The sequence below is a fragment of the Streptomyces sp. NPDC001270 genome, from assembly GCF_042896695.1.
Classification (GTDB): Bacteria; Actinomycetota; Actinomycetes; order Streptomycetales; family Streptomycetaceae; genus Streptomyces.
In genome coordinates this window covers 57,025-106,935 of record NZ_JBIAXM010000032.1, presented here as the reverse complement: position 1 = coordinate 106,935, position 49,911 = coordinate 57,025, and the positions used below count along the sequence as shown (strand labels likewise).

Annotated in this window: 53 protein-coding genes and 2 pseudogenes (1 of these 55 only partly in view); 13 read left to right on the top strand and 42 right to left on the bottom strand. The window is 68.0% G+C overall.

Annotated features, from left to right (window positions below; translation table 11 throughout):
- The first annotated feature begins 78 nt into the window (after nt 1–78).
- The 3 genes from ACFY2B_RS37075 to ACFY2B_RS37065 all read left to right on the top strand — a co-directional run bounded on the left by ACFY2B_RS37075 (nt 79) and on the right by ACFY2B_RS37065 (nt 2,135).
- Nucleotides 79–321 (top strand): hypothetical protein, encoded by a 243-nt coding sequence (locus ACFY2B_RS37075; RefSeq protein ID WP_390767445.1) that lies wholly within the window; start codon nt 79–81, stop codon nt 319–321.
- 66 nt (nt 322–387) lie between these two features.
- Nucleotides 388–888 (top strand): MarR family winged helix-turn-helix transcriptional regulator, encoded by a 501-nt coding sequence (locus ACFY2B_RS37070; RefSeq protein WP_390767444.1) that lies wholly within the window; start codon nt 388–390, stop codon nt 886–888.
- Nucleotides 879–2,135 (top strand): MFS transporter, encoded by a 1,257-nt coding sequence (locus tag ACFY2B_RS37065; RefSeq protein ID WP_390767443.1) that lies wholly within the window; start codon nt 879–881, stop codon nt 2,133–2,135. The genes ACFY2B_RS37070 and ACFY2B_RS37065 overlap by 10 nt, the downstream gene beginning before the upstream one ends.
- Before the next feature lie 250 nt (nt 2,136–2,385).
- Here the strand turns inward: ACFY2B_RS37065 and ACFY2B_RS37060 are convergent, their stop codons facing one another.
- Nucleotides 2,386–2,835 carry a hypothetical protein gene (locus tag ACFY2B_RS37060; RefSeq protein ID WP_390767442.1) on the bottom strand — a complete coding sequence of 150 codons (450 nt, stop codon included), beginning with the start codon at nt 2,833–2,835 and terminating at the stop codon, nt 2,386–2,388.
- Between the two features lie 82 nt (nt 2,836–2,917).
- On the opposite strand from ACFY2B_RS37060, the gene ACFY2B_RS37055 reads away from it, so the two are divergent.
- The gene (locus tag ACFY2B_RS37055) at nt 2,918–3,616 is read left to right on the top strand and encodes a hypothetical protein (protein ID WP_390767441.1); all 699 of its coding nucleotides are present in this window, start codon (nt 2,918–2,920) and stop codon (nt 3,614–3,616) included.
- A 121-nt stretch (nt 3,617–3,737) separates the two neighbouring features.
- Entirely contained in the window at nt 3,738–4,268 is a 531-nt protein-coding gene (locus tag ACFY2B_RS37050) for an NUDIX domain-containing protein (protein ID WP_390767440.1), read from the top strand.
- 20 nt (nt 4,269–4,288) lie between these two features.
- Here ACFY2B_RS37050 and ACFY2B_RS37045 read toward each other — a convergent pair whose 3' ends face one another.
- Genes ACFY2B_RS37045 through ACFY2B_RS37005 form a run of 9 tightly spaced genes read right to left on the bottom strand, consistent with a single transcriptional unit; the run spans nt 4,289 to nt 11,127 of the window.
- Entirely contained in the window at nt 4,289–4,834 is a 546-nt protein-coding gene (locus ACFY2B_RS37045) for an NUDIX domain-containing protein (RefSeq protein WP_390767439.1), read from the bottom strand.
- Nucleotides 4,831–5,676: a class I SAM-dependent methyltransferase gene (locus ACFY2B_RS37040; protein ID WP_390767438.1), complete on the bottom strand. Its 846-nt coding sequence runs from the start codon at nt 5,674–5,676 to the stop codon at nt 4,831–4,833. The genes ACFY2B_RS37045 and ACFY2B_RS37040 overlap by 4 nt, the downstream gene beginning before the upstream one ends.
- 59 nt (nt 5,677–5,735) lie before the next feature.
- Nucleotides 5,736–6,665: a DUF2797 domain-containing protein gene (locus ACFY2B_RS37035; RefSeq protein ID WP_390767437.1), complete on the bottom strand. Its 930-nt coding sequence runs from the start codon at nt 6,663–6,665 to the stop codon at nt 5,736–5,738.
- Nucleotides 6,666–6,701: 36 nt separating this feature from the next.
- Nucleotides 6,702–7,391: a dTMP kinase gene (locus ACFY2B_RS37030; RefSeq protein ID WP_390767436.1), complete on the bottom strand. Its 690-nt coding sequence runs from the start codon at nt 7,389–7,391 to the stop codon at nt 6,702–6,704.
- Entirely contained in the window at nt 7,388–8,467 is a 1,080-nt protein-coding gene (locus tag ACFY2B_RS37025; RefSeq protein WP_390767435.1) for a hypothetical protein, read from the bottom strand. The genes ACFY2B_RS37030 and ACFY2B_RS37025 overlap by 4 nt, the downstream gene beginning before the upstream one ends.
- Nucleotides 8,464–9,291: a hypothetical protein gene (locus ACFY2B_RS37020; RefSeq protein WP_390767434.1), complete on the bottom strand. Its 828-nt coding sequence runs from the start codon at nt 9,289–9,291 to the stop codon at nt 8,464–8,466. Before ACFY2B_RS37020 ends, ACFY2B_RS37025 begins: the two co-directional genes overlap by 4 nt.
- Nucleotides 9,288–9,917: a GTP cyclohydrolase I gene (gene folE, locus ACFY2B_RS37015; RefSeq protein ID WP_390767433.1), complete on the bottom strand. Its 630-nt coding sequence runs from the start codon at nt 9,915–9,917 to the stop codon at nt 9,288–9,290. The genes ACFY2B_RS37020 and folE overlap by 4 nt, the downstream gene beginning before the upstream one ends.
- 56 nt (nt 9,918–9,973) lie before the next feature.
- Nucleotides 9,974–10,720, bottom strand: coding sequence for a 7-carboxy-7-deazaguanine synthase QueE (locus tag ACFY2B_RS37010; protein ID WP_390767432.1), 747 nt, complete (start codon nt 10,718–10,720; stop codon nt 9,974–9,976).
- Entirely contained in the window at nt 10,717–11,127 is a 411-nt protein-coding gene (locus ACFY2B_RS37005) for a 6-pyruvoyl tetrahydropterin synthase family protein (RefSeq protein WP_390767431.1), read from the bottom strand. Before ACFY2B_RS37005 ends, ACFY2B_RS37010 begins: the two co-directional genes overlap by 4 nt.
- A 403-nt stretch (nt 11,128–11,530) precedes the next feature.
- Between ACFY2B_RS37005 and ACFY2B_RS37000 the strand changes: the two genes are divergently transcribed.
- Nucleotides 11,531–12,841 carry a Twin-arginine translocation pathway signal gene (locus tag ACFY2B_RS37000; RefSeq protein ID WP_390767430.1) on the top strand — a complete coding sequence of 437 codons (1,311 nt, stop codon included), beginning with the start codon at nt 11,531–11,533 and terminating at the stop codon, nt 12,839–12,841.
- A gap of 208 nt (nt 12,842–13,049) precedes the next feature.
- Here ACFY2B_RS37000 and ACFY2B_RS36995 read toward each other — a convergent pair whose 3' ends face one another.
- The 20 genes from ACFY2B_RS36995 to ACFY2B_RS36900 form a co-directional block, all read right to left on the bottom strand.
- Nucleotides 13,050–14,012: a hypothetical protein gene (locus ACFY2B_RS36995; protein WP_390767429.1), complete on the bottom strand. Its 963-nt coding sequence runs from the start codon at nt 14,010–14,012 to the stop codon at nt 13,050–13,052.
- 185 nt (nt 14,013–14,197) lie between these two features.
- Nucleotides 14,198–15,136 (bottom strand): hypothetical protein, encoded by a 939-nt coding sequence (locus tag ACFY2B_RS36990; protein WP_390767428.1) that lies wholly within the window; start codon nt 15,134–15,136, stop codon nt 14,198–14,200.
- A 446-nt stretch (nt 15,137–15,582) separates the two neighbouring features.
- Nucleotides 15,583–16,038 carry a hypothetical protein gene (locus ACFY2B_RS36985; protein WP_390767427.1) on the bottom strand — a complete coding sequence of 152 codons (456 nt, stop codon included), beginning with the start codon at nt 16,036–16,038 and terminating at the stop codon, nt 15,583–15,585.
- A gap of 259 nt (nt 16,039–16,297) precedes the next feature.
- Nucleotides 16,298–16,483 (bottom strand): hypothetical protein, encoded by a 186-nt coding sequence (locus ACFY2B_RS36980; protein WP_390767426.1) that lies wholly within the window; start codon nt 16,481–16,483, stop codon nt 16,298–16,300.
- Complete coding sequence (locus tag ACFY2B_RS36975) at nt 16,470–17,807, bottom strand: tetratricopeptide repeat protein (protein WP_390767425.1); 1,338 nt, start codon at nt 17,805–17,807, stop codon at nt 16,470–16,472. The genes ACFY2B_RS36980 and ACFY2B_RS36975 overlap by 14 nt, the downstream gene beginning before the upstream one ends.
- A gap of 305 nt (nt 17,808–18,112) precedes the next feature.
- The gene (locus tag ACFY2B_RS36970; protein ID WP_390767424.1) at nt 18,113–18,886 is read right to left on the bottom strand and encodes an SAM-dependent methyltransferase; all 774 of its coding nucleotides are present in this window, start codon (nt 18,884–18,886) and stop codon (nt 18,113–18,115) included.
- Nucleotides 18,887–18,913: 27 nt separating this feature from the next.
- On the bottom strand, nt 18,914–19,735 hold the full coding sequence (locus tag ACFY2B_RS36965) for a zinc-dependent metalloprotease (protein WP_390767423.1): 822 nt from the start codon (nt 19,733–19,735) through the stop codon (nt 18,914–18,916).
- Between the two features lie 1,523 nt (nt 19,736–21,258).
- Nucleotides 21,259–21,720 carry a type I-E CRISPR-associated protein Cas6/Cse3/CasE gene (locus tag ACFY2B_RS36960; RefSeq protein ID WP_390767422.1) on the bottom strand — a complete coding sequence of 154 codons (462 nt, stop codon included), beginning with the start codon at nt 21,718–21,720 and terminating at the stop codon, nt 21,259–21,261.
- 458 nt (nt 21,721–22,178) lie between these two features.
- Nucleotides 22,179–23,444, bottom strand: coding sequence for a tetratricopeptide repeat protein (locus ACFY2B_RS36955; RefSeq protein ID WP_390767421.1), 1,266 nt, complete (start codon nt 23,442–23,444; stop codon nt 22,179–22,181).
- A gap of 374 nt (nt 23,445–23,818) precedes the next feature.
- Nucleotides 23,819–24,052 (bottom strand): hypothetical protein, encoded by a 234-nt coding sequence (locus ACFY2B_RS36950; RefSeq protein WP_390767420.1) that lies wholly within the window; start codon nt 24,050–24,052, stop codon nt 23,819–23,821.
- Entirely contained in the window at nt 24,049–24,579 is a 531-nt protein-coding gene (locus ACFY2B_RS36945) for a hypothetical protein (protein ID WP_390767419.1), read from the bottom strand. The genes ACFY2B_RS36950 and ACFY2B_RS36945 overlap by 4 nt, the downstream gene beginning before the upstream one ends.
- Nucleotides 24,573–25,124, bottom strand: coding sequence for a LuxR C-terminal-related transcriptional regulator (locus ACFY2B_RS36940; protein ID WP_390767418.1), 552 nt, complete (start codon nt 25,122–25,124; stop codon nt 24,573–24,575). Before ACFY2B_RS36940 ends, ACFY2B_RS36945 begins: the two co-directional genes overlap by 7 nt.
- A 164-nt stretch (nt 25,125–25,288) precedes the next feature.
- Nucleotides 25,289–26,497 carry an acyl-CoA dehydrogenase family protein gene (locus ACFY2B_RS36935; protein ID WP_390767417.1) on the bottom strand — a complete coding sequence of 403 codons (1,209 nt, stop codon included), beginning with the start codon at nt 26,495–26,497 and terminating at the stop codon, nt 25,289–25,291.
- A 53-nt stretch (nt 26,498–26,550) separates the two neighbouring features.
- The gene (locus ACFY2B_RS36930) at nt 26,551–27,078 is read right to left on the bottom strand and encodes a GAF domain-containing protein (protein ID WP_390767416.1); all 528 of its coding nucleotides are present in this window, start codon (nt 27,076–27,078) and stop codon (nt 26,551–26,553) included.
- Complete coding sequence (locus ACFY2B_RS36925; RefSeq protein ID WP_390767415.1) at nt 27,075–27,689, bottom strand: ATP/GTP-binding protein; 615 nt, start codon at nt 27,687–27,689, stop codon at nt 27,075–27,077. Before ACFY2B_RS36925 ends, ACFY2B_RS36930 begins: the two co-directional genes overlap by 4 nt.
- Nucleotides 27,667–28,044 carry a DUF742 domain-containing protein gene (locus ACFY2B_RS36920; protein WP_390767414.1) on the bottom strand — a complete coding sequence of 126 codons (378 nt, stop codon included), beginning with the start codon at nt 28,042–28,044 and terminating at the stop codon, nt 27,667–27,669. The genes ACFY2B_RS36925 and ACFY2B_RS36920 overlap by 23 nt, the downstream gene beginning before the upstream one ends.
- A 1-nt stretch (nt 28,045) precedes the next feature.
- Entirely contained in the window at nt 28,046–28,528 is a 483-nt protein-coding gene (locus tag ACFY2B_RS36915; RefSeq protein WP_390767413.1) for a roadblock/LC7 domain-containing protein, read from the bottom strand.
- Between the two features lie 45 nt (nt 28,529–28,573).
- Complete coding sequence (locus ACFY2B_RS36910; protein ID WP_390767412.1) at nt 28,574–29,989, bottom strand: ATP-binding protein; 1,416 nt, start codon at nt 29,987–29,989, stop codon at nt 28,574–28,576.
- 109 nt (nt 29,990–30,098) lie between these two features.
- A complete protein-coding gene (locus ACFY2B_RS36905) occupies nt 30,099–30,554 on the bottom strand; it encodes a hypothetical protein (protein WP_390767411.1) in 456 nt (151 codons plus the stop codon).
- A gap of 702 nt (nt 30,555–31,256) precedes the next feature.
- Entirely contained in the window at nt 31,257–31,676 is a 420-nt protein-coding gene (locus tag ACFY2B_RS36900; protein WP_390767410.1) for an ATP-binding protein, read from the bottom strand.
- 601 nt (nt 31,677–32,277) lie between these two features.
- Here ACFY2B_RS36900 and ACFY2B_RS36895 point away from each other — a divergent pair.
- The 3 genes from ACFY2B_RS36895 to ACFY2B_RS36885 all read left to right on the top strand — a co-directional run bounded on the left by ACFY2B_RS36895 (nt 32,278) and on the right by ACFY2B_RS36885 (nt 34,762).
- On the top strand, nt 32,278–33,180 hold the full coding sequence (locus ACFY2B_RS36895) for an XRE family transcriptional regulator (RefSeq protein WP_390767409.1): 903 nt from the start codon (nt 32,278–32,280) through the stop codon (nt 33,178–33,180).
- On the top strand, nt 33,177–33,707 hold the full coding sequence (locus ACFY2B_RS36890; protein ID WP_390767408.1) for a GNAT family N-acetyltransferase: 531 nt from the start codon (nt 33,177–33,179) through the stop codon (nt 33,705–33,707). Before ACFY2B_RS36895 ends, ACFY2B_RS36890 begins: the two co-directional genes overlap by 4 nt.
- Nucleotides 33,708–34,018: 311 nt before the next feature.
- Entirely contained in the window at nt 34,019–34,762 is a 744-nt protein-coding gene (locus ACFY2B_RS36885) for a GNAT family N-acetyltransferase (protein WP_390767407.1), read from the top strand.
- Nucleotides 34,763–34,862: 100 nt separating this feature from the next.
- Here the strand turns inward: ACFY2B_RS36885 and ACFY2B_RS36880 are convergent.
- A pseudogene (locus tag ACFY2B_RS36880) lies at nt 34,863–35,024 on the bottom strand (AAA family ATPase); the annotation flags it as partial.
- Nucleotides 35,025–35,382: 358 nt separating this feature from the next.
- Between ACFY2B_RS36880 and ACFY2B_RS36875 the strand changes: the two are divergent.
- A pseudogene (locus ACFY2B_RS36875) lies at nt 35,383–36,135 on the top strand (DUF2637 domain-containing protein); the annotation flags it as partial.
- A 1,287-nt stretch (nt 36,136–37,422) separates the two neighbouring features.
- Nucleotides 37,423–37,863 (top strand): hypothetical protein, encoded by a 441-nt coding sequence (locus ACFY2B_RS36870; RefSeq protein ID WP_390767406.1) that lies wholly within the window; start codon nt 37,423–37,425, stop codon nt 37,861–37,863.
- Between the two features lie 27 nt (nt 37,864–37,890).
- On the opposite strand, the gene ACFY2B_RS36865 is transcribed toward ACFY2B_RS36870, so the two are convergent.
- Both ACFY2B_RS36865 and ACFY2B_RS36860 read right to left on the bottom strand, forming a co-directional pair.
- Entirely contained in the window at nt 37,891–41,382 is a 3,492-nt protein-coding gene (locus ACFY2B_RS36865; RefSeq protein WP_390767405.1) for a hypothetical protein, read from the bottom strand.
- Nucleotides 41,382–41,834 (bottom strand): TadE/TadG family type IV pilus assembly protein, encoded by a 453-nt coding sequence (locus ACFY2B_RS36860; protein WP_390767404.1) that lies wholly within the window; start codon nt 41,832–41,834, stop codon nt 41,382–41,384. Before ACFY2B_RS36860 ends, ACFY2B_RS36865 begins: the two co-directional genes overlap by 1 nt.
- 251 nt (nt 41,835–42,085) lie before the next feature.
- Between ACFY2B_RS36860 and ACFY2B_RS36855 the strand changes: the two genes are divergently transcribed.
- Together ACFY2B_RS36855 and ACFY2B_RS36850 are read left to right on the top strand one after the other, a co-directional pair.
- Nucleotides 42,086–42,619, top strand: a complete 534-nt coding sequence (locus ACFY2B_RS36855) for a DUF4262 domain-containing protein (protein ID WP_390767403.1) — start codon at nt 42,086–42,088, stop codon at nt 42,617–42,619.
- A gap of 36 nt (nt 42,620–42,655) precedes the next feature.
- Nucleotides 42,656–42,988, top strand: a complete 333-nt coding sequence (locus ACFY2B_RS36850; RefSeq protein ID WP_390767402.1) for a hypothetical protein — start codon at nt 42,656–42,658, stop codon at nt 42,986–42,988.
- 20 nt (nt 42,989–43,008) lie between these two features.
- On the opposite strand, the gene ACFY2B_RS36845 is transcribed toward ACFY2B_RS36850, so the two are convergent.
- The 9 genes from ACFY2B_RS36845 to ACFY2B_RS36805 form a co-directional block, all read right to left on the bottom strand.
- Nucleotides 43,009–43,512 carry a TadE/TadG family type IV pilus assembly protein gene (locus tag ACFY2B_RS36845; protein ID WP_390767401.1) on the bottom strand — a complete coding sequence of 168 codons (504 nt, stop codon included), beginning with the start codon at nt 43,510–43,512 and terminating at the stop codon, nt 43,009–43,011.
- A 14-nt stretch (nt 43,513–43,526) separates the two neighbouring features.
- Nucleotides 43,527–43,952 (bottom strand): TadE/TadG family type IV pilus assembly protein, encoded by a 426-nt coding sequence (locus ACFY2B_RS36840; RefSeq protein ID WP_390767400.1) that lies wholly within the window; start codon nt 43,950–43,952, stop codon nt 43,527–43,529.
- Nucleotides 43,952–44,278: a hypothetical protein gene (locus ACFY2B_RS36835; RefSeq protein ID WP_390767399.1), complete on the bottom strand. Its 327-nt coding sequence runs from the start codon at nt 44,276–44,278 to the stop codon at nt 43,952–43,954. The genes ACFY2B_RS36840 and ACFY2B_RS36835 overlap by 1 nt, the downstream gene beginning before the upstream one ends.
- Before the next feature lie 43 nt (nt 44,279–44,321).
- Nucleotides 44,322–45,206: a type II secretion system F family protein gene (locus tag ACFY2B_RS36830; RefSeq protein WP_390767398.1), complete on the bottom strand. Its 885-nt coding sequence runs from the start codon at nt 45,204–45,206 to the stop codon at nt 44,322–44,324.
- The gene (locus tag ACFY2B_RS36825; protein ID WP_390767397.1) at nt 45,203–46,156 is read right to left on the bottom strand and encodes a type II secretion system F family protein; all 954 of its coding nucleotides are present in this window, start codon (nt 46,154–46,156) and stop codon (nt 45,203–45,205) included. Before ACFY2B_RS36825 ends, ACFY2B_RS36830 begins: the two co-directional genes overlap by 4 nt.
- Nucleotides 46,153–47,637, bottom strand: coding sequence for a CpaF family protein (locus ACFY2B_RS36820; RefSeq protein ID WP_390767396.1), 1,485 nt, complete (start codon nt 47,635–47,637; stop codon nt 46,153–46,155). The genes ACFY2B_RS36825 and ACFY2B_RS36820 overlap by 4 nt, the downstream gene beginning before the upstream one ends.
- Nucleotides 47,627–48,454 carry a hypothetical protein gene (locus tag ACFY2B_RS36815; protein ID WP_390767395.1) on the bottom strand — a complete coding sequence of 276 codons (828 nt, stop codon included), beginning with the start codon at nt 48,452–48,454 and terminating at the stop codon, nt 47,627–47,629. The genes ACFY2B_RS36820 and ACFY2B_RS36815 overlap by 11 nt, the downstream gene beginning before the upstream one ends.
- Entirely contained in the window at nt 48,454–49,071 is a 618-nt protein-coding gene (locus ACFY2B_RS36810) for an SAF domain-containing protein (RefSeq protein ID WP_390767447.1), read from the bottom strand. The genes ACFY2B_RS36815 and ACFY2B_RS36810 overlap by 1 nt, the downstream gene beginning before the upstream one ends.
- 102 nt (nt 49,072–49,173) lie before the next feature.
- Nucleotides 49,174–49,911, bottom strand: the 3' portion of a protein-coding gene (locus ACFY2B_RS36805; RefSeq protein ID WP_390767394.1) for an ATP/GTP-binding protein. 159 nt of this gene lie beyond the right edge of the window; only the last 738 of its 897 coding nucleotides appear in the window; the start codon falls outside the window, past its right edge; its stop codon occupies nt 49,174–49,176.

Here is a 49,911-nt window from a genome sequence, read left to right as displayed (position 1 = left end):
CAGACCGTCAGGAACCAGCCGCTGCGACAGATCGACACCCACAAGCAGCAATGATGCCCCAACTCACCGCATCACCACATGAGACATCCTCTAAGGTCGTACGCCGACATCTGGTCGCGCGTCACCGGCAGCGAACGCGCGCTTGCCCCTCTCATCCCCGCCCTGCCGCCCCAGCTACGGCACCGCAGACACTGGGGATCGATCGCCAACAGCCTCGCCACCCTGAGACCGAACACCCATTACGCCCAGCTCAAGTTGCTGCTGACGGAGTACGCCGACCAACTCGCCAGCACGATCGACAGCGACCAGACAAGTGTTTGAGGTTCCCATCGAGAGCCGTGAGCAAAAAACAACAGCGCTTATATAAGTGCTGTTACGATACGCAGCATGGCCGACACCCCCGCGCTCGACCCGACGCAGCAGAGCCTCTGGCGGCCCCTGCGTCTATTGCAGGCGTCCATGGACGCCGACATCGCCCGGATCTACTCCGAGCAACAGATTGAGGGGCTCAAGCCCAGCTTTGTGATGGAGTTGCTCCGGCTTCACGCCTGCGGACCCGTGACCATCGCGGAACTGGCCGAGTCGGTGCAGCGCACACATTCGGCACTCAGCCAGAAGGTCGCCGCGATGCGCACGGCCGGCTGGGTTCAGACCGTCGTGGGCGAGGACGCACGCACCAGGAAGGTGACGCTCACTGACAAGGCCCGCCGCGTCGTGGTTCGCCTGGCGGCGGAATGGCGGGCCACCGAGGCCGCCGTCGCTGACCTGGAAGCCGAGATTCCCTACCCGCTCTCCCAGGTCGTCACCGATATCGAGCGGGCTCTGGAGCGCAAGGGCTTCCACGACCGGATCGCCGAGAAGCTGGCGGAGGATCCTGCATGGGGCTGAAGCGCACGCTGATCGACGTGACTCCCTTACGGTCGTCACCGCCGTTCCGGCGGTTGTGGATCGGCCAGACCCTGTCCGGTTTCGGCAGCCAGATGACGCTCGTCGCCGTCATGTTCCAGGTCTGGCAGATGACGAGGAGCCCCACCTGGACGGGTGCCGTCGGGCTGGCCCAGGCGGTTCCGCTCATCGCGCTCGGACTGTTCGCCGGATCGCTCGTCGACCGGGTGGACCGCCGGAAGTTCTACCTGCTCACGACCAGCGGACAGGCCGTGTGTTCGCTCCTGCTCGCACTGCAGGGCGTCCTCGGGCACGTTCCTGCCGCCGGCGTGCTGGGGCTCGTCGCACTTCAGTCGTGCTTCGTCGCAGGCGGCGGCCCGGCCTCGCGCACCTTCATCCCGCACCTCCTGCCCAAGCAGCAACTGGCCGCAGGACTGGCGTTGCGACGAATCGCCTTCCAGGGCGCCATGCTGCTTGGTCCCGCACTCGGCGGATTGATCGTGGGCGGGCTGGGAGTCGGCGCCTGCTATCTGATCGACGCCTTGACGTTCGTCGCCGGGTTCTACGGTGCCTTCGGCCTGCCCCAGATGACCCCGGGAGATGAGCCTGCACGGCCCGGCCTGCGGGGGGTGCTGGACGGCCTGGCCTTCTTGGGCCGCACCCCCGTCATTCGCGGGGCCCTGCTCACAGACCTGGCCACCACCGTGCTGTCGATGCCCATCAGCCTGTTTCCCTTGATCAACGCCGAACGGTTCGACGGCAACCCACGCACCCTCGGACTATTCCTCACAGCCATCGCTGTCGGCGGCGTTGCAGCGTCACTCTTCTCCGGAACCTTCACCCGGTTCCCCCGCCCCGGCCTGGCGATGCTCAGCGGTTCCGTCACCTGGGGCGCAGCGTTGACACTGTTCGGCATTTCACCCAACCGATGGATCGGTTTGGCCTTCCTCGTCATAGCCGGCGCCGCCGACACCGTCTCCGTCGTCTCCCGGAGCACGGTCGTCCAGATGCACACCCCGCACGAGCTACTTGGCCGCGTCAGTGCAGCTGAACAGATCGTCGGGCAAGCCGGGCCCGACATCGGCAACATGCGCGGCGGCCTCGTGGCAGATGCCACCTCGGGAGCAACAGCCCTCATCAGCGGTGGCCTGCTCTGCCTCGGCGCCGTGGCCGTGGTGGGCGCCACGACGGCAGATCTGCGCAGTTCCTCCGTGTCCTCCTCTGCACATACGGCGTCGGCCAGCCCATGAGCCTGTCCGGAGCGACAAGACAAACGCCTGGCGGGAATGACCCTTCGACATCCCGGCTGGCCAACTATCGGTCGTCAAAATGGCCAACTACGACTCGTCACGACGCGATGACCTTCGCTTCACTGCCCGCCGCTGGCCATCTACCGCGCGCGAAGTCACAGTCGGGTGGGGCGGGCTGTGATGCTGTGTTCGATCACTCATGTGGGTTGCGGTACCTCCCGCGGGGGATTGCCGGAGGCCGCCTGGTTGGTCATGGCGTGGCGAGGTCCGGGCGGAGGGCGATGGCGTCGCGAAGGAAGCTGCGCTTGGAGTAGAAGGTGTGCTCGGCCGCCCAGCCGTGACTGGCGAGGTACTCGCAGAGCCAGCTGTCGATCCGCTTCATCTCGATGAGGACCTCGTCCTGGTCGTGGTCGAGGATGCTGCGCGAGCGGAGGTACTCCAGCTCGCACTGGGAGAGCTCCACATCGGGGGCCGCCAGGAGGGCGCAGCGGTCGAGGAAGATGCCGTAGACGTGTCCGGTGCGCAGCGACTCGCACTGGATGTCGTAACGGACGCGCTGGAAGGGCGGCATGGCCCGGACCTGGAGGCCCAGGTCTTCGCGCAGGAACGCCTCGAAGCGGTTGGGAGTGATGTCGAGGCCAGGGGTGAGTTCCTCGCGGCGGGCGAAGGCGTCCTCGGTGAACCACTTCCGCTTGAGCACGTGCCCGGCGGTGACGGTGGGGATGAAGGAGGCGTAACCGATCTCGGACTCGGGGCCGGTGACATCGAACAGATGGTTCTCGGTGTGGGGGGATCTGAAACTCTTCCTGGTACTCCGGACGGCAGCCTTCCAGCTTGCCGTCGCGCAGTGCCTTGAGCAGTTCCATGGACGCGGACCAGATGTCCGGTGCCGGGTCGAGGGTGTACTTGAACTCCAGCTCGGTACCGGAGAAGTGCTTGCGGAAGTACCGCAGGTGGTTGTTGAGCGCCGTGCTCGACTCGGCGTGCGCCGTCAGCACGGGCTCGAGCCAGCGCAGTTCCCCGGCCGGGCCATGGCCGACTGGTTCTCGGGTGGTGCGGACGAAGCAGGCGTCCTCGGGGTGGAAGCGGATCTGCGGGTACCCGTGGTAGCCGCCGCCGGGGTGTTCGGCCAGGTAGCACAGCGGCACCAGGCCGGGGGCGGCTTCAGTGCCGACCAGGCCGCGCAGGGCGGGGCCGGCGATGGCGTCGGGGAACAGTTCGGCGCCGTCGATCCTGGCCGCCCCGAGCCGGGTGCCGCCGGGGTGCAGTGCTTCGGCCGGGCAGGGTCCCAGCGCGTTCCAGCGGACGATCACAGTGGTGGCTGGCCGGCACACCTCCTGTGGTGGCACCCGTACGAGCACGATCGGCTCGTCTGGTCGCCGTGGCGCGGTGCGGTTGAGGAGGTGGACGCCGCCGAGGACGACCCAGGCTTCTCGGTCCGAGGGCTGCTCATCGTGCACGGTGGACTCCTTCGTGTGTAGCGGGCGCCACGGGTGATTGCCCTGCAGCCCGAAGGGGCCACCGGGTCGGCCGGACACCCCCGGATGGCTGCCTGCTCGTCGCTGCGACGTCCGGCCGGTTCGTCGGCCTAGGGTGGGACGGGTGAGTCATGGTGAAGTCGCTCAGGTGATCTTGGACGAGGCTGTTGCGGATGCCCGCCTCGCCGCATGGGAGTTCGACGGTGCACGGGCCTGGCTGGAGGAAGCCCGCCGGCATCCGATGGAGCCGCTGGCGGCCGAGGTGTGGGTCACCGACCCTGCTTTCGAGCACGTCCTGCTGGTCAAGCACCGCGTGCGCGGATGGGTGCCGCCTGGCGGCAAGGTGGAGCCGGGCGAGGCGCCGCGTGCGGCAGCGGCACGAGAGCTGCTGGAGGAGACCGGCCTGCGCAGCGAGCTGCTGCCCGAGCCTGCAGCCGTGGCGGTGCGTTCCTACCGTGCCGACTGGTCCCCGACGCTGGGCCTGTCCTATGCCGCGGTCGCCGGACGCGACGTACCGCTCGCCGGGGAGCAGAACCAGCCGGCGGCATGGTTCCGTCTGGACATGGGCTGGGACAGCGTCTTCCCCGAGGACTGCGAGCGGATCCGTGCGCACGCTCGCCGCCTGGCAGCCGGCCGGGCGGTCGGCTCCCGCTGAGGTAGGCCCCTGGCCGCCGTTCACAGGACGGCCTCGATCCGGTCGAGGTCGGCTGAGGACAGGGTGACGAGCTCAAGGTCGTGTAGGAAACGGCACCACACCGGCTCCAGGCCGGGCTCGCGCTCGAACTCCTCACGGTCGAGGCACCCGTTGGCGTACGCGGCGGTCCTCAGCGCGTGCTGCTGCAGCTGGTTGGGGTGGATCCATCGAGGGGCGCGGACCTCCCGGGGCGAGGCGCACAGCGCCCCGGAAACCTCGGCCTGGAAGATCCACCAGTGGTGGCCGACCGGACCACTGGGCGTGCGGCGGCAGCGGTTGGGCCTCCACTGGTCCAGCAACAGATGCAGGTGGGTGACGGTGAGACCGACCTCTTCGGTGACCTCGTCGCGGGCGGTCTGCTCGGGGCCGCCCTGCTCGTCGACGTGGCCAGCGACCGGGGCGATTCCGGCAGGAGGGGTAGCCCGCTCGAACACCAGGAGGCCGCTCGGGGAGGAGATCATTACCCCGACGCTTGCATGGTCACAGAGGCGGACCCTGCCGCGGGGCGCCAGGGCGGCCGGAGTCATGCGGCGGCCTCCGGCCGTTGGGTGACGACGACGAGCCAGCTCGTCACGGCCGGGGCGTCGGGGGTGGTCATGGCGTAGGCGGCGTCGAGGATCTGCATCCGCTGGGCGTAGGTGAAGTCGCCTTCGGGCCGCGCGAAGACGGGGATGGACAGCCACGCCTTCTTCTCGGCCATGGTGCTGTGCTGGGCAGTGACCTCTGTGCCGACGACCGTCAGCCCGGCTGCGGTCAGCTGCTCGGTGACCGTCTCCAGCGGCAGCTTCGGCTGCCTGTCCGCGTCCTTCGGCGGCGGGGTGTACCCGTGGGCGGCAGCAGCGACTTGGCGGATGAGGGCGTTCAGGGAAGGCCCGGTGCGGACGGACAGTTCGTCGGGGTGCCGGACGCCGGCGAAGCCGCCGCCGATGTTGAAGGCGAAGTGCCCGCCTGGGCGCAGAATGTGAGCGACGGCCGAGAGCACTGCGGCGGTATCGGTCTTCCAGATGGCGGAGTTGCACACCACGGCGTCGACGCTGCTGGCGTAGAAGTGGTCGGCGAGCCGTTCGGCCGGGGAGGTGGTCCAGGCCAGGCGGGTGTCGATCAGGGTGCGGCGGCCGACACGCTGCATCGCGGCGGCGCTGTCAACGGAGACGACCCGGGCTCGGGCCGGGACCAGGTCGAGGATCGCGCGGGCGGTCGCTCCGGCGCCGCCGCACAAGTCGACCACCAGGCTGGCGTTCGCCAGATGGCCTCGGCGGGCGAGGTCGCGGCTGGTCACGTCGTACATGGGGTGGGCGCGGGTGAAGGCGGCGTATGCCTCGGCGTTGCTGTCCTCGTCCCAGCCGAGGATGGCGTCCTGGGGTGCCATGTTGCTGTGGCCTCGCTTCTCAGGGCGGCCCGGCAGTCCAGGCCGGGCTTTCGAACAGGTCAAAAGAGCGCGGACTGTACGGCGGCGGGCGGTGAGGCGAACTGAGCGCCGAAGACGATGCGCCGGCCCTTGAGGGCGCCGAGGTCGAGCAGATAGGGCAGTTGTTCACCGTCGCCGTCGAGAGAGGTGAGGACCTGGGAGCCGAGGCAGGAGAGCACCGTCAGCCCGTGCTCACCGGAGCGTGGATCGTGCGGGTACAAGGCGCGCTCGGTCCCCGGCGCCCGCAGCAGGTCGCCTTCGCCGGGCGGCGCCCACGGCTCCGGCGTAGCCGGGACGTTCAGGCCGCTCAGGGCCTCGGTGACCCGGTCGAGGTGCTGCTGGTGGGCGGCGCGGGCCGAGGCGAGGTCGCGCAGCTCGGCGAGCGCCGTCAGCTTGGCTGCGGCTCGCACGGTCTGCGTCAGGCCGAGGCGGCGGGTAAGGGCATCCTCCAGGAACCGCACGGCACGGCCGTCAGGACTCCGGGCGAGGTAGGTGGCGATCAGGGCACCCTGCTCGTCGAGGCGGGAGCGCTTACGGGGTTCGGCCGCGGTGCCGACCTTGGTCGTGCCGTCGGCGAACGTCGCCAGGTACAGCCAGTGCGGCTGGGCCATGTACGCCGCCAGGGCGTCGGGAACGTGCGCGCCGGAATGGAACCGGTGGGCGAAACGGAAGTCGTCCCGGTCGGCGCACGCCGCGCACTGGCCGCCGGTATCGGCCGGGGCCCGGTCAGGGCAGGCGACTGCCTGGACGCGGACGCGGTCGGCGAACCGGTACCGGCCGGTGCACCACCGGCCGGTACCGCTCACCTGGTAGCCCAGGCGCCTGCCCGTGACCGGGGCGTAGACGAGCGGTCCGCCGGTCACGGGGGCGAGCAGAAGACGGGGGTCTCCACTCGCCCAGGTGATGCCGTGACAGACGTATGTCCCGCTCGCGGGCAGGGCCTGGTCCATGGTGCGTTCCTTGTCGATCGGGGCGAGAGAGCCGGGTCAGACGGTCAGGTGCAGACGGTTGGCCAGGGCAGCGGAGGCGGCCTTGAAGACTTGGTCGCGCTCCAACTGGGCCACGTCCAGCGTCAGCCATTCGCCGCGCTCCGCCTGTTCGCGCATCTGGTGCAGGACGGTGTCCTGGTAGCGGATGAAATCCTCGTCACCGCCGCCAGCGTGGCCGGCCTCCAGGGAAGTGAACGAGCCCTTGCGGACGAGAGCCTCGCGGGCTCCGATGTTCAGGAAGAACACCAGGTCCGGCTTCGTCAGGTGTGCGAAGACCTGCTCGATCAGGCCAGGGGAGACCTCGGGGTTGACCGTGTACCGGGCGAGGATCTTGTGGTGCGCGTTGTCGAGGATCACGTGGGTGCCCGCGGCGAGGGCTGGCTGGATGACGAGCCGGTCCTGCAGGGTGTACCAGGAGGCCAGGGCCAGCAGCCAGTAGTGGTCGCCGCATGCCTGGGCGACGCGGGCGTCGCGCCGGTAGACCAGCTCGTTGAGGCGGTCGAGGTAGGTGGACAGCTCCGGGTCCTGGGGGACGTCGGTGCTGTGCTTGCCGATGAGGACCGCCGTGTAGCCGGCGTCGTTCAGGGCCTGGTGCAGGCGGGCGGCGAGGGTGGACTTGCCGGCCCCGTCACCGCCGACGAAGGTGATCAGCTTCCCGGCGGTGGTGGTCGGCGCGTTCGCCGTCATCGGGATTCTCCCAGGGTGTGGGTCGGGCTGGCGGTCAGGCGGCCGGTGATGATGGTGCGGATGCGATCCACCAGGACGGCGCGCTGGCGCAGGACGTCGCTGTGACGCTCATTGGACAGGTCGGCGGGATAGTGGGTGGCGAGGTTGTTGGAAATGACGTGGAGGTAACCGAATTTGATCCCCGCCTGGCGCGCCGCCGCCCCCATGGGGCCGATCTCCGGGTCGACGAAGGCGTACGAGGCGGTGTGCTGGACCAGCCAGTCGCGGTTCTCCAGCAGGATCGACGGGGAGGAGACGTGCAGGCCGCTGTGCACCCCGCCCTGGGCGGCGGCGTAGTCGCCGAAGAAGTCGTCCCAGCTCACCATCGCCCCGCGTACCAGGCTGGTGTTGCCGGTCGCCAGCCAGGCGTTCGGTTCGATGCCGGGGGTTAGCGAGCCGACCTTGCCGACGTAGACGACGTCGCCGGCGCCGAGTTCGGCAAGGCGCGCGACGACCCGCCCGGCCACGTCCCCCCAGATGCTGTGGGGGAAACCGAGGTAGACCACGCGACGGTCGGCGACTTCGGTGCGCTGCCAGGCGTAGCCAGGTCCGCGGGTCCACACTCCGTTCTCGGGAGCGAGGTACTGAAGGCCCCAGCCGACGATCACCAGGTCGCCGTCCAGTTCCAGGTCGAGCGCGTTGAGCGCCGTTCGGCACTCCTCCTGCTCGGGCGGCTGATAGGTGACGGTGCCGGCCGGGCGGCCGGTCATGGCCAGGTACGTGGCGATGATCAGGGCGTAGTGCTGGACGTAGTCGGCCCCGGGGAACGCCTTGACGACGAGGTCACGGCCGTGGATCTCTGCGGTGGGCCGCTCGATGTTGAACAGCTTCCCGGTCTTCTCGTACCGGGAGACCACCGCCGTGCGGTCGTAGCCGCCGATGACGCGGATGCTGTCCCAGTCCTGGTCCTGGATGAGGTGGTGGACCTTGATCTCCAGGTAGCGCAGCAGCCTCGCGTGGGTCATGGTGTGCCCGGCCGGGTCGATCGGGGCGGCGCGCAGGAGCCCGGGGGCGGGGTCGGCCAGTAAGGGGGTCATCGGTGCTCCTCGGCGACCGTCACGGTGCTGCCGGCCGCCGCGCGGACGACGCAGATGTTCTTCCGGATGAGGGCGAACCGGTCTTCGGGGATCGGGCCGAGCTGCTCGATCCGGGGCGTGGAGGGCTTCTCGTACGGCCCTTCGGGCAGCAGGGCGATGCCCATCGCGCCGAGAATGACCGGGGCCGCGCCGTCCACGGAGGAGATCCACTCGTGCTCGCGCTGCTCGATCAGCTCCAGGTGCCCGGTGCGGCCCAGACCGAGCAGCCGGTAGACGAGCAGATCGTCGACCATGCCGTGGTCCTGCAGGTAGGCGGTTGCCAACCAGCGGGTGCGGCACAGCTGTTCGTCGGGATCCGGTCGACGCGAGGCCGGCAGGGCGATGGCCCCGGCCCAGTCGCTGGTCACGAAGGCGTCGTAGGTGCGCAGCCACTCGTCATCGTCCGCGGCGTGCAGCACCGCGCACAGCCGGAATGCATCGCCGGACAGCTCCCGGATCTCGCGCGCGGCCTTCTCGCTCGCCTTCAGGGTCGCGGCTCCGTCCCGCATGACGTCCGGCAGGATGATCTCCCTCGCGGACACCGCCAGCGCGGCTTCGAGGAGGCTTTCCGCCGACAGGGCGTAGCCGAAGTCGAAGAGCCCGTTGTCGACGATGATCTCGGCGCCTCGCTCGGCCTCGCGAGCGAAGAAGGACCGGTAGATCTCGTCGGACAGCACGTGCTGGGCGGCCACGTGGTGGACGCGGGCCGGCTCCTGGGCGACGAAGTTCTCCAGGTAGGCAGGCGGAGCGATGACGGAGAAGTCGATGCCCGCGGTGGTGATCACGGAGCCCCCCACAGCCCGGTGGTGACGGTGAGGAACTGCTGGGAAAGGACGGGGTCGGTTCCGAAGCGCCCGCCCGAGTGCACCGTGGTGGTGCGGGCCTCCTCCATCCGTACGCCACGCATGCTCATGCACAGGTGTACGCCGCGCACGGCGACGGCGATGTTCTCGTGTCCGATCAGGCCGTTGAGGTATTCGGCGACCTGGCGGGTGAAGCGTTCCTGGACCTGCAGTCGGCCAGCGAATTGCTGGGCGATCCGCCCGAACTTCGACAGGCCCACCACCTCGCTGTCCGGCACGTATCCGGCCGTGACCTGTAAGTTCATGGGCAGCATGTGGTGCTCGCAGAGCGACCACACGCTCATGCCGCTCACGACGACCAGCTGATCGCTCAGCTGGGACTCGGTGAAGCAGGTGGCCGTTGCGGCGCCGTCCGGGGACAGGAAGGCTTTCCACCAGGACGCGACACGGTCCGGAGTGCCGGCCAGCCCCTCGCGGGCGGGGTCCTCACCCAGCTCGACCAGGAGCTGGCGGATCAGGCCGGCGACCCGGCCGGTGTCGATGACCGCGGCGGGCCCGGAGACGGCGGCGGTCGGCGCCGCTGCCGGGCTGGCGATAGAGGTCGTCATGGGCGTCTCTCGTTTCCGGGGACTGGGGAACGGATGGGGCGTGGTGGCGCGTGTGGTCAGCGGCCTCGGGCATCCGCGAAGGCGAGCACGTGAAGTCGGGTGGTGAAGTGCCAGCGTCGTGCTGCGACCGTGTCCGCCAGGACCCGGGTCGTGGCGGTGATCGCTTCTGCGGTGGTGCCCTCGGGCATTACCCACACCGGCGCGAGCCGGTGGGTGTCGGTCAGCTCGGAGATGCGGTCGAGGTCGGCCGCCGAGGACGCGACGAACTTGAACGCCGCCCGCCCGGACACCACGAACGCCTCCAACGCGGCGGGCACCACGCTCTTGGCCTCGTCCATGCCGAAGCTGGAGAGCTTGGGCGAGACGTTGAAACGAACCCCGTCGACCACCAGCCCGGGCACCGGCGTGACGGTGCCGTTCGTCTCGAACTCCACCCGCTTCCCGGCGGCCAGCAGTTGCTCGACAAGCGGCACCAGACGTGCCTGCTGGAGCAGCGGCTCCCCGCCGGTGATCACGACGAGCTCCACCGGCGAGGACGTGGCCCAGGCCACGAGGTCGGCCACCGTCTGCTTCGTCGACTCCTTGCGCGGGTCGAACCGGGACCAGTCCCAGGTGTACTTCGTGTCGCACCTGGTACAGGTCAAGTTGCACCGGGACAGGCGGATGAACAGAGCGGGGTGTCCGCAACTCGGGCCCTCGCCCTGGAAGGTCGGCACCTCGACGCCGAAGCGCTCCGCGACGATCAGTCGGCGCGTGGCATCGCCTGCCGTCAGGCTGCTGCTGACCGGCTCGGGGGTGGTCACTGCGCCTCCACGTTGAAACGGGCCCAGCTGTTCGCCGTCTCGCGGACGAGGACGGCGACGAGGCGGCCCTGGATCTTCGGCTGGAGGTTCTGGATGAACCAGCCGGCCAGGAACTGGGCCAGGCGCTCCGAGGTCGGCTCGAAGGGGAGGATCTCGTGCAGGTTGCGGTGGTCGAGCTCGGTGTCCAGGAATCGCTTGAACGGGGCGAGGTCACCGAAGTCCGTGACGAAGCCGGGCTTCTCCAGGGTGGGAGCGGCCAGCCTGACCTCGACCTCGTAGCTGTGCCCGTGCTGACGGGCGCACTTGTGATCGGCCGGGAGCCCGGTAAGCCGGTGACCGGCCTCGAAGCCGAACTTCTTGCCGATGGTGAAGGCTCCGCGCGGCAGCGGAACGGAACTGAAATCCATGACCTTCCTTCGCGAGTTGCGGACGAGGCGGTTATGGCCGCCAGAGGGATGGCATCGGGTCGGCCGCCGGGCGCGAGCCCTGACGGCCTGGACGCTCGTACCTCGTTCCAAGACCAGAGCAGACGGGTGGACCAGAGGGCCGCTCAGAGCACGGTGGACACCACTCATCACGATGCATTCGTGACTGACTATCCGTCATTGCCGTTGTTGTGTAGGAACATTGACGGGTCTGCGCAATGTCCGTCCGAGGGCCTCGTCGGCCTGGACGGCTCAGGGACTTGGCCGAGCGGCGGAGGGCCGGGCAATGGGCAGGGTTACTCGAAGCCGTCGCGCGGAGATCCAGAGGGAGGCATCTCGGATCCGCGCTCAGTGCCAGCGCGACGGGCACACGCAGGAACGGATCGTGACCGCCCTCCGGTCGGCGTTGCCGGAGCTGACGGCTCTGGAGGCGTGGCGTCTGGCGCTGGGGTGGTCGCGGCCCCAGGCGATCCGCGAGGTGGCCGCCGTCTACCGATCCGACGGGCTGCTGCCGCCAGGGCTGACGCCGGCCATGCTGTGCCGGTACGAGCATGGGCAGGAGGAGCCCGGGGACGAGTACCGGCTGATGATCTCGCGGGCGTACGGGGCGCGCCCCGACCAGCTCGCCCTGGAGACACGCTGCCTGTGGTGCAGCACCTGCGCGTCCCCGCCGCCACTGCACTACGGTCAGTTCCAGCACGAGGAGACGAATTCCAGTCGAAGGGGATCCATGACGACCGCCAGTGGGCTGCCTGCCATCCGCGAATCCGTGCAGTGGGCTGTCCTGGAGGCGCCGGACGGCTCGGCCGCCCTCGTTGCCCTGGCCGAGGCGGCCGTGGAGCACTACGCCCTCAACTACAGCAAGCACCCGCCGGCGGTCTTGCTGGAAGAGGTCCGCGAGACGCGCAACCTGCTCTCCACAGCGGTGGCGGGAGCGGACCGCGAGATCGCGGAGGGCCTTCGCCGACAGGTCGGCTGGCTGTCGGCGCTTCTCGGCAACTTGGCCTACCACCTGGACGACCGCGCCGGATCCCGAACCCATCTCACTCTGGCCGGCGCGCTCGGCGAGTCCACCCGCGAGCCGTCGCTCACCGCTTGGGCCAGCGGGGCGCTGGCCATGGTCGCCACCGCACGCGAGGACTGGGAGCACGCCCGAGGACACGCCGAGTACGGACTCCAGCACGCGCCCCAAGGCTTGCGGCGTGCGCAACTCCTGGGATGGGCTCTGCTGCCTGCACTCGCTGCCACAGGCCGAACCGCGGAGGCAGACGATGTCGTCAACGAGAGTGACGCGATCATGCGCACGGGCGTCGAACTGCCTGGACGTTTCGGATACGACCGCGCCGAGCACCGCCTTCACGTCGCCGAGGCTCACCTGACCCTCGAACGCTTCGACCGGGCCGCCGCTGTCGCCCTTGAATCCATCGACGCTGCGCCCGCCGAGACGCCGGGGTGGGTGGCCGCCACCCTCGTCCTTGCGCTTGCGGAGGCTCGCGACGCTCCGGACCAGGCAGCCACCCGTGCACTGGGCGTACTCGACCTGATCCCCCCACCACGGCTCCGGGCGACCGCCCGCGACCGTCTGACGAGACTCGGACGACTGCTTGATGCCTCGGCGGTCAGCTCGGCTACCGAGCTGACCGAACGCCTGCGCACCCTCCCAGCCCCGATCCGTGCCGACGGAACAGCGGCGTAGCCGTCCAACACACCAGACACGGGGCATCAGTGCCGGGTTGCTATTGATCACGGTCAGGGTGCCAAGAGGCAGGTACTGCGGGAGAACCCGCTTATGTGAATTCCGTGACTTGGTGATCACCGCTTCTCCTTTTCCACTGCGTCGCTGGTGGCAGCGCTGGTCACGCTGACACTCCCGGGTGATCGTGCAGGTGCGAGCCAGAAGCAGCTCATGCGGACCAGCCGGTGGCGGGTGCGAATCGGAGGTAGGCGAGCGTCTTGTCGTCGTGGATCTTGTAACGGGGCCAGTGTCGGCCGTCGGAATCCTCCGTCTCCGCGTCATGGATGAAGCGCACCACCTTGTCGGGCCCGTCGGTGCGACAGGCATGAGCCAGGTCGTTCCACGTGGGATAGAGCCCGTACTCCTCGACGCCGGCACTCGCGCCGTCCGTCATCACGAGGATGTCGGTGATGCCCGCAACTGGCCATGAGCGCACCACCGCGTGACGGGCCGCCTCGGGGACCGCCTCGGCAACCCAGTACCCGTTCGGAGCACCGTTGTTGAGGTGACGCAGCTGGTGGGCGCGGAGTTCCTGGAGCAGGGCACGGTGTTCCAGCTCCGTAAAGCCATGACCGGCCCGCAGTCGCCGACGGCACTCGGCGTACTCCGGGCGCCCGGCGATCAACCGGGCGAGCCGGTCGTCGCGTACCTCATCGAGGGATCTGGTGACGGTGCGGGCGATGACGGGAGTGTCTGCCAGGACTAGCGCGTCGACCGTGTCGCCGTAAAGCCGCACGATGGCGATGGTGGCAGCGGGGGACGTCCCCGCGACCAGCCCGTGCTCCTGGACGATCCGGGAGATGGCCTGTTCGAGCACCTGCCTGAGGTCGGCGTCCGGGCCGGCGGCGAGCAGTGAGGCCACACAGTTGCTGAGTGTCTCTGCGTACCAGCCTCCACGGGGCTCGTCGTCGGTGACCGTGGAGACGCCGTCCAGGACGATAACCGCTCCTGGGGTCTGCGCGATGCGGTCTTCGCTGGGGCGGCCTTCACCGGAAAGCTCCCCGGTTGTTGCGAAGAAACCATTATGAATCATTAGAATTCGTCTTTCGCTGATGAACTCGGCGTCCGCAGGCGTGTGGGACGTCGGCAGAAGTCCAGAACCCGCTCGTCGAGGACGGGTCGCCGACGGCATCGAACAGAGTCTGCGATGCGACATGTAGTCCACGAAGGTCCTGGAGAATCGACATCAGAGGGTCCTGCTGCCTGCGACGCGTTTCTCTCCGGGACCTCGGTGGGTGCCGCCGTCGGTATTCGGCCACACGTCAAGTTGCATTCGCCCGGCTTGCCTGCTGCCGTCAAATGGCCGTGTGGCAGTCGTCAACGGGCACCGTGGGCTGCGCTTGAGTGGTTGACACGAGAGCTTTTGCGGGTCGCATACCGGGACAGCAGACTTCGGACACGGTCGACACGCAGTCCCATCCGTACGGCAATGACTCCCGCGCTCTCCCCCTGATCACGGCGGCGGAGGACCTCGGCCGTGACGCGGTCTCTATGTCGGTAGACACGAATGACGTCGAGGATCTCAGCGGCCGGCGCCTCCACAGCGGCTGCGATCTGGGCAGCGCTCTTGCCCTGAGCAGCGTGCGCGAGAATTTCCTGGTCTCGGTACTGCCATGGCATTTGTTCCGGCAGTCGTACAGGCACGGCGTCAGGGGCCGGCGCGTCAAGAAGCTTCACGCCCTCCTCGCGGAGCCGCGCCAGGACCGTATCAGCGCTGACACGCAGCACCGCCCCTGTGACAACGCTTGAGGCAGTGCATCGGTATACCGCGATCAGCTGCTCAGTGTTGATATTCAGTCGGTCCGCTGTGACACGGGCGTTCAGTCCGGCTGCTGTGAGCTGGCGGTGAACGAATTCCGTTGATCGACCAGTCAGCTGAATGATGTGATGATTTTTGTAACCTTGCCGATGAAGCAGTGTGACAGCATTGCCGGGCAGTGGATTTGCGGGAGATGCAAATGCAGGGACGCTTCGCCTGGTCACGTTCACACCTACCGGTCGCAGGGTTACTCCCGCATCGAGAAGCCGGTCTCGCGCCGTTCCAAAGGAGATTCCGTACAACTGGCCAACCGCCTCGATACTCAGGTTGCTCTCGTACAGCCTGACGAGACGGGGCACGTCGATCTGCTTGCTGCCGCCAGGACCGCGAAGTTGGACACCCGCATCGAGCAGCGTCTTTCGCGCTGTTCCGTATCTGTAACCGCACAGCCAGCCGACGCGAGCGATACTGAGTCCCAGGTTGTAAAGGAGCGCCATAGTGACCGTCACTGGATCGGGCAAGGGTGACCGGTCGCCCTTCCGTATCTCTACGCCCTGGTCCAGGAGTACGGAGCGGACCCTCGGAACACAAAGGTCGTATAGTTCTTCCAGTTGATCCATTCGGTATCCGCCCGACTGGTAAAGTATCGCCATTTCGGCCCCGCGGTTAGCACCTTTTCGGGGTGGAGGCGGTTCGGGCTGACGAGATTGCAGATGTTTGGTAGGCAGTTCTGTCTGCGCGGCCTGAGTCATCCTGCGGCCCCTGCCCGCAGGCGCAGTTCGATATTGCAACTGGCGACTCGGATGAGGCGCTTGCGGGGAGACATGATCCTCCTGTTAGGGATGTCCGCTGGTGAGTACCAGGCCCAGCAGGCCCGGCCGCAGCCGCAGCCGCAGCCGCAGGATGAACGCCTGAGCACGCGTCGGATCTCGTCACGGACCAGCTACAGAGGGTGTGTGACGGCTACTACCTGGCCGAGGAGTGTGGCGTGGTCGATTCTGGTTGGGGCATCGGGACCGGGCGGTGGGCTTTGCTGCACGGTCAGCAAAGCGCCATTGAGTAGAGCGTTGCCGACGGCGGGAGCGAGCATGACCTGGAGAACGAAAACCGTACTTGGCGTCTCTTCGGTACTGCTGTTGGTTACTAGGAGGCTGCACAGCGGAATTTTGGGTTCGTCTTGTGTCGTGTCAGGGGTTTTGGAATCGGGCACCACTTGGTAGGTGCGAGACCGGAGTGGATGGTGCGTGATCCGGCCCTTCTTTTTCAGATTTCTGATCTGATTTGCGACAGTGGACGTGCTGGTTACCCCGACCGCATCAGCAATATTGCGAAGTGAGGGTGCGTAACCTTGCTCGTCACTGTAGGTCTTGATGAACTGTAGTACTTGTGCTTCACGCACTGACAACCCTTGGCCGCCAGGCGAAACCCTAGGAGAGCCGTCCTCTGATGGGGCGAGATTCACCCCATCAGAGGCAGTTGTCTCGCCTGGCGGGGTGGAAGAGTCCGTCGTGGTCAATTGAATCCCTTTCAAATTCTGAGGCAGTTCTGGGCTACATCGGAATCCATTGCTATGGGCGGGGTAGCGGTCGGCCAGGGAGGAGGCGTTTCCACAGAGGAATACGTAACGACTACCACCCTGGCTTCGTCAGGCCAGTTCGTCACGGCCTGAGCAATGGCGGGCGCGTACTGTCTGGCGCCTTGGTGAGGTCGTCGAACCACTGGCTGCCCAGGTTCCAGGTACCGGCATCTGCTGTGATCCGCAAAGCGTCGAGATCGACGACGGTCGGCAGGCCCACCAGGTTGGAGCCGAACTGTGCGAGGTTGATCCCGTCAGATGCTGTCATTGCCGTCGCCCTCGGTCGTGGGCAGTGTGCCCAGGCGCTGCAGGACGCGGGCGCGGTCAGCCCGGTCACTGGGCGTCGTGTGACGGTTGACTGCCTCCTGGTACAGGCGGCGGGCATCCTCGGGGCGGCCTGCCTCCTGAAGGGTTTGTCCGAGCAGTTCACGGCCGCGTGCCTGCCAGCGCCCTGAGCCTGTCCGGTCGAACTCGGCCACGGCCTGCTGCCCGTACTGCTCGCCCTGGTCGTGGTTGCCGTTGAGTGCGTGGGCGCGGCCCAGCCGGGCGAGGGCCCGTGCTGTGTCAAGGGCGTCGGGGACCGTGAGGAGAGTGGTGCGGGCGGAGGTGAGTGTCACGACCGCCTCGGATGCCCGGCCCTGGAGGATCTGAGCCTCGCCCAGACACACCTCGGTGATGCCTACCCCGCGGCGGAACGTGCGCTCGGTATCCGCGTCGCCGTCAGCCTCGGCCTGGCGCATGAGAGCAGTACGCCGACTCCGCGCCTGGAGGAGCAGGGACTCCGCCTCCTGGGGACGGCCGGCCGCGAGGTGGGTCGCGCCGAGTTCGTGAAACGCCTGTGCCTCGGTACGCGGGTCGTCGTACGTGCGGGCGAGCCGCAGGACCTGGTCGAACACTTCGATGGCATCGGTGTGGCGGCCGGTGCTGCGCAGTCCCACAGCCCACGTGCCCAGGATCTCCACCTCGGCGACGCGGCTCCCGCAGCGGCGGGCCGCGCCCAGCGCCACCTGGTGAGTGGTGTCCCACAGCGGGTAGTCATGGTCGGCACGCAGCAGCGGCCAGAGGGCATGGGTGAGCTGCCACACCATCGAGTCGATCCCCGCGGCTTCCGCCGCGGTGACGGCTGAGCGCAGGGTGTGCCGGTGTGCCCGCAGCCAGCCCAAGGCGTCCTCGTCGGTGTCGAATCGTACCGGCTCGGCGGGCGGGTAGAGGTAGTCCCGGGTGAGCGGACGGTGGGTCGGGGTGAGCCGTCGCTCCGCGCGGGATGTGGTGTCCAGGAGGTGGTCCAGGGCGCGTCGGAGGACCTCGGCGCGGTCTGCTGTCGCGTTCTCGGCGAACTTGGTGGCGGCGTGAGTGTGGTCGCGGAGCTGGTAGAGGGTGCTGTGATTCACGTCCGCGTCGGTGGGGTCGATCAGTTGAGCGGAGGTCAGTGCTGCGAGGGCGTCTTCCGTCTCTGCCCGCGGCAGGCCGGTGACGGCAGTGGCCAGGGTGGTGTCGACCGGCGTGGCGAATAAGGCGCCCAGACGCCGGTACAGGTCGGCGGCGGCGGGGGGCAGGTCGTGGTAGCGGGTGTCGGGGTCGGATGTGGTCACAGTGATTCTCCTGGGGTTGGGGCGGGGGTGAGGGATCGAGATCGGCGCCCCCGCTGGCGTCGGTCGCCGCCGGGACCGGCAGGGCTCGACCCGGCGGGAGGAGTACGGGCCTGGCGCCTGGACGGCTGTGAGGTCTTGCGGGCAATGCACCAGCGCACGGCGGTGACTGGGCGGAGGCGGGTTCTGGGCCTCCCGCTGGTGTGTCTGTGGTGCGGGCCTGGCCGGCGAGGCGGCAGCCTGGCTTGCCGGGACGGCCGGCTGCATTTCTGTGGGAGGGCTGCGGGTCTCGCCCGCCGCGGTGAGGACTATCGCGTGTACGCGACGGCTCCGATGACGTCTGTCGGCGCAGGCGTGGGGCCGGGGTCGGGGCGCCACAGGGAGCACGGGACGATGCCGGGATCCAGCAGCTCCATTCCGTCGTAGTAGGCGGCGATCTGCTGGGGGCTGCGCAGGACGTAGGGGATGGCTCCGGTCGCGTCGTAGCCGGCCTGTGCCTTCGTGAGGGCGGCGTTGGTGTTGATGCCGTCGTAGTGGATGAAGAGGCTGCCGGCGGGCAGGGCGGCCGTGAGGTGGCGGATGATCTCTGTGGCCTCCGTGTAGTCCTGGATGTGGCCGAGAATGCCCATGAGCATCATCGTCACGGGTTGCTCGAAGTCCAGGAGTCGGCGGGCGGCGTCGAGGATTGTCTCCGGGTTGTGCAGGTCGGCGTCGATGTAGTCGGTACTGCCCTGCGGCGTGCTGGTGAGCAGGGCTCTGGCATGGGCGAGGACGACGGGGTCGTTGTCGACGTAGACGATCCGCGACGCGGGGGCGATGAGCTGGGCGACCTCGTGCGTGTTGTGGTGGGTCGGCAGGCCGGTGCCGATGTCGAGGAACTGCCGTGCGCCCAGTTCGCCGGCCGCGCAGGTCACGGCACGGACCAGGAACTCACGCGATGAGCGGGCCATCGCATCAATGTGCGGTGCGATGGCGGCGTAGGCGTCGCCCGCCTGGCGGTCTGCTTCGTAGTAGTCCTTGCCGCCGGCCCAGTAGTTCCAGACGCGCGCCGAGTTGGGTACTGCGGTGGTGATGTTCTGCATGGGTACTTTCAGAGGTGCAGGGTCGGGTCAGATGCCGGTGCGGTCGAGCCAGGAGAGCGGGCTCGCGAACTCGTCCTGGGTGGGCAGCAACGAGGGGTCCTTCCAGACCCTGTTGATGTGGTCGACGCCTGCGCTGGCGGCCACGGATTCGAAGAAGCGGGCCCCTGCGCTGTAGGCGGCGGGGCTCGGACCAAGGTGGCGGATCCCGGGGATCCGGCTGTGGATGCGGTGGCGCAGCGACTTCGGAGCCCGGTTGTGATCGACTGGTGCACCGTACCGGCGTGTGGTGACCTGCTGGTCCGTCCAGCGGGCGTGCCCCTCGACGACCGTCGACACAATGCGGGAATGGGGCAGGTTCCGCTGCGTCGGGAACCATGTGCGCCATCCCGTGTTATCGGCGATGGCGGCGGCTTGGAGGTGATGCGTCAGTTCATGGGCGAGCATCTGGACAAGCGACGGTTCGTCGGCAAGGAGTCCGCTGTGGTGCAGGGCCCAGGGCGCGGCAAGTGTCTCCTCCTGGCCGTCGGCCGCCGCCATCGTCGCCCCGACCACCAGGGGCCAGACCAGCACCGGGATCACTCGCATGAACTTGAGGGCGGTCTGGGCTGGGCTGATGTCGTCGGGCTTCAGGGGCAGGTCAGCGATGTCCCGGGTGAGGGTGCGCCGCTGGCTCTTGATGGTTTCGTCCCGCCACGCCCGCGGGGTGACGAGGCGGAATCGGACAGTCGGGGGAAGGGCAAGGCCGGTGACCTCCGCTACTGGCGAGGCGACCTCGCTCAGCAATTCGGTGATGCGCTCGGTCAGTTCCGGGTGGCGGCGGGTGTCGTCGAGGACGACGATCTCGGTCACGTGTGATCCTGTGGTGGGTGAATCGGACGCCGGGTAGGTTGCCCGGATGTCAACGGGTGCTGTCGTGGCGGGTGGTGTCAGTTCTGGCCGGTGCTGTGCTGCGGGGCCGGTTCCGGGTGGTGTGTCTGGCGGCGCTTCACCAGGCCCGGTATGAGGCATCCGGAAAAGAGTGGTGCGAAGGGAAAGATGAACAGGGCCTTGTGTGCAGTGCGCATGAAGGAACGTTCCAGAGTGGCGGCTTGTGTGGGAAGAGTCAGCAGATCAGCTGGCGGTCAAGTGGGGGGTGGGCGCGGAAAACGCCGAGGTAGAAACACGCCGTGCCGGGAAGTGGGTGGTCTTTTGAGGTTCGGGTGAGCTCGAACTGGTCGGCATCATTGGGTTGTCGTGGGTTGGCGGTTGGTGGCCGCGTAGGAGGAAAGAATGGACCCTCCGCCCGGATTCGAACCGGGGTCTCCGGATGCCCGCCCAAAAAGATCTTGAAAAAGGAGGAAGCATCGACGTGAAAAGGGAACACGCTAGTACCAGCTGGTTGGTACTCGGGCTCTGCCTGACTGAGCTATAGGGGGTTGAGGGTTGGTGACACAGGTGTTGTTGCCGCCCTCCCCAGTGCATCGGGGGTCAGCACGAGGGAGGGCGGTTACCTACTCCGCCGGGCAGTCCCTGGGGCGAGGGACCGGGTTCGTCATCCGGCGGAGCAGGGACCTTGTGTTTGTCTTACCCATAAGGGGAATCCGCCGGTTCCGCCATCAGTAAAATGCCGATGATCTCTCTGATCACGCTGAACACTTCAGAATTTCCCGAGCAGGTGGGGGGTCGGTGGCTGACCTTGCTGACGAGAGAGCTGGTCTGTAGAGCTGGTCTGCTCATGGCCCTCGGCTGAGCGTCGATTTCGCGAGGTTGGGGCGGAGTAGCAGGTACGTCTGGGCTGATCGGGCGGCCTTGCGCGCTGGCGCTAGAGCCGGAGGCGAGGCCGGCCAGGAGAGCGACTGATCCGTTTTATGAGCCGCCGGAGCGGGAGTCCGCAGTCGACCTGGCGGCGGGTGAAGGCGGCCCTCTTGGCCACCAGTCCCTCAGCGGGAACGATTTCAGCCCGGCCGTTGGACAGAGCCGATCGGGTGGCCTTCTCCACCCGCGGCGTGGCCGCCGTGAGTATGACGGTTATCGGTTCGCCTGGTTTCGTAGTGCGGGGTGTCGCGTTCGCGACGTCTACGCTGATCATGACCATCTTTCAACTGCCGGCGGATTGGGGTATGGCCGGGTAGCGGTAAGCCGCCGGGTGGGACGAAATGGTGCGGCCTCTCCTCGGTCGTCTTCAGCAAAACTCCCGGGCGGGCCCTGCGCTCGGCGGATGCGACGGGCCAAGGACGGACTCTGCGGCGTACAGTGCCGAAGCAAATGACGCCGCCGGGAGCTCCACGACGAGGGTGGAGAGGGAGGCGCAGCTCCACGGGTGGTGTGGAGAATATGTAAGGGGCAACTGCGTGCAAGAAGACCACTGGAATCCCGCGCAGTGCACCATCATCTTACTGCTCTTTCAGCCTGTTGTGGTCAGTTAGCACCAGGCCGCATCCATACGCCTTTCCCTGCCCGAGCCCGGTCCGGAGAAGTTCGTGGACCAGGGCGGCGTCACGGACGGTCGCGCGGGCCTGGAGGGTCCTGGTGACGATCTCGAACCGTTCACCGGACTTTTTGACGCCTATGATCCACCGGGGCGGGCCGACTTGGATGCGTCCCGGGTCAACTGCGAGGCCGTGGCTGGCCAGACGCCGATCCAGCCAGGCCCTGACCTCCATGGGGTTTTCCAGGCTGATGCGCCGGTGTGTGGAGTGTGCCCGGCGGGCGGGGTTGGCGATGACCTGCAACTGGAGCGATCGTCCCGGGCGGTAGGTGTTCTCGACGAAGGAAGTGACAGCACGGATGATCCTTCCGTTGTCCAGGAGAGGCTGCCAGTTGAGCTGCTCGGGAGATTGGACGCGCACGCTCACCGGAAGCCCAGCATGCGGCCGCTCGGTCCCGCCGGCAGCTGGGGAATTCATGCGAGTGGCAGCGAACAGAGGGTGCGCGGCTCTGCTGTTGGAGTCTCTGCGTCCGCGGGCAGCAGTCTTGGATCCGGCCTGGACAAGTTTGGACAGCTGGGCAACGTTGAGACAGAGCTCGCTCGCGGCGGGTGACAGGGTCAAGTCGGTGTGCCAGGTGCGGAAGCCCGGCACGGTCTTGGTGGAACTGACGGTACGCACGTGTCTCATTCAGCGGGGTTGCAGGGAAGGCGTGTATGGGCAAGGGACGGTGTTCACGGCCGACAGGTCTGCTGACAAATGTTTCGGGAAACCGCGAGGGTGCCCGGCCTGGGCGGGCATTGGGCGGACTCCCCTTCGTGTGCAGGAGGTGCCGCAGGGAAGTGGCCACCAACAAGGGGTGCCCCTGCCCCCGCGGGCGGCTGCGGTCACAGGCTGTCCGCCAGGGCTTGCGTCCGCTTGGCGCGAGCCGGACTGATGTCCGCGTACAGGTCCATGGCCAACTGGAAGCATGCGCGGGCCGCTTCAACTTCGCCGCGGTCGCGGTGGGCGCGGCCGAGCAGTTCCAGGCCGTAGGCCCGCCACCGGGTGCTGCCGACGTCGGTGAGTGCGGCCAGAGCGTCTTCCAGGTTGCGGACGCCGGCGTCGCGGTCGCCGGTGAGGATGCGGGTGTGGCCCTGGAGGAGGAGCGCGTGGCTGGCGTTGTAGGGGTCGCCAGCGTCCAGCAGCATGGTGCGTGCCCGGTCAAACAGCTTCAGTGCCCGGTCGGGGTGGTCGAGGGCGATCTCGCCGAGCACGATCGTCGTCAGGGCGACACCGCGGGGGTAGCCGCACTCGTTCCATCGTGAGATGGCCTGGGTCAGGAACGGCAGGGCCTGGTCCGGGCGGCCGGCGCTGTAGTGGCAGGATCCCAGGCCGAGCAGGGCCTGACCCGCGTCACGGGCGTCCTCGTGTCTGAGGGCGGCGTCGAGGGCCTGGCCGAACCAGGTGATGGCCTCGTCCAGGCGTCCCGCTGAGCTCAGGCCGATCGCGCCGGAGGCGAGCATCTGCCGCACGGCCGCGTCGTTGCGCGCTCTGCGCGCGGCCGCGAGGCCGATCTCGTGGGCGGCGATCCACAGCTTGTACGGGTGCCTGCGCTGGAACAGCGGCCAGAAACTGTCCACGAGCTGCCAGACGATGTCGTCCCATCCGGCTGCCTCCGCCGCGCCCAGGACGTCCAGGAGGCTGGACCCGTACGAGGCCAGCCACCCCAGTGCTTCGGCGTCATCATCGAACGGTGCCTTCCCGGCCGGCGCCATGGTCATGGCCGAACGCCGGAGCGTGGCCTGCGCCGGTGTGAGACGGAGCTGGACGTGGGTAGCGTTCGCCAGGATCCACTCGCAGAGCCGGCGCAGAACAAGGACGCGGCCCTGTTCCGGATCATGCTGCACGGCCAGCGACCGGGCGTGGTCGCGTACGGCGGGGACCAGCCGGTACCGGATGCGGGATCCGTGCTCCTGGTGCGGCTCCAGGAGCTGTTGCTCGGCGAGGATCTCCAGCCCCCATTCGGCATGACCCCAGCCCATCTGGCAGGAGGCAGCAGCCATGTCCGGGTCGACGTCACTGACCGGGAGCAGGCCGAGGGATCGGTAGAGGCCCTGAGCCTCCTCCTCCAGTAGCTTGTAGATCCTGTCGAGCGTCGCGTCGGTGTTCATTCGGATGGTTCCTCAGGGGTTGTGTGGGTGAGCGCCGGTGACGGCAGTAGCGGAGCGCCAGGGACGGGCAGCCAGGAGCGTGCCGGACAGGGCTGGCGGCTGCGAAGTCCGGTGACACGCCCTCGCAAGGCGGGCGGCAGCCTCAGGTCACGCTGCGAGCAGGCCGGCGAGGGCGGCCGCGGAGCCGAAGCCGCGGCAGACACAGCTTGTTGAACGCTCCGTCTCGTGTGACGAGGGCAGCAGTGTGCATGTGGCCGATGAGGGCGTGGTCCTCGATGAGTAGTGCCATGGGGATTCTCCTCGCGCGTGGGCGCGTGGGTGCGGATGGGGCGGTCCGGGCCTCGCGGAGTTTCAGGTGAGGCCGGCGGCCGTGGTCATGGGCTGAGCTGGTTGCCGCGCTCGACGAGCACCGCGAGGCGCTCGGTCTGATCGATGCTCATCCAGCCGAGCACGACCTCGTGCGGGGCGTTGCAGCGGCGGCATCTGGGATCCGCGCTGAAAAGGGTGCGTCGAAGCCCAGCTGTGTGGAGGGCGGTCGCCAGCTCGGCGCTTGCGGCGTGGATGACGGCTGCAGTGGTCTCTTCTGGAAGGGCACGCCGGTCGGTCACCACTGCGGGCCTCCCGGATGTGCGGCCACGGACACCTCGGCCGGGAGAGGCGCGGACAGCGCACGGAACACGGCCCACAGGTGGAGAGGGGCTGTGAACAGGTGACCGGCCGGCTCGCGGGTGATCCAACGAAGCGTCGCATGAGTGTGGGCCCGCGCGCCCCGCGGCGGGATGGATACGTGTGTCCCGGACACGTAGGTCGCCGGATCCTCCCAGTTCATGCCCGCCACCATGACGTCGGAGCGCGGCGGGACGAAGAAGTGCCACATTCCGTTGTCGGTGAACACGGCGCCATGGCGCACGGCGTGGCGCCGGAGGCGGTCGAGTACGTGCGCGCCGCAGGTTTCGGGCGTCCGCACGATGTCGAACCGCCGACCGGTTGGGACCGACGTCACTGTCGGGCTTCGCCAGGCTTCGCCGAGCAGGGTGTAGCCCTCCTGGCACGGGTCGGCCGGGCCAGGCCGTGCGGGCAGGACGAGCGGAAGCACGGGTGCGTCGACCGGCTTTGTCGGGGTAGCGGTCAGCATGATTCACAGCCTGGAGACGGGGTGGCGTCGGGGAGTTCACCGAAGGGGATGTCCGGGAACCGGCGGTCCACCTGGTGGCAGCTGACGAGCCCCAGCAGTGTGGCGACCGCTGCCGCTTTCGTGTTGTTGGGCGCACACAGATCGTCGCGCAGGCGCCGTATGATGTCACGCACCGTGTGCGAGGACCGCTGGAGGGTGCTGGCCGTCTGCTCCACGGTCAAGCCGTTGACCATGCATTCCAGGAAACCCTGGTTGCTGGGGCGGACCACCGGGCGCACGATCGGCAGATCGGTCAGGTTCTCGGCGGAGACCAAACGATGAGCAACTGCGCGGGCAGCTACCAACTCGCGGGTCCGGGTTCCCAGGAGGGCGAAGAGAGGTTCTTCACAGGCGCGGACGGTGTCGGCAGTCCACCTCAGTCTGCTCGCGATGTCCTTGTTGGACAGACCGTCGGCGAGCAGAACCAGCATCTGTCGATGTGCACTGGACAGCTTTGGCGGCAGAGGGAGGCATGCTGCCAGGTCGTGTTGGTTTCCAGAGGGCATAGGCGGTTCTCCGTGGTGAAGGTGCGTACGGGCAGCTCGACGCGTGCAGCGTTGTGCAGTTCGGCGGCGCTCCGGCAACCGCCCGCGTTTATTCGTCTATGGCCGCGTAGACGCCGAAGGCGGCCTGGGCTTGCAGATGCAGTGACATCTGGATCGTGGTGGTGTCAGGTAAGGGCCGGGCGCGGCTGGTTGGAGGAAGGCAAAGTGGGCAGGAGCTGCGACCACCGGCTTTTGCTCTGGCCGAGGGCGACCTCGGCGAGGCGTAGCCGCTGGACGTCCGAGGTGCCGGCGGGGGCGAGGATGTGGTGTGCGTCGCGTAGGTAGCGGCTGATGGGGACATCGGCCATCAGCCCGGCTGCGGCGTGGATCTCCATGGCTGATCGGGCGGAGTCCAGGGCCAGTTCCACGTTGATGAGCTTGGCGTTCATCAGCTCGGCGTCGTTGCCCTTACCGGTGTCCAGGAGGTGGGCGGCGTGGTAGGCGGCGAGCCGGGCCGTCATGACGCGTGACTGGATCTCCCCAATCTTGATCTTGATATTGGGCAGGTGGTGCAGCGGGTTGCCGTAGCGCTCACGTTCGCTCGCGAAGGCGGTTGTCTGTTCCAGGATGGCCTGGTGGAGGCCGAGGGCGACTGAGGCGAGGTTGAGGCGCCCGTACAGGACGCTGGAGGAGTCGGCGACGTCCCGGCCGTCTCCTTCCTCGCCGAGGCGGTTGCTGACCGGTATGCGGCAGTCGTCGAAGTGCAGCTCGCCGAAGCTGAAGCCGTGGAGTCCGAGGGTTGGTGCGGGAGGAGGCAGGGTCAGGCCGGGGCGGTCTGCTTCGACGAGGAAGGCAGTGAGTCCCCGGGAGCCCTCGCCGGTGCGGGCGACGACCCCGTGGAGGTCGCCGATGTGAGAGTTGCCGACGTAGACCTTGCGGCCGTTGAGGACGTAGTGACGTCCTTCGCGGCGTGCGGTCATCTGCATGCCCAGCACGTGGCTGCCGGATTCGGGCCCGGTGACGGCGATGGTGGGCAGGCACGAGCCGTCGGCGACCCGGGGAAGCCATGCACGCTTCTGCTGTCCGCTGCCGAAGTGGATGATCTTTGCGGCACCGAGCTGGGACGCCTGGACCATGGCGCCCATGGCGGCGCTGATCCGGGACAGCTCTTCGATGATGATGGTCTTCGCGAGGTGGCCGGCACCCATGCCGCCGTAGTCCTTGTCGACGGTGACGCCGATCCACCCCTGCCGGGCGATGGCCGCTGCCAGTTCCGTTTCAACTGCTCCGCTTCGCTCCATGTCCACCACACGCGGGGCAACCTCGGACTCCGCAAAAGCCCGCACGTCGGCCCGGAGTCGCTCGTGACGCTCTTCGAGATAGGCGTTGGACACGTGTGGGATCCCTTCGTTGACGGTCGCTCTGGCTGCGGAAGTGCGGGTACGGGCTACGGCTGTAGCCCGGCGCGCTGGCAGAGGAAGTCCATGACGCCGTCGCGATGCCGCTTGATCAGCGCGAGGGAGTCCCGCCCGGTGCTCAGGTCCCGTTCCACAGGGCCGACGAAGCACACGGTGCCGAGCACCATGCCGCTGTGGAGGAGGGGAGCGCCGGCGTAGGTGCGGATGCCGATGAGATCGACGACGGTATTGCCCGCGAACCGGGGTGAGGAGAACACGTCGGGCAGGACCAGGGCCTTCTTGCGGTCAACGACTTCGGGACAGAAGCCGTGATCGAGGGGCATGCTGCGGCCGACGGCCGGCAGCTCGCTGTCCTCGCCAGGTGTGTGGAGCCCGAAGAAGTACTGCTGGTCCCCGAAGATGTTGACCATGGCGTAGGGAACATCGGCTTCCTGGGCCAGCTGCGTGGCGAACGCGTCGAGTTCCGGCTCGGGTCCGGTCAGGCCGCGGGCGCGCAGCACGGACTCTCGCTCGGCGTGCGGCATGGCGGGGCGTGGGGTGCTGGCAGGGGAGGTCATGCGGGGGCTCCGGAGGTGAGGCGACGGTGGATGCTGTGCTCGACGAGCCGGATCAGAACGGCCTTGGCGGAGGCGCGTTGGCGGACATCGCAGGTGAGGACCGGAGTTCCGGGACCGAGCTCAAGGGCCTGGCGCACCTCGTCGGGCGTGTAGCGGTATGCGCCGTCGAACTCGTTCACGGCCACGACGAACGGCATGTGCCGCTGCTCGAAGTAGCTGACCGCGGCGAAGGAATCCTCCAGACGCCGGGTGTCAGCGAGGACGACAACACCGACCGCACCACGCGTGAGGTCCCGCCAGGTGAACCAGAAGCGCTCCTGTCCTGGCGCGCCGAACAGGAACAGGGTCATGGGGCGCGGCGGATCGGGGAAGGTGATCCGGCCGAAGTCCATGGCCACGGTGGTCGTGGTCTTCTGTGCCACGTTGGTCAGGTCGTCGATGTCACGGCCGGCGACGGTGAGGATTTCCTCTGTCATCAACGGCTCAATCTCGCTGAGGGCTGCGACCATCGTGGTCTTGCCGACACCCAAGCCGCCGGCCACCACGATCTTCAGCTCCGCCGTAGGGAGCGCCGTGCCGCTCCCTGGTTCAGAGCCGAGTGCGTAGGCCATGAAGCAGTGCCTCCAGTAGCTGTCCGTCGGGATCGGCTGTGGTGCCGTCGGGGTTGGCAGGATTGGCCCGCGTCAGCGCATCGCAGTCGAGAAGGTCTCCGATCAGGACCTTCACCACCTGCACGGGCTGGTGCATCAGGGCGGCGAGTTCGGCGACAGAGCGGGGGACACCACTGCAGTGCAGCAGCAGCGCCTCGCCCTCGGGACTTGGGTGGACTATCCCGGGTGCCGACGGCCGCGTGACGAGGCAGGTTGTGAGATGCAGCGGGTGACTGGAACGAGTACGGCCCCCGGTGACCGTGTAAGGGCGGACGTCCTCCGAAGAGCTGTCCGCCCAACCGCCGCGGAACTCCACCTCACAGCCCCGACCCGCTGAACGGGTTGGTCCGGGCTCGAACGACCAGGACCTCCTCCAGGCCCTGGATGAAGGAAAGCATCTCGTGGCCGACCTGGCCCGGGTCCGCGTCGGGCGTGGCCACAACGGCCAGGACGGAGTCCACCGCCTTGGGGTTCTTGAACTTCGCGCCCGCGCTCATCACGAAAAGGCTTCCGCCATCGTGCTCGACGACGACCTGACGGATCCCGCCCGCGGTGTCCTTGAAGTACCCCCGTCCGAGCGAGTACAGGCCGGAGATGACGGCGGCGAGGCTGTCGGCACCGTCGACCGGCTGGCCGGCCGTCCAGGCCATCTTCAGCCCGTCATTGGCACCCAAAAGTGCCCCGGTGGTCCCGGGAGCCTTTTTGAGCAGTTGGTCGAGCAGCGCGCTGAGCTGCTCGCGGGCGTGCGCCATGTGCTGTTCATGCGGGAGTGTGTCGTCGGAGGGGAAGACATCGCTCACGGATTTCTCCTGGTCGAAGTGGGGGTTGAAAACAGGCAAAGGAACTCAGTCGGCGGGTGGCGAAGGTGCGGGGGTTTCGCCAACCGGACGGCGGGAGCGGAAGTTCGCCATGAGGTCGCCGGTCGCAGTTCCCGTCGGAGCTGCTGGGGCATGCTCTGCCAGAGGCGGGATGTTTTGATCGGTCGCTCCGCGTCGGGGCAGGGGCGGCCGGCTTCCGTTGTGCGGGGGCGAAGCCGCGGAGGTGGCTTCATCTGGTGCAGCAGCCGGGATACGCCCGGGCAGTTCGGCCGTGTCTTGCAGGGCAGGCGTCTGCTCGCGCCGCGCGGAGCCGGCGGGTACGGAGGGACACTGGTCCTGAGCGGCGTGCCTGCTCAGCTTCTGCATGTCGGCGGAGACGAGCAGCTCTCGGGGGATGACGACGACGGCTTGGGTCCCGCCGACGATGTTGGGCCCCAACTGAATGGTGATCTTGTGCCGCTTTGAAAGGAGGGCTGCCACGAGGAGACCGATCTTCCCCTCCCGCAGGCGAACGCGGGGGTCTTCGGCCTCGGGAGCTGCCAGCAGACGGTTGAGCGCTTCCCGCTTTCGCTGCGACATGCCGACGCCGCGGTCAACTACCTCGATGGCTATCCCATCGTCCGTCTGGTGGGTGAAGACCTCCACACGGTCCCTGGAGAAACCGGTGGCATTCTCCAGCAGGGCGGCAAGCAAGTGCACTGCGTTAGGGCTTACATAACCCGGCAAAGCGACTGCGGTGTGCTGGTACGGCGCCACGCGGACGCGCTGGTACTCGGGGATCTCTGCGACGGCTCGTCGGATCGCCGTGGCCAGCAGGACCGGCGTACTCTCCCGCGAAGGGGTGTTGCCCCCCAGGACGGCAAGGCTTTCGACCTCGCGCCGAATCTGGGCCAGCAGGTGATCCACGCGGAAAACGCCGGCCATCAGTTCTGGGTCTTCGATATCCCTCTCGACATCGGAGATCACGGAGATGCTGCGGTTGACCAGACTCTGCAGACGAGGAGAGACCGACTTGAAGATCTCCGCGAGTTCCGCTTGAGCGTTGAGCTTCTGGTCCTGACGGGCCGCGGCAGCCACCACCGTCCGCCGCGCCTCCTCAAACGCCTGCTCCAGGAGGGCTACCGCGTCGGTGCGCGGATCTCCCGTGCAGACCGGCGTCGAGAGCGCCGGGAAGCTGGTGTGTGCGGTGCCCTGCTCAACTTGCTCAGCGGTCCAGCGCATGCTTTGCCGGCCCTTACCGACGGCAGCGATGACCCAATGCAGCGCCTGGAAGGCGCTGTCACGCTCCGCACGAACTGCCTTTAAACGGGCGGAGCTTCGCCGGGCTCTGAGTACCCGCGCTCCGGTCCGCCACAACACGCAGCCAGCTGTGGCCGCAGCTGTCGCGACAGCGACGGGCGTGGGCAGCACGTCGAAGCCGTCGAGCAGCCATCCACCACCCACAGCCACTCCTGCGAGAGCGCTCCCCGCGAACGCTGGCGGAAGGTCTACGCTGTCGCCGGCAGGCGCGCGGTGTCGCCGGGTGCGCCGCGTCGGCGCCTGCGCTGTGTGATCAGACATGGCACATCTCCTGTGCGCGAAGCCCCATGGGGTACCGATCGGCGTCCCGCAACTGGGCGCGTACCAGGCTGAGACGGTCGTGCAGAATCCCCGGGTCTGTGGTCGGGCAGGCTCGGGGCTCGGGTGGGATGACCCAGAAACGGTTCTGGCAGCCTGACCGGGCGCCGTATTCCGAGCACCGCAGCGACTGGCCTGCTTCGCATACCGAGTGGGGGGCCCACCACAGGTCGGCGGTACCGGACTCGACCGGCACGCGCAACTGTCGGTGGGCGATGCAGCACAGCAGCGGTCCGACCCGTTTCCCGGCATCGATCATCGCGTCGAGCGCGGCCATGCCAAGGCCCATGCCGACGTGGACGACGTCGGTTTCACGCGACAGCATGGCAGGCAGCGGGGCCTCGCTGAGGTGCAGCCGCCAGGTGTGGCGACTGCTCAGTAGGGCAGTCATCAGCTCTCCGGTCAGGACGGAAGTGTTCCGTCGGGCGTTGTAGGAGCCGGTCTGGTACGGCGCCGTAGCGGGGTGGCCAGCGCGCCACCAGAGCAGGGACGTGACATCGAGGACGGCTAGGTGCCGGTCGCCGCGGGCGACGGCCGGCACGCTCTCGCAAAGGAGCGGCACCCGGCCGGGCGGCAGCTCAGATGCGTAGGACCTCCGTCCGGGCACCGAGCCATGCCTCCCGCGCCGGAAGGTAACCCACAGGGCCCCAGCAGGTTCCTCGGGCAGGGAATGCAGCCGTGGAACCGCTGGCGTTCGCCCGGTCGGCTGAGCGCCAGCGGCCTGTCGCCCCACTCGACGATAGGGCCGCAGTGCGACAGCCGCGCAAACCCCGGCATCCCCTCCAGCACCGACACGGTCCACTGGGCGAAGAGCTCTTCGACCAAATACGGCCGACCGCTTTGTCGCAATACCTCCAGTGGGCTCGGCGAGAAGCGGGGGCTCGAAGAGCGTCAGCTGCCGCGCCCTGCAGACGATCGGAATGGACCAGTCGTTGGGCCGAGTACCCGTAGTCATAGGTCCTCCTCCGATGGTAGGAGCCGAGGTACCTTGAACAAGGGCCACAGAAGTACCGCTGCCGTTTCGCCCTCATGCGGGCCACAACGTACGCCAGTTGATCGCTCTCCAGCAGTGGGTGCCATGCCGCTGAAGTCGTCATCCGGCTGGCACCTTGCACTCGGCCCAGACGGTTTTGCCCCAGTGCTTGCGGTCGTAGCCCCAACTGGCGCTCAGCGCATTGATGAGACGCAGACCGCGACCGCATTCGCAATCAGTGCTCACCGCACGGAGGAGCGGAACCTGGCGGCTCGCGTCCGAGACCGAGACTTTGATGACCTTCTCATCAAGGCGGGTGATCCTGATCCGGAAGGACCGGTGCCCCGAATGCGTGATCGCGTTGGAGACCAGTTCCGAGGCGATCAGGAGGACGTCCTCTGACCGTTCGGGGCCGTCCAACCCCCAGAAAGATAAGGCATGCGAGACAAGTCGACGGGCCTTGGAAGCCGACTCACGTTCGCATGGCCACGTCTCCGTGTAGCTGGGAACGTCCGTCCCAGAAGTTCTGATAGCCGTCATCGGCACGAGGTGATCCCTCCACGAGGATGGGTCGCCCGCCCCTTCAACAGATCAGGGTGGGGCTCTCTCCACACCGTCGGACTGGGGGAACCGGATGGTTGGGCCCGGCGGCTGCTGTCCAGTCAACGACCGTCGCGAGGCGAAATAAAGGAAGAGTCCTGTTTCCGTGCATCCGCCCCAACCGGAAGACTTTAAAATCTCATTACCTAACTTCTGGTCATGGATCGTCGCTCGGGGTTACCGTCTTTTCATGGGAGTGAACCTCGCCCTCAAAGGCCGAATGGATGAACTAGGCGTCACGCAGGAGGAGTTGGCGTCCAAGCTCAACGATGCTCTGTGGGACATCACCGGGCGACCGGGGAACATCTCCGCGCGAACAGTCCGGAATCTACTCAACGGATCGAGTAGCCGGCCTTTTGGCCGCACGTGCGCGGCACTTGAGCGTGTGTTCGGCTGCCCTGCAGAAGACTTAGGGTTCAGTGCACCACACTCCATGCAACGTCCTCCGGAGGACCCTGTGCGGCGTCGCAAATTCCTCGCATCAACCACCGGATCGGCTGCCTCAGCAGCTCCCCTAATCAGACAACGACGTTCAGTCGGCGTGTCCGACGTGAAGCGCGCCATGGCGGGGATGCACTCCCTTATCGAAGCGGATGACCGTCACGGCGGACACCGGAAGCTGGCAGCGGCCGCCCTTGAAGGGCGTGCAGAGGTCTTGGACCTCCAGCAGCGAAACGCCAGTCAGCGCGTACGAGGTGCGCTGTACGCACTCGCCGCCGAGTTCACCACTATCGCTGCCTGGGCCTGCATCGACCTTCGTCAATTGGACGAGGCGCAGGGACATCTCCACCAGGCGACGGTCTTCGCTGGCCTCTCCCAGGATCCCCCCACGGAGATGCGGGTCTGGATGAACCAGACCATGCTCGCCTACCAGCGCAAGAACTGGCCGGAGCAGATTGCGGCGGCCCAGGCGGCACAGGCGTCCACGGCCGCGAGACGAGACCCGTTCTTCTCCTCCATGGGTCGGGTCCGAGTTGCTCTAGCGTGCGCGACGCTGGACGACACACGGGGAGCCCAGCGATCCCTCGAAGCAGCGCAGGAGTCGTTCCGCAAGGCAGCCGACGAGGAGCGCCCGCGGTGGACAGCTTTCTACGGCACGGCCGAACTGAACCACCTAGCCGCCATCATCATGAACCGCAATGGGCGGCACGCGGAAGCCGAGGCGATGGCGCACCGTGCTCTGGGCGGGATCCCGCCGGAGTTTCGCCGGAATCGCGCGTTGGCGACGTGCCAGCTCGCGAGTGCGCAGCTCCACCAGGGGGAGCTGGAGCAGGCTGCACAATCGGCCGCAAATGTGTTCGCAATCATGGCTGGTACGCCGCTACCTGGACGGATGCGGACACTGGTTGGAGACTTCCATCGAGACCTCCTCCGCCTGGCGCCGTCCACGTCCTATGCCCGCGACTGGGAGGACCGTATGCGAGATGAATGGAGTGGAGCGTGACCACCGTGATCGACCTGCGGCACTTCCAACACGGCAGCCTCCCGCAGGGCTTCAAACAGTTGCTGATTGATGTGCACGCGGATGCTTACGCCGACGCCATGGACGATGAGTTCAACCAACGCTTCCCGTGGTTCGTCGACCACTGGTCGGGCATGGAGGGCTTCACTTGCGTCGTGGCGTTCGATGGTGAGGAGCCGACGGGATTCGCCTACGGGGCCCCACTTCAGTCCGGCCGGGAGTGGTGGCGGAAGACTGACTACCAGCCGAACAACGGCTACACCTCAACGTATGCCGTATCCGAAGTTATGGTCCGGCCACAGTGGCGCAAAAAGGGGATCTCCGACCGGCTTCACGAGGCCCTGATGAAGGCCCGCACCGAGGATCTGGCCGTGCTCCTGGTCGACGTGACGCACCCGAAAGTGCAGTCGCTGTACGAGGCGTGGGGCTACGACAAGGTTGGTGAGCAGCGTCCATTTGCCGACTCGCCCACCTACGCGGTGATGATCAGGGAGCTCAGGGATGCCTGAATAGACGGTGCCCCTCCGAGCGTTCGGACCTGCTGCGGTATACGTCGCGGTCGGCGTAGAGCGTGGCCGGTCGCTGTCGGGCTCCCCTCCCAGCCCCGCACCGGTGGATCGGTTTGCCTGCGACTCCCGGGCCCTTCGCCCTTGGTGTCGGACAGAAAACCCATGGACGTGCGCAGGCTGCTGACCACGTCTGCTCGGAGGCGGACCAGCCCTCGCTCGGCAGGCCGGATCCGCCGCTCCGCCGGCCCCCGCATGCGTGCACCGGACGGTGCCCGTGCGCTCACCGCCGTCGACAGGGCACTATCGGCTTCATGACTGCCGTGCCCACCGCCCCGGACGCCCTGGCCGCGAGACATCCGACTCTCTCCGTGACGGCCGCCCCCTACGACCACCCGGACGCTCGCCGCCTGACCTGGGCTCTGTGTGCGGAACAGCTCGCGTTGTACGGCTTCGCCGAGGACCCGGACACCACCCCCGAGGCGGACTTCGACCCGCCCTGTGGTCTGTTCCTCATTGCCCGCGTTGGCGATGAGCCGGTCGGGTGCGGAGGGATACGCCTCCTTGACGAGCACACAGCGGGGATCAAGCGGATGTATGTCGCCGACCGCGCCCGCCGCCACGGAATCGGCCGGTGCCTCCTCGAACACCTCGAACAACACGCCGTCAGACGTGGAGCAGCGCGGATCATGCTGGAGACCGGGCGGCGCAACACTGCCGCCCTGGCCCTCTGCCACCGCACCGGATTCCTACCGTGCCCGTCGTACGTTCCCGGGCGCGACCACACGGTCAACCGGGCCATGACCAAGCCACCTCGGGTTGCCCGCACTGTCCAACTCTTTGTCCCGCAGCTTTCAGCAGACGTCCTACCCGACGACCAGGACAGCCATCGGCTCACGATCTCTCCCCGAAACCCCGTTGCACGCAGACATCCCGCCCTGGAGCTCGCCGTGGGAATCTCGGCAACGGGACAGGCCGCGGCTGGTGAGGTGGATCAGGTCGACGGCGTCGTCGGAGAACAGTGGGTCCGAGCTGCCGGATGGTCAGGTGGTGCTTGACATAGCTGGCGGTCTCGTCCTTGTTCATGGTCGACATCTGGTAGCTGATCGAGATCCGCTGGTCCAGGGCCGCCAGGACGCCGTGCTTCATCCTTTTCCGCAACGTCGGCTGCCCGACCAGCAACACCGCGAGCGGCGTCGTGGAGTCCATGTCGTAGTTGGTGAGCATGCGGATCGCGTCCAGCTCGTGATGGCTGAGGAGGCGCGACTCGTCGACGACGACCGCGGGGGTGCATCCGCGCTCGTCGACCTCGGCAGCCAGGGTCGTGGACGCCTGAGCTGCGAGAGCGGCGGACTGGTATTTCGGGGTGCCGCACAGGGCCCGATGTCGTCGCTGCGTTGAAGGGTGATGCCGATCCGGAATCTGGCAGTGAGCTACTGCCAGGGCCGTCGCGGCCCGTCGGGGCGGTCGGTAATCTGCTGCGGGGGGAAGGCTTGAGTCTGCAGTCCAAGGTCAGGAGCGCCAAGTGCCCAGTAGCCGGATCGGGACGCCCAGTTTGACTACGTCAACGAAATGATCCGTGATGCGTCGCGATTTAACTCTGCTCATGGGAGTGTGGGAGTTGCTTTGCCGTGAGGCTTGAAAACGGGGGCGGTACGTGGGTGTGGGGAATGGTGAGATGACCCGGTTGACCCGAGCGCATCGGGTCCTGATCGGCGTGATCATCACTGGTGCTGTCGTCATCGCCGGTATCGGCTTCGCGGGTTCGTACACGGCGGTCCGCAAGCTTGCCTTCCATAAGGGGTTCGGCACCTTCGCCTACGTCTTCCCGGTCGGTATCGACGCGGGCATCTGTGTCCTGCTCGCCTTGGACCTTCTCCTGACCTGGATCCGTATTCCGTTTCCCCTGCTGCGGCAGGCGGCATGGATGCTGACAGCGGCCACTATTGCCTTCAACGGTGCGGCTGCCTGGCCGGACCCGCTGGGTGTGGGCATGCATGCGGTGATTCCTGTGCTGTTCGTGATCGCGGTGGAAGCGGCCCGGCATGCGATCGGCTGCATCGCCGATATCACCGCCGACAAGTACATGGAAGGCGTGCGCCTCACCCGCTGGCTTCTCTCGCCCGTGCCCACGTTCCTGCTCTGGCGTCGCATGAAGCTGTGGGAGCTGCGTTCCTACGAACAAGTGATCAAGCTGGAGCAGGAGCGCTTGGTCTACCAGGCCAGCCTCCGTTCCCGTTTCGGCCGTGCCTGGCGGCGTAAGGCTCCCGTCGAGGCGTTGATGCCCTTGCGGCTGGCCAAGTACGGTGTCCCGCTGGCTGAGACCGCGCTCGTGGGTCTTGCCGCCGCGGGCATCGAGGAGCCGTCGGTCCTGTTCTCCGTTGAGCGGGTCGCCGCGTTGGGCCAGGCCGACGATGCCGTCCACGAGACCGTGGCCCCGCAGGGGCAGGGTGCGGCTGGGTTGGAGAGCACGGAGCCGGAACCGGTACACGACCTTGTCTCAAGCCCGTTGCGCGTGCGGTCGGACGTGCCGGAGGAATGGACCGAGGAAGCCGCCGATCGGCTCGCCGTTGCCTACCAGGCGTTCCTCGCCCAGTTCCAGGCCGAGCCGACCCCGGTGCAGTGGGCCTTCTGGCTCCGTGACACCTATGGCATCTCCATGGGGTCCGGCGGCCCGCTCTCCGAGGAGCAGGTGCAGCGCCTGCTCCAAGTCCTCCGGAAGCGCTATGCGCTCGTGGGTCAAGAGTCCGCTGCTGTCGGTGGAACGGGGTCGGCCGGCCAGTGGCATGGGTACTTTTACAGCGCGTGGCGCGCTTACGCGGGGGAGTTCGGCACGTACCCGGATGCTGATGCCTTGGCTGCCTACGTGTACGAGCGGGATGCCGTCACTGGAGATGGTGGTCGGCCTGTGATCGGTGAGGATCTGGCGGCTTTCGTTTCGAGTTTTGAGGAGCGCGAGTTCGGCAGCAGTGGACTGCCCCTCGGAGATGCGGCTGCCGGTCCTGACGAGCGGGGCCCCGAACGGCTGCTCGCGTCTGAAGAAGAGCCCGGGGCGGGGCCCGTCGGCGCGGGTGCTCAGGCTGCCGAGGAGGAGCGCACTGCGGGGGTGAACGCCGCCATCGGTGACCGATCTTCGGACGCGGGCGCCGTCTCGGGGGAGCCCGTCGCCTTGACCACTGTCGATCGTTATTACCTGGCATGGATGGAGTACCAGGCGGAGAACGGTGCCGAACCAGAGAAGGCCGGGCAACTGTCCGAGTTCTTGGCCGGGAAGGGACTGTACGGCCGTGGCGGGAAGCCAGTGAGTGCCTCCACACTGCGGCGTTATCTGCTGCCGTTCCGTGTCTACAGTCTCTGGGCCGAGTACCGGGGGCGCAGTGACAAGCCGCCCTTCGACTCCGTTGCGCAGGCGTGCGCAACTCACGGGGTCACCGCGCAGTACAACAAGCCCATCACCGCCGACTACATCGCCGAGAACGCTGTTGACTTCGAGCGCCGCTGGCAGGCACTCAACCGCCACCACGCCGATGCGCAGCGGTAAGTCCGCTACTTCGCACTGGTGGTGCACCAGGTGTGGCGGCACGCCCGCCAGGCTGCGCAATCAAAAGAATCCTCAGGTGGGACGTGTATTGCGCGGACGGCACGGTCATTGCGCGGCCATGCAGACTCTGCCCATGCACAGTGCGCAGACGCGCCCCTGAACCGTCGAGGAGGACCTATGTATGCACTGCGCATTGACCCGGATGCCTCGGTCATCGAACTGAGCCTGCCTGCCTCCGATGTGCAGTCCGCAGTCCGGGAGCACGTCGGGTCCGGTGCCGTCGACCAGGGGGTCTACCACCGGCGGGCCGTTCTGCATATTCACGGCAGCGGCCTGATGCTCGGACTTCCCCAGAACCTGGCCGCGTGGGCTCTGGCGAGTGCCTGGCGCGGCATGGCCCTGTACCCGCTGGCAGGTCATGTCGTCGTCACGGGCCGGACAGCGGACGGGGAGGTGACGGGACTCGACGGTGGCCTGGCACGGCACGCGAAGTCGGTGGTGCAGACAGTGCGCGACACGCTGTCCGAGTGGCGTGAACGTCCTCCGGCCTCCCATGAGGCAGCCGTCAGGGAACTCCTTGCGTACGCAGTCCGCGACGTCGCCTCCGGCGGGCGGTGACGCGCTGCGGATCTGCGTAGCCGCTGGTTAGAGGGCCTTGTGTACTGCTGTGCTGGGGCTGTTGAGGAGTTCGTCGATGAGCTGTGTGGTTTCCATTTCCAGGGAGCAGTCCAGTGTGCGGTTGATTTGCTGGATCCGGGAGATGGCCGTGTGGAGGCCCTGCCGGTTCCCGGCTGCGTGTTCGATCCGGAGCCAGTCCCGGTACAGCAGTTCTGCGGTGTCGTCGGCGTCGAGTCCGGTGGCGAGGGCCTGGCGGGCTGCGGTGAGGTCGTGGTTCGGGCCTGCAGGCGTGCGGTAGGTGGCCACTGTGTGGGTCACGTCGATGATGCGTGTCACCATTTCCTGCTGGTAGGGCTCTGCCCAGGGCAGGGGTTTGCTACCGAAGGGCCGGCCGCGGACCAGAGTGAGTGCCTTTTCCAGGTCGGTCAGGCCGGCAGGGCCCAGTGGCAGGGCGCGTTCGGCGAGCTGCAGGAAGCGGGTCCAGTCACAGCGCACTCCGGTGGCGAGCCGGTAGGGGTCTTCGCCGGAACTGCGGCGGGGTACGTAGGGGTTGCCGTCGGGATCGTTGCCCAGGGAGCGGCGCAGGCCCTGCAGTCGGGAGTTGAGGGTGCTCGATGTCCAGGGACTGAAGGGATCCATGTCGGCGCACAGTAGGTCCGCACTTCGTCCGGGCCGGAAGTAGAGCAGAGCCGCGAGTTGTGCCATCCGTGGGCCGTGGCCGGTGCTGTCCACGCCGGTGACTTCGACCGGGCCCAGCACTCTGATTTCCGGTGCGTGCAGGTCATGCGCCCCGTGCTTTTCCGGGTCCGGTGTCCCGTGTTTCCCGGGGGCGGCCTCGTGGCTGTCAGCTTCCGCGTCCTCGTCACCGGCGGTGGTGTCCGCGGCGGCTGGGGAGGCCGTAGGCCGGGATGCGGGCACTGCTTGGCTGTCTTGGCCGGGATTTCCGGCAGTGTGAGTTGATGCCGTGGCGGTGGGGAGGAGACGTGGTCCGGTCGGATCGGCGCTTGCGGCCAGCAGGGCCGGGAACACTTCGCCGTCCACGGCCGGGGGTGCTGCCGGCGGGATGTTCGGGGCATCGGCGGCCGCGGACGTGAGGGGCTTCTCGGGCACGGTCTGTTCGGGCTGCTCCGTCCGGTCGGGTTCGTCCGGGACGTTCTGCCAGGGTCCCTCGGCCGGATGGGAGGGCTGCCCGGACACTTTCAGCGCGGTGGTGATCTGCAGGTAGGCGGCGTGTTCCAGGCGTTGCATGGTGATGTCGGTGCCGGCGGAGCCGAGGTGCTGCGGCTGGGTGAGGGAGGCGTTGAGGATTTCCGCCTCGGGGAAGTGCGCGGCAGCTGTACTTGCCGGGGCGATCAGAGTGACGGGGACCGTGCCGGACTTGTCGATGACATCGGCGAGCTGCCAGGCTGTGTCCGCGTCCAGAGAGGACGCGCACAGAAGCAGATACGGTTGGTGCTGGGTTTTGGGCATCTGATGTGCTTCCAGGAGTCGTTCGCCCAGGTCGCGCAGCGCGTGTGCGGGCTGGCGCATGTGGGCGATCCGCGCGGTGGGCAGAAGCTGCGGCAGGTCCTCGCCGAATCCCACGGTGACGACTTCGACTTCGCCTGCCCAGGGGCTCATTCCGAGTTCCAGGGCGAGCGAGGTGCAGACCTCGGTGATGTGGATCGGGTTGCCGTCCAGCAGCAGCGCGGGCAGCCCGGCGAGGTTGAGCAGCAGGAGGTCGCCTGCCTCGGTGCTGCCGATCGTGACCAGCCCCGGATACGGTGCGGGCACCCCGCGGGCGTTCTCTGCGTCCAGGAGGGCGGCTTCAGCGGGCAGGACCCACCATCTGCCCTGCCCGGCGGCGAAGGGCGCCGCAGGGGTCTGGACGGGATCCTCGGGCAGCACCTCCACCGTGCGGGCACCGATCCGTGCGGCCCGCAGCGGCGGCAGGTGAGCATCCTCTTGGGCCGCCTGGTGGGCCAGCGTCCGTAGCGCCATGTCCAGACGGGCGGCGCCAGCCGGTTCGGCGGCTGCTGCCAATTGGGCTTCGGCCGTGGAGGTCTCCGACGCGATGGCGATCGTCTCGCCGGGCTTGCGGCGGCGGCGCTGCAGCGTCCTGCGCAGGGCGAGAGCACCGGTGATGGCGGACGCCAGCAGTGCGCCGGCGCCGAGAACCGTGCGCAGGTTCAGCGGGCTGCCGGCCGGAGCGGGCGCTGGGGTCCGGGACGCCGCGGCAGCAGGGGAGGAGGCAGCAGCGGACCCGGACGCTCCAGCTGACGCCGATGGGGAGGCGGGAGAGGGTGATGCGCTGACGCTGGGCGCCGCGGTCGCGGAAGCCGCTGCCGATGGGAGTGACTGATCCTGCCCGGGCTGCTCGGCAGGGCGGCTGGCCGGTGCGCTGGGAGCCGACGACTTTGGTGCAGGCGTGGTGCTCCGGCTCGGCACGGGCACCTGTCCGTCCCACCGGTCCTCGCCCGGCTTCTGTCCGCTGTGGGGTTTCTGGGGGGCCGAGGGAGTGGTTTCCTGACCGTCTGTCCCGTCACCTCGGTCCTGGTCCCGGTCCTGGTCCTGGTCCTGGGCAGGCTTGGCGCTGGGCACGGTGATCTGCTGTTCTGCGTAGATGATGTCCGGGTCGGTGATCGCGGGCAGGCCGTGCGGCTGTTCCTTGTCCCGGCTGGCTGTGAACAGCTGAGGCCATTCCATGCCGTCGCCGAGTTCATTCTCTGCGATCTTCGACAGGTAGTCGCCCGGGTGGACGGTGACGACGTGCTCACTGTTCTCCTCGGCCGTCGGGACGCTGTCACTCAGCTGCGTTCGGGGGTCTCCCACGCCTGCGGAGGCGTCGGGCATCCGCAGCTGCCAGCCGGGCTGCAGAAAGCTGTTCGAGCGGAAGGCCGTGCCGTCGGTCATGGTGTGGCCCTCGTTCAGGCCGGCGATCTCCCGCCACCGTTCACCGTCTCCCAACTCGCGTTCGGCGATGCCCCACAGGCTCTCCGCGGGCCGCGTCTCGCGCACCGTGTACGTCGTCATGGACGCCTGGGTGCTCTGTGCAGGCACCTGGCCCTGCCCGGTCTCGGCGGCGGGCCGTGCCTGGGTGTGCCCGGGGACGTGTGCTGCCGTGGTGGCTGGGGCGGCCTGGGCGTTGGAGGCGAGCGCCGAGCTGGTGGGCAGCAGCACCAGGATGCTGCCGACCAGCAGGGCTGCGGCGCGTTGCGAGGTGCCCATTCCCCGCGGGGCGTGCCAGGTTTGGCCCCGCAGCTGGGCGGTCAGTTCGCGTACCGCGCAGATGCTGAACTGTGCCCACCCGATCCAGCCCACCGCGACGAGCAGCAGCAGGAACGCGCTTCCGGTGTCGTGCCTGTCCAGCAGGTGCATGACGTCGTCGTGGGCGGCAGCCCAGATGACCGGGGTGGCCCAGGCCAGCAGCAGCGGCAGCCCGGCAACAGCGACCGCCAGGACCAGCAGACTCAGCACGGCCTTGAGTACCCGCGCCAGGGTGCGGCTGGCGGTTGCGGCGGGGGACGGAGTAGTGGTCATCAGTTTCCTTCGGGAGCCGTGACGCCGTGCAGGAGCGTTGCCTTGCCATGGCCGGTCACCGGCAGAGAGCCGATCCCGACCACTGGCAAGAACGTCGTGTCGTACGTGCCGGTGACCGTGACGGTGAGCGTCTTGCCGTCGCCGGACACGCTGACCGTGCCGGTGGCAGCGGCGGAGCGGAGGTAGGACTGGGCTGCTGCGGACGCGGCCTGCGGATCCACGGCGATCGCCCTCCCGCTGATCGCGCCGGCGGGATTGATGGCCTGGCCGCCTGCCCGCGCGGCTTCACCGGCGACGTAGTCTGCGCGTTCTGTGGCACGCATCTTGCTGCCGCCGTCGACGGCCACGCCGATGATCCCGATCAGCGCGATCACGCACACGGCGACGAACACGGTGACGCCTCCCCGGTCGTCCAGCCGCGCCCGGCGCAGGCAGATCTGTCGGACGGCCATCAGTCACCCCATGTCGGAAAAGCCGCAGGTCCGGCGGCGATCGCCGTCCGATCCGCGAAGACCGCATCCTCGCCGAAGCCCTCACAAGCCACAGGGACTCCAAGCGCGTGCAGAACGTGTTCGGCCTGTCCATCAACGCCGGCCTCCGCCACGCCGGCGTTGTCGGCCAACCCGAATTCGCCGGTGCCAACCCGTCGAACTGACCACTCCCGCCGAGGTCGAGGCCACGCTGCTTCCGTAACCTCACGGCTATGCCCACCGGTCACACGGACTGCCATTGCGTCGCCTGCCACGACATCAACGAGTTGGACTCCCGCGCTCAGGCGACCCTCGGCGTCATCCATCAGCACGGCTGGCAGGTCGTGATGATCCCAGCCGACGACCCGGGACCGGGCTGGGCCTACACCATCGGCCTCTGGCACCAGCACCGGATACCTGAGCTTGCGATGTTCGGCCTGGACGTCTACCTGATGCAGACGGTCCTCAACAACCTCGGCCAGCGAGCCCTCGAAGGACAGACGCTGCAGGCCGGCCAGAAACGGCACGAGGTCGCGAGCGTCCCAGTCGTACTCAAACCCGTCGACTACCGCTGGTACAAGGCGTTCTTCGGCGCCGCGATCGGCTACTACCGCAAGCCGCCGTTCCCGTTCCTCCAAGTCGTCTGGCCCGACCGCGACGGAGCCTACCCCTGGCAGCCTGGTGGAAAAGATCTCCTGAACCGCCAGCCCCTGCTGTCGCTGCGTCCTGACGAACACCCCTCCGGAGTCTGGACCCAGGACCTGTGAACACTTGGCCGCTACGACGTCTCGGACGATGATGCCATGACGCGCTGGTTCCGCAGCTACTGGGCCGAGGAAGACACCTGGTTCTACTTCGAGGTCGACGCCGGCGGATGGGTCACTCGCCAGGTTGAACTCCAAGGGCTGCATGAGAAGCCCGTCGCCGCAGCCTGTCTGGCCGATTGGGAAGCAGCCCAGCAGGCAGGAAGTCTCGCGGACTACGAGGCGACGTCCGGCGCCACGGCCGAGGCTCCCGTCCGCGAGTGGGACGGACACGAACCGCAGGACCTCACAGCCGAGGAATTCGAGACCGTCTGGCTCACCGCGCGGGCAACTCGCCGAGCAGGAGCCCCACCACGCTCGACAGGCGCGTGAACCCAGGTACCGTCGCGCACTCACTGCTCGGCACCCCTGCTCGGGTTCGTACTCCATGGCACTGCAGAATGCGCGAACCCAACAGCTCTCTGCCGGTACTGGTCCACCACCGAGGTCGCCGTCGACGTGAGCGTCTTTGATCCGGGCATGCCCGGAAGCAGGAGGTCGGACAGATTGACGGTGCAGGTCAGGGTCACGGTGACGGTGCCGACCTGCCCCACCGGGACGCTGAGCCCGCTGGTGTTGATGCTGACGGATACCGACGCGCAGGCGATGCCCTGGTCGTCGAGGGACTCGGCGGCGGCCGCCCCTGCGGTGCTTTGTGCGGCTGCCGCTGTGCGGTGGATGGATGCCTCCCTCGCTGCGTCCTCGGCCGCGGAGTCGATTTTCGCGCCGGAGATGACGAACCGGCCGCCGGCGATCGCCATACACAGAAACATGATCAGCGCGGGGAGGACGATTGCCGCCTCGATCGCGGCACTGCCCTTGTCGCCGCGCAGTCTGCCCGCAGCCGTAGGTCGCACGGATCGCACGTGATTCACTCCCCTGGGACGGTCCAGCGTTCCACGGGGCCGGACGCCGACTGTGTGATCTGAAGGCCCGGGATGCCCGGGATCATCGACAGGGCCGTGCCGGACACCTGGACCCGTACCCGCTGCCCGTTGCTGCTGGCGGAGACGCTGTAGCCGCTGAGGCTGTCGCCCGCGGTGCGGCCCAGCACGTTCCGCGCCTGGGCCGCACCGTCGCCCGGGCCGGACTGGTAGACGCGGGCGGCGGAGAGGCCCTCACGGGCCGCGGTCAGGGCGATCTGCCGGGCGTAGTACCACATGGATGCCTGGATGACGGCGACCGTGGCGAGCAGCACGAACGGGAAGATGACCGCCATCTGGATGCTGGTGTCCCCGCGGTCGTCGCGCCATCGTCGCTGCTGCCACCAGGCCGGCAGCCGCTCGGGACGGCTCATCACAGACCGCTGAGTTTGCCGTTGTACTTGGCGATCACGATGGCGATGGTCCCGGCGATCAGCACGGCACCGGTGACGGCGGCCACCCAGATGATGACAGTCGTGGTGGAGATGTCCCCGCGGTCCGGCCGGCGGGCGGCCTCCTGCATGCCTTCCTGCACTCGGGTGGTGAGCCGGAGGACCGCATGGTTGACGCGTGCCCAGGCGCGCGGGCCCCGGCGTTCGTGCCCCGGTCCGCTGGACGTGGCGTATAGGCCGGTGTGCGAGTGCGGGTGTGTGGTGGCCCGGAGCACAGCACGGCGGGTGCGGGCTGCGTTGTACTTCATGTTCCATGCCTCTCTTGAGCGTTGAACGGGTCGGAGCGGTCATTCAGACGGTCAGCATGCGGATTACGGCGGGGAAGGCCATCAGCAGCATCACCAGGACGGCCAGAAGGGCCCCCGGAGCGGTCATCTTTTCGCTGGCCGCGTTCGCCTCGGCGGCCTGATCGGCGAGCAGTTCGGCGTTGAGCGCCGCGGTACGGGCCCGCAGCGCCTGGTAGACGGCGGCGCCGTCGGTGGCTGAGCCGCGCATGATGCCGGCGACGTCGTCCAGGACGGGCAGGTCGTACTCGTGGGCGAGTTCGGTGAGCGCTTGATACGGCGGGATCTTCTCCAGCCGGGCCCGGCGCAGCGCACCCTGCAGATACAGGAAGGGCCAGCCCCTGCCGGCCTCGGCGGCTTTCTCGAGGGCCTCGGAGGGACCGGCGTCTGCGGCCCGTTTGAGCGCGACCAGGTCGAGGTAGGCGGAAAGGGCGTGCGCGAACTCCTCTCTCGCCCGTTTGGCCTGGTCCCGGACAGCGAGATCGGGTGTGATGAACAGCAGGGCCGCGACGATGAGTCCGGCGCCGGCAGGCACGTAGAACGGCAGGCCCACGCCCGCGACGATCCAGGGGGCCGTCGCGATCACCGGACAGAGCAGGCCCAGCGCGGCGAGCGCGGTCTTCTTCAGCATGAACTGGCCCGGCCCCTGCCCGAGCAGGGCCAGGTTCGTGGTGGGGATGCTCACGCCCGGAAGCCGTTCGAGGCGGGCCAGCAGCCACCGGCCCCACACCTCCTCGCGGTCCAGCTGAGGCTCGGGCATCGTCAGGGCAGCCAGAGTGCTGCGCTTCAGGGCCGGCTTCAGCGCGGGCTGGGGCTGCAGCAGTTCCCGGATCAGCAGGGCGACGCCGGCACCGACCGTGCCGCCGGTCACGATGACGGGGAGCAGGTTCACGAGGCGGCTCCTTCCCGCTCGCGTACGGCGGCCGGCAGGGGCGGCTCCGGTGCGGGCGCGGGCAGCCGGATGGTGCTGGCCGGGTCGGTGACCAGGAAGCGGGGGATGCGGCGGAAGGTGCCCAGCTCCCGCATCAGGGCGAGCACGCCGACGAAACCGGCCGCGAGGAAGGCGAGCACGAGCTGTCCCAGCAGTGTGGAGTACGGCTTCGTATAGCCGGGCACGAAGAACCCGGCCACCACGACACCCACGGTGATGATGGTCATCCACCGCACCGTGGTGCGGGGTTTCGCGCGATCCGCCTCGATGGCGCGCTTGCGGGCGACCTCCTCGCGGACGGTGCCCGCCAGGTCCTCCAGGGCCTGCGCCAGGCCCGGGCCGCGGTCGTTGACCGACAGGATGAGCGCTGCGGTCACCTTGTCCGCGGTGACATCGTCCAGTTCATCCGCGAACGTGCGCAGCGCTCCCTCCGGCCGCCATCCCAGGCGCAGCCGCTCGGACAGGTTGATGATCTGCGGGGCGAGTTCCTCCGGCGCCCCCTGACGGCTGGTGATCATCGCCTGTTCCAGGCCCATGCCCAGCCGCAGCAGGCCGGCCAGCCGCTGTGTCCACTCGCTCAGCGCCTCCAGCTGACCGATGCGGTCCTGCGCCATCTGGGCCGGGCCGATCAGCCACGGCACCCCGATGACGGCCGCGCCGAGCAGCGCACCGCCGACGAAGTTTCCCAAGACGAGCCACACCGTCACGAAGACCACCACAGCCGCGGCCATGAGGGTCCGCCGCCGCAGCCGGACGTCCTCGCTCTGGTTCCTCCCACCAGGCAACGCCGCCTGCCAGCGCCGGCCGAGCGGGGCCCGGCGCGGCGCCGTGGTGCCCACAGCGCCGGCCACGACACCGATCAGCCCGCCGGTCACGGCCATGCCGCACAGCAGCCCGAACAGCAACGTCATCGGCTCATCCCCACCTTCAACGCCAGCGGCGCCGGCCAGGCCCCGTAGGGCTGCTGCAGCAGACCCGAGTCGAAGCCCACGCGGCGCAGGTCATCGACACAGCCCGGGTCCATCCTCGGCACCGCCCGCAGCTCCCCCCATTCCCGGCCGGGGGAGAAGACCTCGTTGGTGGCGGGCCGGCCGCTCTCGCCGATCCCCGTCAGTTCCAGGACGTGGGAGACGTAACGATGGCGGCGGCCACCGATCTGCGTCTCGTCCGTCATGTCCACATACACGATGAAGTCCAGGCCGTTGGCGGCCTGCCGGTAGGCGAGCTGCTCGGACAGGCTCCCCTGCGCGAGCGCATACAGCTCGGCGATCCGGTCGAAGATGATGTCCGGGCGACGCGCGTGGATCGTGCACAGGTTCCCGCCCGAACCGTTCGTCAGGGCCTGCATCATGGCGACGACTTCGGGACCGCGGACCTCACCGACCACGATCCGCTCCAGCGACATCCGCAGCGCAGGATGCATCAGGTCCAACAGCGTGACCTCACCGGCACCGCGGCCGGTGACGTCCTTCTCCCCGTTGGACTCCCGCCCGACGAGGGAGACGACCTGCTTGTGGTACCCGTTGGCGTGGGCGAACAGCTCATCCTCGGTCTGAACGGTCGCGAACCGGCACTCCGGGTCGAACTCCTTGAGCATCGCCCGCATCAGCGTGGTCTTCCCCGCCTTCTGCTTCCCCGCGATCATGATGTTCTTCTCGGCGCGTACGGCAGCGCCGAGGAACTCCCGCAGGACCGGGTCGATCGTGCCCAGCCGCACCAGGTCATCGAGATCCGCGTGGGAGACCCGGTGCCGGCGGATCACCGCATACGTCATCGGCCCAAGCCCGGTGATCGCCTGCAGACGCGAGCCGTCCTGCAGGGACAGAGCGAGAGTGGGATTCGCAGTGGAGATGGTCCGCTCGCTGTGCCCGGAACTCCGGGCCAACTCCCGCAACAGCTCCAGCAGTTCCCCTTCCGAGTCCGCGATTGGACCGACCCGGCGGCGTTCACCGTCGCCGTAGTCGAGCCACACCTCGTGCGGGCCCTGGATGAGGATGTCCTCGACCCGCTCATCGTCCAGGTACGGCTGCAGCCGGCCGGCCCTGAAAAGCAGGTCATACACAGCACGCCGCAGCGCCTCGTCTTCCTGCGGCGTCATCGCCTGCGCGTCCGACCACAGCGCGACGGCCTCGGCGATCCAGTTCAGACACCGCTGCTCCTCGCTGGCCCGGTCCATATCGGGCTTGGCCTTGAGCAGTTCCTCGCGCCGCTTGGCGACCTGCGACGCAATCTCCTGGGCCACCCGGTAGTCGACGGTGACCTGCGGAACGGCCGAGCCGAGCACCTGCGTGCCTGAGACGGCACCTGACTGCGCCGGCCCGGCACCGGGCTGTCGCCGCTCCTGCGGCAGCGGTGCCACCGTGGGGTCAGGGTGCAAGGGTCTAGCCTGCATGAGTCACCTCCCCGCCCGCAGCACGCAGGCCGCGCGGATCGAGACGGGCCCGGCGCACGGTGGCCCGCTGAAGAAGCAGCGTGCTGCCCGTACGGGCAGCCTTCATCAGCGGCGACCTGGCGAAATGGCGCGGCTGTTCGGCGCCGTCGGACAGCACGCGGGCCTCCTTCGGCGCATACGGCAGGGTCGCGATCACCGGCACCTGCAGAACCCGCTGCACCTCACCCGCGGGATACGGGCCTTCCTTGATCATCAGGACGCCGACGTCCCCGACGTGTTCCTGCAGAGCACGCACCCGCCCCTCCGCCGCCTGCAGGCAGCGCAGAGTGTTGCGGACCACCACGACGGTGGCATCTGCCTGCTCGGCCAGAACCCCGGAGGGCCCGAACGCCCCGCGGCGGCCGAGATCGATGAGGACATCGTGGCCGCTCTCGGCCGCGATGCCACGGAACATCTGCGCGAGGATCTTCCAGACCCGGCCAAGACTCGCCGACTGCGAAGGGTCGGTGATGCCGGGCAGCAGCAGCCGGTCGTGCAGTGACTCCCGCCTGCCCTCCTCGCTGCTCAGATCGATCAGCTGCCGCCAGAAGGCATCGCTGAACTCGCCCTTACGGACGGCGACCGAAAGGTTACGCAGCCCGTACCGGTCACCGAGCGTGCCCTGCAGCAGACCGTGCAGCACGGCTCCGCCGTCCGGGTCGCACTCCGCCAGGATCATCCGCCGGCCCGCCTCCAGAGGCCACGACAGCAGCAAGGCGAGAGCGCTGGTGGTCACACCGGGCGCACCGCTGCAGCCTGCGAGCGCAATGACAGCCATCAGCCACCGTCCGCAGCAGCCAGGACCAGACGCAGGGTGCCCGCCGCCTCCCACGCGGCAGCCGTGGGACCGTCGGCCGCGGAAGCGGCCACGTCGACGACAACGACTCCCGTACCCGGAGCGGCGCCGGATGCCTTCACGACCCGGCCGTCGATGGTCTGCGGCACCGCGTCGGACGTCTTGCCGGTATCCGACGTTCCCTGAGCCGGGACGTGCACCAGCTGGACCTTCTGGCCCGGCACCAGAGCGGTGGCCGGGATCTGCTTGGGCTCCAGCCCGATCGGCACCACCTGCTCGCCCGCCCTCACCAGCGAGTCCTTTGTCACCTGCGAGGGGGCCAGCAGGGAGCCGGGCTTGAGTTCCACAGCTGCTCGCTTGCCCACCACTGACTTGAGGCCGTCGGCGTGTACCGCCTTGACGGTCGGGTCCAGAGCGACGGACGCTCTGCCCAGGTCGTCCTCGGTGAGGACCTCGCCGACCTGGACGTCACGGACCACGGTCACCACGTCGGTGCGGTTGCCGACCTGAAGCAGCAGGACGGCAACTCCGGCACCGCCGGCGGCGATCAGTGCCAGCGACAGCGCGATGACACCTGGTCGCCGCCTGCGAGCCGACACCCGGGGCGGCGCGACCGGCCCGGCCGCGTGTCCACGCTGGGGGACTCCGTTCGGAGCTGTCTCTACTTGGGTTCTGCTCACCGTTCTGTCCTTCCGGCGGCGTTAGCTGACGACCTGTACCTCGCCGACCGCCACCTGCACATTGGTCTGCCGGACCTCGGTGAGCTGGCCGACCTGTCCGCCGCCCTGCCAGTTGATCGTCCATGTCGAGGTCGCGGTCACCGGGAACTTGCTGCTCTGGGCACCAGCCGAGGTTATGGAGTACACGTGTCCGCAGGTCGGGGACTGGGCCATGCCCTCAGACGACCTGTACGCGGTGCCCGGGCCGTTGCACGTCACCGAGATGCCATCGCCTATAGTCCACACGATCTTCGACACCGCCGCCGTCGCGGAGACAGTGATCCCGCCCGCCGAGGCCGATGCGGTGTTCGGCCCGTAGGTCGTGGCGCTCTGGTTGACCCACATCCACATCGGCACACCCACGCTGTACTTCCCGGCCGCACGCGGGCTGGCGATGTCCGGGCCGAGCAGTGCCATGGAGTCGACCGCGCGTTGCGCCAGTTCCCGAGGGTCCACTTGCGGCACCGGAGGTTGCCCTGTCGGCACGACAGCGAAGCCGTCCGGGTTGATTTGGCCGCCGTCCGTGCACCCGTAGAAGTACAGGTCGTTCGTCGTGGGATCGGCGTCTTTCCAGGCCGGGAATTCGGCCGGAGGCTTCGGGTCGATCTTGGTGTACTTGCACTCCACCTGGCTGTCGCCGCTTTGACCGCCGCCGTGTGAGCCGCCAGCCTGCCCCACGCTGCCGCCGGTTTCGTCACCGGCGCCGACGTTGACGCAGAA

What these genes read in the sequence shown, in the direction of transcription:
- ACFY2B_RS36970 (WP_390767424.1), bottom strand. Translation starts at nt 18,886, where the DNA reads ATGCAGAACATCACCACCGCAGTACCCAACTCGGCGCGCGTCTGGAAC.
- ACFY2B_RS37005 (WP_390767431.1), bottom strand. Translation starts at nt 11,127, where the DNA reads ATGGATTTCAGTTCCGTTCCGCTGCCGCGCGGAGCCTTCACCATCGGC.
- ACFY2B_RS37035 (WP_390767437.1), bottom strand. Translation starts at nt 6,665, where the DNA reads ATGGACCAGGCCCTGCCCGCGAGCGGGACATACGTCTGTCACGGCATC.
- ACFY2B_RS36990 (WP_390767428.1), bottom strand. Translation starts at nt 15,136, where the DNA reads ATGGCGCTCCTTTACAACCTGGGACTCAGTATCGCTCGCGTCGGCTGG.
- ACFY2B_RS36820 (WP_390767396.1), bottom strand. Translation starts at nt 47,637, where the DNA reads ATGCAGGCTAGACCCTTGCACCCTGACCCCACGGTGGCACCGCTGCCG.
- ACFY2B_RS37045 (WP_390767439.1), bottom strand. Translation starts at nt 4,834, where the DNA reads ATGACTCCGGCCGCCCTGGCGCCCCGCGGCAGGGTCCGCCTCTGTGAC.
- ACFY2B_RS37070 (WP_390767444.1), top strand. Translation starts at nt 388, where the DNA reads ATGGCCGACACCCCCGCGCTCGACCCGACGCAGCAGAGCCTCTGGCGG.
- ACFY2B_RS36905 (WP_390767411.1), bottom strand. Translation starts at nt 30,554, where the DNA reads ATGACTGCCCTACTGAGCAGTCGCCACACCTGGCGGCTGCACCTCAGC.
- ACFY2B_RS36855 (WP_390767403.1), top strand. Translation starts at nt 42,086, where the DNA reads ATGCCCACCGGTCACACGGACTGCCATTGCGTCGCCTGCCACGACATC.
- ACFY2B_RS36835 (WP_390767399.1), bottom strand. Translation starts at nt 44,278, where the DNA reads ATGAAGTACAACGCAGCCCGCACCCGCCGTGCTGTGCTCCGGGCCACC.
- folE (WP_390767433.1), bottom strand. Translation starts at nt 9,917, where the DNA reads ATGACGACCTCTATCGCCAGCCCGGCAGCGGCGCCGACCGCCGCCGTC.
- ACFY2B_RS37030 (WP_390767436.1), bottom strand. Translation starts at nt 7,391, where the DNA reads ATGACGGCGAACGCGCCGACCACCACCGCCGGGAAGCTGATCACCTTC.
- ACFY2B_RS36900 (WP_390767410.1), bottom strand. Translation starts at nt 31,676, where the DNA reads ATGACGGCTATCAGAACTTCTGGGACGGACGTTCCCAGCTACACGGAG.
- ACFY2B_RS36945 (WP_390767419.1), bottom strand. Translation starts at nt 24,579, where the DNA reads ATGCTGACCGCTACCCCGACAAAGCCGGTCGACGCACCCGTGCTTCCG.
- ACFY2B_RS36870 (WP_390767406.1), top strand. Translation starts at nt 37,423, where the DNA reads ATGTATGCACTGCGCATTGACCCGGATGCCTCGGTCATCGAACTGAGC.
- ACFY2B_RS36930 (WP_390767416.1), bottom strand. Translation starts at nt 27,078, where the DNA reads ATGACCTCCCCTGCCAGCACCCCACGCCCCGCCATGCCGCACGCCGAG.
- ACFY2B_RS36980 (WP_390767426.1), bottom strand. Translation starts at nt 16,483, where the DNA reads ATGACAGCATCTGACGGGATCAACCTCGCACAGTTCGGCTCCAACCTG.
- ACFY2B_RS36840 (WP_390767400.1), bottom strand. Translation starts at nt 43,952, where the DNA reads ATGAGCCGTCCCGAGCGGCTGCCGGCCTGGTGGCAGCAGCGACGATGG.
- ACFY2B_RS36995 (WP_390767429.1), bottom strand. Translation starts at nt 14,012, where the DNA reads ATGCCGTCGGCGACCCGTCCTCGACGAGCGGGTTCTGGACTTCTGCCG.
- ACFY2B_RS37040 (WP_390767438.1), bottom strand. Translation starts at nt 5,676, where the DNA reads ATGGCACCCCAGGACGCCATCCTCGGCTGGGACGAGGACAGCAACGCC.
- ACFY2B_RS36850 (WP_390767402.1), top strand. Translation starts at nt 42,656, where the DNA reads ATGACGCGCTGGTTCCGCAGCTACTGGGCCGAGGAAGACACCTGGTTC.
- ACFY2B_RS36955 (WP_390767421.1), bottom strand. Translation starts at nt 23,444, where the DNA reads ATGAACACCGACGCGACGCTCGACAGGATCTACAAGCTACTGGAGGAG.
- ACFY2B_RS36860 (WP_390767404.1), bottom strand. Translation starts at nt 41,834, where the DNA reads ATGGCCGTCCGACAGATCTGCCTGCGCCGGGCGCGGCTGGACGACCGG.
- ACFY2B_RS36825 (WP_390767397.1), bottom strand. Translation starts at nt 46,156, where the DNA reads ATGACGTTGCTGTTCGGGCTGCTGTGCGGCATGGCCGTGACCGGCGGG.
- ACFY2B_RS36815 (WP_390767395.1), bottom strand. Translation starts at nt 48,454, where the DNA reads ATGGCTGTCATTGCGCTCGCAGGCTGCAGCGGTGCGCCCGGTGTGACC.
- ACFY2B_RS37075 (WP_390767445.1), top strand. Translation starts at nt 79, where the DNA reads ATGAGACATCCTCTAAGGTCGTACGCCGACATCTGGTCGCGCGTCACC.
- ACFY2B_RS37065 (WP_390767443.1), top strand. Translation starts at nt 879, where the DNA reads ATGGGGCTGAAGCGCACGCTGATCGACGTGACTCCCTTACGGTCGTCA.
- ACFY2B_RS36925 (WP_390767415.1), bottom strand. Translation starts at nt 27,689, where the DNA reads ATGGCCTACGCACTCGGCTCTGAACCAGGGAGCGGCACGGCGCTCCCT.
- ACFY2B_RS36865 (WP_390767405.1), bottom strand. Translation starts at nt 41,382, where the DNA reads ATGACCACTACTCCGTCCCCCGCCGCAACCGCCAGCCGCACCCTGGCG.
- ACFY2B_RS37025 (WP_390767435.1), bottom strand. Translation starts at nt 8,467, where the DNA reads ATGACCCCCTTACTGGCCGACCCCGCCCCCGGGCTCCTGCGCGCCGCC.
- ACFY2B_RS36885 (WP_390767407.1), top strand. Translation starts at nt 34,019, where the DNA reads ATGACTGCCGTGCCCACCGCCCCGGACGCCCTGGCCGCGAGACATCCG.
- ACFY2B_RS36940 (WP_390767418.1), bottom strand. Translation starts at nt 25,124, where the DNA reads ATGCCCTCTGGAAACCAACACGACCTGGCAGCATGCCTCCCTCTGCCG.